The sequence below is a fragment of the Solimonas variicoloris DSM 15731 genome (genome assembly GCF_000382285.1).
GTDB classification, from domain to species: domain Bacteria; phylum Pseudomonadota; class Gammaproteobacteria; order Nevskiales; family Nevskiaceae; genus Solimonas; species Solimonas variicoloris.
Window position 1 is genome coordinate 57,074 of sequence record NZ_KB907935.1, and the last position, 55,706, is coordinate 112,779.

Consider the following 55,706-nt stretch of genomic DNA (forward strand, 5'->3'; position numbering starts at 1 on the left):
TCTGGCTGGTGAAGCTGGCGCGCGGGGCGGTGTTCTTCCCGGGCGGCTTCGGCACGCTCGACGAGCTCTTCGAACTGCTGACGCTGACGCAGACCGGCAAGGTCTCGCGGCTGCCGATCATTCTCTACGGGCGGGCGTTCTGGGAGGGCTTGATCGACTTCGGCAGTCTCGCCGAGCGCGGCCTGATCTCGCCGGACGATGTCGATCTGTTCCGCTATTGCGATGACGTCGACAGCGCGTTCGCGATCCTGCGCGACGAGCTGCGACCGCATCCGGCGGATTGAGGCGGCCGGCGCTTCAGCGCCGCCGCGGCCTGTCGTCGATATCGAAGTCGATTTCGTCGGCGATCAGACGACGCAGGCGGCGCTCTTCCTGCAGTTTCTCGACGTCGCGCCAGTCGCGCGACTTGATCGGCGAAGCGGCCGTCGGCGTGTCGGCAGGGAGCGCCTCGTCCTCGAGCGTCTCGCTCTCGTCGACGAACTCGTCGTAGCTCTTGCTGGCGTCGCTCTGTGCAGCTTGCTTCTTCGGCTTGCGCGGCATACCTGTCTCGGCACTGAGCCTGAGGAATAATGAATCACTTGGCGCGCGTTTTTATCAGGCTTTTTTTGCGCCGAAAAGGGGTAGCAGGGCGCCTTTGAAAATCAAAGCCTTGAGCCGATCGGCGCGGCCCCGGCGGCGGACGCTGCGCAAACCGATGCGAGGGGCGGCGAACCGGATCATGCACCAGCAAGTAATCGAGATCGAAGGCCGCGGGCGCGGTTTTACCGAGGTGAGCGAGGCGGTGCAGCGCGTCGTCGCCGCCAGCGGCGCGCGCATCGGCCTGTGCCATCTGTTCCTGCAGCACACCTCGGCCTCGCTGTGCCTGACCGAGAACGCCGCGCCCGACGTCCGTGCCGATCTCGAGTCCTGGGCGCAGACGCTGGCGCCGGACGGCGGGCGCCGCTACCGCCACGACGACGAGGGGCCCGACGACGTGCCGGCGCATATCCGCAGCCTGGTCGTCGGCGTCGAGCTGAGCGTGCCGATCGGCGCCGGCCGCCTGCTGCTCGGAACCTGGCAGGGCCTCTACCTCTGGGAGCACCGCCGGCATCCGCTCCAGCGGCGGATCGTGGTGACGATCCACGGTGCCTGAAGCGCGGCTGCGGAAATTTCGTCCGGGCACTGGTGTTTTGGGCCGCGATCAGTAGAATACGCGTCCTCGTGTGGGGCGGTAGCTCAGCTGGGAGAGCGTCGCGTTCGCAATGCGAAGGTCGAGGGTTCGATCCCCTTCCGCTCCACCATTTTATCCAGCAAAAACAGCGTTTTACATATTGCAATGTAAGGCGCTGTTTTGCGTTATATAGCTTTATTTCGCATTGCAAGTGCACCAAATTTGCACCAAAACCCGGATGCAGATTCCTGCGCACAGTGCATGACAGCGCAGCGCATCGCGGCTACCATCTGCTGCGACGCGCTGAAACCACAGAAGACGGCTTCGAGAAAAGCCAAAGGCGAGCAACCGTAGCGAGGTTGCCCTCGCCTACAGACGAAAGCCGCGAGGTTGTTCAGCAGCCGGCCAACCCCGTAAGCGGAAGGGACGCCGGCCAGAAAGGATGCCGATCCGGCGCCCACACGTATGGGCCGATGCCGTAGAGCAATCGCCATGAATCGCCTTCGGGCGTTGCGGATACCACCGGTCAGGATGAGGCCGGAATAAAACGGTAGCCGCACATGGAGAGCGCCGACCGTGGGGCACAGCCCCGCTGCGTAGTGCCCGAGCTGATTTGAGCCTTGCGCTCATTCGGGTAAGACGCGGCCCGCGGACTCATCCGACCTCGACCGGTTTTGGCTGGTCAAGTTCGGAGATGTTTGCCGATGAAATCCCTTCTGACCGTAGAGCAGCTTTCGCTCTTGCTGCACAAGTCTGTTACCACAATCCGCAGCGACGTAGTACGCAATCCCCTTTCCCTCCCGCCCATTTGCCGACTACCGAACACCAAGCGGCTGCTATGGCGGGCCGAAGACGTTGAGCGCTGGCTAGCCGAGCACGTAGCCGGAATGCACACTGCCGCCGCCTTTGATCAACGCCAGCAACGTCGGCGGCGCGGTCGGCCGACAAAAGCCGAGCAGGTCGCGCGCCAGCGCAATCAGCAACTGCCCATTGCTTCGGGCGCCAGCAGCCCGGCGCGGGAGTCGTGACATGCGCGATCCCAGACCGATTGGTGATTTGTTGAAGTCCGTGCATGTGCGCCCCGGCTACAGGCTAGCGCGGCCATCCCATGGCGAGCTTTTCAAAGTAGATGCCGGCTGGTTCCCCGTTATGCGTTCGCCATTGCTCGCGGGGATGATGAAAGGCGTAGGCCCATATGGAATTGCCGCTTTCGCGGTTATCAAGGCAGAGGCAGATTTCAAAACCGGCAAAGCGACCATCTCAGCTCGCCAGATCGCAGATGTTACCGGGATGAGTCCACGCATGGCCCGCACCACTATTCGCCGCCTTGTGGATGCGGGCTTTCTTCATCCTCATGCCTCGCATAGCAAGACCAAAACGTATCAAGTGATCGAGAAGTTGCCGATTGTGGACATGAAGGGGCAGCAAGCGGGCTTTGCGGAGTGGCCGTTCTCCCGCGACAAACTGAAAGATCGCCTTCAACAAATTGTTCGCGCAGCGATCGAGCAACTTGCCGCTGGAACCACCCAAACCACGATCAACATCGGAACATTGAACGTGCTCATTCAACAGGCCGAAGATCTGTCCTGAAATGTCCCTGCAAGCTCTTGAGGATAACTGGCAAGCCAGCGGTCCGATAGCGGCATCACGTGCCACAATTAATCTGTGGATGCGGCACCACATGCCGCTATTCGCAGCTTGAAGCGGCATGTGGTGCCGCACTGTCCCCCTCATAGATATTGAAGATAAAAAGCCGTAGACAATGAGGGGCTGTGGGTAACTTCTACGGCGACCTGCGGGGCTAGGTGCTGTACGGCGTACTCGATGACTGTGAGCGGCCTGCCGCCCTCGCTCAGTGGAGCGCTTTGCCGGTTTGGGCGACCAAAGACTCGGCCGTGACGCCCAACTGCTCCGACAGTGCAAAAACGGTTCCGAGCGTTGGCTGCCGCTCACCGCGCTCGAGCATGGATATGTAGGTGCGATCCATGTCGCAGGCCAGCGCCAGTGCTTCCTGCGACAAGCCGACCTTCGTGCGCGCAAGCCGGAGCACCGCACCGAACGCAGTAGCGATCTGATTGCGCTTCTTCCCGGTCGCGGCCATGCCGCGGACATTGCGATCGTGATGACTATTGATCTACCGACTATAGTCGGAGACCATAAGCTGCCAACGCCATACAGGGAGGGTTTATGCGTGTTCTGATTGCAGCTTGTGTAGCCATAGCCGGCGCGCTGGCGGCGTGCGGCGTGGAACACCTTCGGCCTGCTTCACGGGCCGACGTGTCGGCCAGTCCCACCGTCATCGATTTTGCGAGGCAGCGGTACACTAGTTTCCGCGCCAGCATGGGCATGGCGCAATGGGGACAGTCAACAGCCAGGAACAGGGAAAAGGCCGTTTTCCGCATCGCCTCCAACGAGATGGGCTGGAGAGATGACTACGCCGCGTTTATCGCCGACATGCAGGGATATTGCTCGGCCAAGGGCGGGCAGTGGGATACCTTCGACGTGGCGATCTCGCGGCGTCAGCAAGAGCTGATTAAGAAATACACGCGAGTCACCGAAGCCAACGCGTACGGTGGTTCCGCTGGCACTGCAGCCTTCGAGTGTGGGCCACCGGGGCGTGGCTCAATCGAAACCAACTGGTCGCAGTTCAATCCGCAACAGTGCCGCAAGCTCTACACGACGGCGCTTGACTATCAGGCCGTGCAACGTGAGCTAGGCAATCCGGCGGATTTCGGATGCGTCGTGCCCGGTGGGGCCGGGTTCATCGGGCAGGCGCATGACTCGCATGAAGGCGGCAACGTCGTCTCGGTACGTATCCGGCTCAATCAAGGTGTGAACGGACAGCCTATTCCGTATGCTGGCTATCCGCAGGTCGAGTAGCACGCAGAGGCATACAACCCGCCGTCCCGTCCGGATGGTCAGCTTGCATGTAGCGTACATGCAGAAGCTCGATTGCCTGCATAACGGTCAGCTCGCCGGCAACGATGCGTGTTTGCAGGGCCAAGTCATGCACGGATGGCGGCGGCAGGTTATCTGCATCACATGAGCGATTGGCTTCGTCCATGTGGCGCTGGCGGCACCGGCGAGCCGCATCGGCGATAAAAGCAAGTTTTCCGAGGGGAGGGGACATGCGCTGCATGGGCAACCTGCGACTCATTCAAATTGGTTTCGTCATGCCGCCGGGAACGCTTTTGACCAACTCATCGTTATCGTCGTAGCCGATTGCGTGGCCACTGGCGACAAGCCGCTCTACGTGGCGTTCCAATTCTTCGCCGGGCACAGCCATCTGGTCTAGGAAGTCGAGTTTTTCGGCGGCCGTGAGACTATCGGGACTGATGAGGCCCCGTAGCGCTGCGGCGGTTTTCTCGTTCGGCGCGATTGGCTCGGGCATGGACGTACTCCAAGTTTCGCATGCGAAACCATATGCGCATTTTACTAGATGCGACCAACGCCTCCATGCAAGGATGAATCATTCGAGCATTGCCGGATCGTGTGGAAGATATACAGAGCGCGAAAAGCAATGAAGCTTCGCCAATCATCCATAGACGCAAAACCAACGCTCCGCTTTGCGGGTTCCCTCATTCTTCACACCTGATGCCCAGGTGTTGGGCGGTACAGGCGCGAACTTTCCTTCGGAAAATCAGTACAGAGCAGCATCAAAAGCGTTACACAAGCCGCCTCGCATTTGTGGCACAAACGTTCCACGGCAAAAGAAGAACGAATAAAATCATTGGATTATGATTTTGCAAATCAGCCGAAATGCAAAGCTCATTTTCGAGCGGAAAGCCTCGTCGTTTATGCCAACCGCTTCGCCAAATCCTCGGCGCGAGGATGGTAGTAGCGCATGAGCATGCGAGGGTCTTTATGCCCGGTGATCTTCGCCAGTTCGTGCAGCGGAAAGATTGAGGCCAGGCGAGAAGTGGCTTCATGCCGAAGATCATGGAATCGGAGGTCGGCTAGAAAGTGGTCGTCGGGCCTGCTCTCCGCCTCCTTGCATTCTTGAGCGTAGAGCCGACGCGCACGAACGACGGCGCGTTCGAAAGCACGGGTAACGGCATCACCCGAAATTCCGAAAACACGGCCGGTGTCCCCTTCCTCCGCAGCCTCGGCTTCCTTATCGTGAGCCGCCTTTAACGGTTTCAGGATTGCAATGGCTCGCGGCGAAAGGGGCACGTTGCGGGCAGCGCCGTTCTTGGTCGTGGGCAAGTGAGCAACGCGAGCCTTGAGGTTCACGTGCTCCCATCGCAGGTCAACGATTTCGCCGCGACGCATGGCCGTTTCCACTGCAAACTGGATGATCGAAGGCAGCAGTGATGATTCGCTGGCGGCGCTGACACGCTCAAGCTCGCCGTCCTTCGCGCGGCGGCTCGATTTCACATCATCCCTGCGTCGGGGAAGTGACGAACAGACCGCGAGGCGCCGCGTGCGCGCGTTATTCGGCTGCGGCTTGCGAACCAGCTCGACCGGGTTTAGTAGGCTCTCCATGCCCCATTCCTTGCGTGCAATATTGAACACATGGGACAGCACCGCAAGGCGGCGCAACACCGTGGCTGGCTTGCAGTCCTTAAGCCATTCGTCACGGAGTGCGGCGACATCGGCGCTGCGGATGCTGGCAAGGAACCGCTTGGCAAGCTCTGTGGACATGCAGAGCTTGATAACGGACTTCTCTTGAACGGAACCCTTTTTCGACGCTGTGATCTCGCGCTCGTAACGAAGCAGGGCATCGTGCAGCGTGGTGGACTCAGCTTCACTGCGGCTGAGCCACACGCCGCGCGACATCTCCGACTCGATCATCTTGGCCCACGCCTCGGCCTCGACTTTCGTGTTGAAAGTCTTGCTCTGCGAAGGGAAACCGCGATGCCGGATCAATACTCGCCACTGATACGGACCACGTTTGGTGATGTTTGCCATTGGAGTAGCCCACTCTGCAGTCACTGCACCAAAATTGTACCAAATAAGGGTTGAAATTCAATAAGTGATTGATATTTATGAATACTAATTCGCGTTCGCAATGCGAAGGTCGAGGGTTCGATCCCCTTCCGCTCCACCACTCGAATGAAGAAGCCGCTGCTCGTCAGCGGCTTTTTTGTTGCCCGCGCGGCTCGCGGCGAGCCCGTCGCGGCGAAGCCCGGCCGATCCACACTGCCGCGCCGACGACAGGCGCCGCCGCCTAGGTTTCGCGCAATTCCTGCAGGGCCCGCTCGACGGCGGCGAGCCGCTGCAGCGGATCCGGCAGTTCCAGCAGTGCCTGCTGACGTTCCGGCACGATCGGCAGCACCTCGGCGAGGCGGTAGGCAACCCAGTCGGCATCGTCGAGGCGCTGCGGTTGCGGAAAGCGTTCGGCGCCGAGATCGTCGATCAGCTTCAGCAGCAGCGAGCCGAGGTGTGCCAGCGCTTTCGGCAGCGGCGTCGGCGCGGGCGGCTCGCGCAGTTCGACGTCGGCGACGATCAGGCCGTCCTGCTGCGTGCGCCGGTCGACGATGCGGAACGGCGAGACGCCCTGCGCGACGATCGTGAACAGGCCGGGCGAGGGCACCTGCCATTCGGCGATGCGCGCCGTGCAGCCGATTTCGCAGGGGATCGCCGGACGGCCGACCTCGAAGCCGGCGCGGATCAGCGCGACGCCGAACGGCGCATCGTCGCGCAGGCAGGCCTTGGTCATGTCGACGTAGCGCGGTTCGAAGATGCGCAGCGGCAGGCGGCCATCCGGATAGAGCACGGTGCCCAGCGGGAAGATCGGGATCTGCAGCGTCGTCGTCATGGCACGCGTCGTTCTCCGGGCCGCCATCATCGCACCACGGTGCGGCACTGCAAGCCGGCGTGTCCGCTGGCGGACCGATGCGTGCATTCGGGTGTTTGAGCCGCCCGGCGCCCGGTGGGTAGAATCCGGCGGCGACGCGGCCCCGCGTCCACAAAAGAACGAACGACCGCCGATCGAGGAATCCCGGCGGACGCGGGCGATGAAGCCCCGTCCACCATCAGTGACCGACGCCTGCCGCCGCGACGCGGCCCATCGAAACCTTTTCCTGCCCCGGTGCCGCCGCCGGCCGCCCCGTGCGTCCGGCCCCCGCGCCGCCACGAATGCCCTTCATGTCCATCCAAGACCGCATTGCCCTGAAGATCGCCGGCGAGATCGCCGCCCAGCCGCGCCAGGTCGCCGCCGCCGTCGAACTGCTCGATGAGGGCGCGACCGTGCCGTTCATCGCTCGCTACCGCAAGGAAGCGACCGGCGGCCTCGACGACACGCAGCTGCGCCTGCTCGAGGAGCGGCTGGCCTATCTGCGCGAGCTGGAGGCGCGGCGGCAGACAGTGCTGGAATCGATTCGCGCGCAGGGCAAGTTGAGCGAGGAGCTGGAGGGCAAGATCGCCGCGATCGAAACCAAAGCCGAGCTCGAAGATCTCTATCTGCCGTTCAAGCCCAAGCGCCGCACGCGCGCCGAGATCGCGCGCGAGAAAGGGCTCGGGCCGCTGGCCGACGCGCTGTTCGACGATCGTGCGCTGGTCCCCGAGCAGGCCGCCGCCGCCTACCTCGGCGAGCAGGTGCCGGACGTCAAGAGCGCGCTCGATGGCGCCCGCGACATCCTGATGGAGCGCTTCGCCGAGAACGCCGAACTGCTCGGCCGGCTGCGTCAGTACCTGAAGGACCATGCGCAGCTGCGCGCGCGCGTCGTCGACGGCAAGCAGGAGGCTGGCGCCAAGTTTTCCGACTACTTCGATCATCGCGAGCGCTGGGCCAGCGTGCCGAGCCATCGTGCGCTGGCGATGCTGCGCGGCCGCAACGAGGAAGTGCTGATGCTGGAGATCGAGATCGACGCCGAGGACGCGTCGTCGGTCAAGCCGGCGGAGAAGATGGTCGCCGAGGCCTTCGGCATTCCGCTGCAGGGCGTTGCCGCGGACGCCTGGCTGCTGGAGGTCGCGCGCTGGACCTGGCGCGTGAAGCTGCAGTTCTCGCTGTCGCTCGATCTGATGATGGACATGCGCGAGCGCGCCGAGGAGGAGGCGATCCGCGTGTTCGCGCGCAACCTCAAGGACCTGCTGCTGGCAGCGCCGGCCGGTTCGCGGTCGACGATGGGCCTCGATCCCGGCATTCGCACCGGCGTCAAGGTCGCCGTCGTCGACGGTACTGGCAAGCTCGTCGAGACGACCACGGTCTATCCGTTCCAGCCGCGCAACGACGTGCGCGGCGCACAGGCCGAGCTGGCGAAGCTGATCGCCCGACACCAGGTCGAGCTGATCGCGATCGGCAACGGTACCGCCTCGCGCGAGACCGACAAGCTGGTGTCCGAATTGCTCGCGGCGCTGCCGGCGCCGAAGCCGATCAAGATCGTCGTCAGCGAAGCCGGCGCCTCGGTCTACTCCGCGTCGGCGACTGCGGCGGCCGAGTTCCCCGATCTCGATGTCTCGCTGCGCGGCGCGGTGTCGATCGCGCGCCGCCTGCAGGATCCGCTCGCCGAGCTGGTGAAGATCGAGCCCAAGTCGATCGGCGTCGGCCAGTACCAGCACGACGTCGATCAGCATCGCCTCGCCAAGGCGCTCGATGCCGTCGTCGAGGATGCGGTCAACGCGGTCGGCGTCGACCTCAACACCGCGTCGGCGTCGCTGCTCGCGCGCGTCTCCGGTCTCGGCGCCTCGCTCGCCGAGGCGGTCGTCCAGCATCGCAACCAGGTCGGGCCGTTCCGTACGCGCAAGGCCCTGCTCGAGGTCACGCGGCTCGGCCCGAAGACCTTCGAACAGTGCGCCGGCTTTCTGCGCATCCGCGACGGCGACGAGCCGCTCGATGCCTCGGCCGTGCATCCGGAGGCTTACGAAGTCGCGGCGCGCATCGTCGCCGCCTGCGGCCGCGACGTGCGCACGCTGATGGGCGACAGCAAGGCGCTCAAGGCGCTGGACCCGCGTGTGTTCGCTGACGACAAGTTCGGCCTGCCGACGGTGCGCGACATCATCGGCGAGCTGGAGAAGCCCGGCCGCGATCCGCGGCCCGGGTTCAAGACCGCGAGCTTCCTCGACGACGTGCACGAGATCGCCGACCTCAAGCCGGGCATGGTGCTCGAAGGTACGGTGACCAACGTCGCCGCGTTCGGCGCCTTCGTCGACATCGGCGTGCACCAGGACGGCCTCGTGCACGTCTCGCAGCTCGCCGATCGCTTCGTCAAGGACCCGCACGAGGTGGTCAAGGCCGGCGATGTCGTCAAGGTGCGCGTCGTCGACGTCGACGCCAAGCGCAAGCGCATCGCGCTGTCGATGAAGAAGGACGACGGCAGCGCCGCGCGTCAGCCCGGTCCGCGCGGCGACGCGCCGCGCGGCCGCGAGCGTGGTCCGAACGACGGGCGCAACGCGCGCGGCGGCAACAGCCGGCCGCCGCAGGCGGCCGCCAAGCCGCAGCAGGGCTCGCTTGGCGCCGCGCTGCTGGAGGCGATGAAGCGCAAGTGATGCCTGACGCCCGCCGCGCGTCGCCGGCGCGGCGGGCGCTCCCGCGTGGGGCCGCGCCGCTCAGGGCTTCCAGGCGATGCCGAAGCCCGCGAGCACGGTGAAGCCCGGCCCTGGCTCGTAGTAGCGGCCGTTGCCGTCGTTGACGATCACCGAGCCGACGTAGTCGCGGTCGAACAGGTTGTCGAGCTGGACGAAGGTCCGCAGGCGCAGCGCCGGCAGATCGAAGACGTAGCCGCCGTCGAGTCCGACGATTGCGTACGAGGGCGCGGATTCGCTGTTGCGGTCGTCGACGGCGACGCGGCTCAGGTAGCGCGCGTCGAGGCCGGCGTGCCAGCCGCGCTCGCCGCCCCAGCCGAGGCGCGCGTAGAGATTCGATTCCGGAATGCCGGGAATGCGCGCGCCGGCCGGGATGGTCGTGTTGAGCGCGGTGCACGGCGTGCCGGAGCAGGCCTGGTAGTCCTCGCGCACGCGCGCGTTCAGCAGCGTGTAGGCGAGGTCCAAGCGCCAGCGCCCGGCGAAGCGGCTCGACAGCTGCGCCTCGGCGCCCTGGCGTCGCGTGCGGCCGGCGTTGCCGTAGGCGGTGCGGCCGCCGCTGTTGCTGAGCACGACCAGCTCGTCCTGCGTCTCGGTGTCGAACACGGCGAGCTGCGCCTGCGTCTGTGCGCCGAGCTTGAACTTGGCGCCGAGTTCGGCGTTGTCGCTGCGCGCGGGCTTGAGCGCGAAGTTGAGTCCGGCCTCGGCGGGCGTCGTCGCCGGCTCGATCGGACGGTAGGCGAGCTCGGCGAAGGTCGGCGTCTCGAAGCCGCGGCCGTACGAGCCGTACAGATGCACGCGCTCGCTGGCACGGAACAGCAGTCCGGCGACCGGCGTGACCGCCGCATAGTCCTTGCTGCCGCTGTCGTCCGGATTGCCGCTGGCGATGTAGCGGTCCTCGGACTTGAAGGCGACGCGGCTGTTGCGCAGGCCGGCGCTGACGTCCCAGCGTTCGGCGAAGCGCCAGTTCGCCTGCAGGTATTGATCGAAGTTCCAGACCGTGTTGATCTCGTTGCGGCGCAGGCGACCTTTCACGCCGAGTTCGCTGCCGACGAAGTTCTCGTAACCCTGGCGATGCTGGCGCAGATCGTCCCAAGCGAGGCCGGCGACCAGCGTCCACGGCCGTTCGGGGCTGCCGCCGCGCCAGCGCCAGCGGGCCTCGGCGCCGCCGTAGTCGGTCGACAGATCGACCACGCCGCCGGCGTGCCCGGCGTTGTTGGTCTGCGTGACGACCGGGATCGCCAGGAACTGCTCGACGCCGCGGCCGCCGGCGTAGGCCATCAGCTCCAGGCTCTGTGCGTCGCTGAAACGGTGTTCCCAGATCGCGCCGCCCTGCGTCTGGTCGACGTGCTTGCGCGTGTCGTACTGCAGCGCCTGCGGCGCCGCCTGCGCCGGGTTCTGCTCGAACTGGGCGCGCGTCAGGCCGAGCGGATCGAGCGCTTCGGGCGAAGCGAAGGCATTGAGCACGAGGGTGACGCGGTCGCGTTCGCTGGCGTGCAGATTCAGCTTGCCGTTGAACGAGCGGCGCTCGGCGGCGCTGTGGTCGCGAAAGCCCTCGGTCTCGAAGTTCGAAAACGCGAGGTTGTAGTCGGCGGCGCCGAACGTGCCGCTGGCGCCGAGGCTTTCGCGATAGCTGTCGAAGCTGCCGCCGGCGAAGCCGCCGTAGACGGTCGGCGTGCCGCCGTCGGCGGTGAACAGCTGGATGACGCCGCCGGACGAGTTGCCGTACAGCGCCGAGAACGGGCCGCGCAGCACCTCGACGCGGCCGGCGCTGGCGAGGTTGAAGTGCGAGATCTGGCCCTGGCCGTCCGGCTGCGTCGCCGGAATGCCGTCGACATAGAGCCGCACGCCGCGGATGCCGAACGCCGAGCGCGTTCCGAAACCGCGGATCGACAGCTGCGTGTCCTGCGCGTAGTTCTGGCGATCGCGCGCGAGCAGGCCGGGAATGTCGGCGAGTCCTTCCGACAGATTGACCGCGAGCGTGTCGTCGCGGAAACGGCTGCCGTCGATGACGTCGATCGAGGCCGGCACGTCGAAGGCGGCCAGCGGCGCGCGCGTCGCGGTGACGACGACGGTTTCGATGTCGCCGGCCTCGGGGGCGGCGGTCGCGTCGAGGCTGCAGGCCAGCGCCAGCGCGCCAGCCGTCAGGCCGGAAGCAATACGCATCACGAGAAAATCCTCCGCTGCGCACGCGCCGGGCCGGCGGTCCGCTGGTTCTTGTGTTCGGAGCGGTCGATTCTCGGCGCGCGGCGCCGCTGCCGCAAGCCGTGCGCCCCGGCGCGCGGCGGGTTATTCGCCTTCCGGGCGGTGCACGCGCTTGTCGCGCAGCGTCTGCTTGCCGCGCTCGAGACGCTTGAGCAGCGCCGGGCCGAGTGCGAGCGCGGTGCCGACCGCGAGCACGTCGAGGATCGCCAGATGGGCGATGCGCGAGATCATCGGCGTGTAGACGTCGGGGTCCTCGGCGACGTCGGCGGCGAGCGTGACGGTCGCCAGTTGCGCGAGCGGCGAGCCGCTGGCGGTGATGGCGATGACGCCGGCGCCCGATTCGCGCGCGATCTCGACGGCAGCCAGCATGTCGGTGGTGCGGCCGGTCGCCGAGATCGCCACGACCACGTCGCCGCGGCCGAGCACGGTCGCCGCCATCAGCATCGTGTGCGTGTCGATGTACGCGACGCAGGGCGTGCCGTAGCGGAAGAACTTGTGCTGGCCGTCGAGCGCGACGATGCCGGAGTTGCCGATGCCGTAGAAATCGAGACGCCGTGCCTTGGCGAGCAGCTTGACGGCACGGGCCAGCTCGCCGCCGTCGAGATGATTGCGGACGTCGAGCAGGGCGCCGATCGTGCGATCGAAGACCTTCGGTGCGACCAGCTCCAGGCTGTCGTCCGGGCCGACGTCCTGATGCACGAAAGGCACGCCCGAGGCGAGGCTCTGCGCGAGACGCAGCTTGAACTCGCGGTAGCCGGAGAAGCCGAGCGCGGCGGCGAAGCGCGCGACCGTCGGCTGGCTGACACCGGCGCGATGCGCGAGCTCGGCGATCGACAGATGCAGCACCTCGCCGGGCTGCGCGAGCACGAATGCGGCGACCGCGCGTTCGGACTTGCGCAGCGTTTCGCGGGTCGCCGCGATGCGGGCGAGCAGCGAGCTCTGCAGGTGCTCGCCGACGGCGGCGCTGAAGCGGGGCGGTGTCTTCATGGGTTGTAGAACAGCTGCAGCGGCGGCACCGGCTGGTGCACGAACGCGGCGATCGGCGCCGCCGCCTCGGCGCCCTGCGCCGCGGCTTCGAGCACGGCGCGCTTGCGCTCGCCCTGGATCGCGAGGATCAGGCAGCGCGTGCCGAGCAGCGCGCGTCGCGTCAGCGTCAGGCGCGCGTGCGCGGCGGTCGTCGGGTAGGTCGCGACCACGCTGCGCTGCGTCTGCGGATCGAGGCCGGCTGCGGTGCCGCGCGCCTGCGGGAACAGCGAGGCGGTATGGCCGTCGTCGCCCATGCCGAGCACGACGACATCGAACGGTCGCGGCCACTGCGCGACGCGCGCGTCGGCTGCGTCGGCCGCGGCCTGCGCATCGAGCGGCGCCGCATACAGCGGCTGGAAGTCGGCGCACGCCGCGAGGTTCTGCAGCAGATGCGCACGCACCGTGCGGGCATTGCTGTCTTCGCTGTCGGCGGCGACGCAGCGCTCGTCGACGAGGCCGACGCGCACGCGCGCCCAGTCGAGCGGCTGCCGCGACAGCGCGGCGAAGAACGGCAGCGGACTGCGGCCGCCGGAGACCAGCAGCTGCGCCGGCTGGCGGGCGGCGAGCGCGTCGCGCAGCGCGTCGGCGACGAAGCCGGCGAGCGCCCGTGCCGCGGCGTCGGCGTCGGGCAGCAGATGCTGGACGACCGTGGCGGGCAGGGCGAGCGCTTGCGGTTCCGGCACGGCCTCAGCTCTCCTCGTGCCAGGCCAGGCCGTCGCGCGCGATCAGGGCGCTCGCGGCGGTCGGTCCCCAGGTGCCGGCCGGATACGAGCGCGGCGGCTGGCCGCTGCGTTCCCAGGCGTTCATGATCGGCTCGACCCACTGCCAGGCCGCGTCCTGCTCGTCGCGGCGCATGAACAGAGTCAGCCGGCCCTCGATGACGTCGACGATCAGACGTTCGTACGCGTCCCATTGCCGCGTGCGATAGGTCTCGGCGAGCGCGACGTCGAGGAAGATCGGCTGGATGTCCATGCTCTGGCCGGGAATCTTCGCCATCAGGTCGAGGCGCAGGCCCTCGTTCGGCTGCAGGCTGATGACCAGGCGGTTGACCGGCTCGCCGCAGGTGGCACGCAGGATCGGGTGCGGCACGCCGCGGAAAGTGATGACGATCTCGGCGAGGCGCTGCTGCATGCGCTTGCCGGTGCGCAGATAGAACGGCACGCCGGCCCAGCGCCAGTTGTTGAGCTCGGCCTTGATCGCGACGAAGGTTTCGGTGCGGCTCGACGCCGGGATGCCGTCTTCCTCCAGATAGCCGGGCACCGGCTTGTTGCCGATCGCGCCGGCGCGATACTGGCCGCGCACGGTGCGGCTCGCCACTTCGTCGACGCCGAACGGACGCAGCGCACGCAGTACCTTGAGCTTTTCGTCGCGGACCATGTCGGCATCGATGCTCGCCGGCGGTTCCATCGCGACGATGCAGAGCAGCTGCAGCAGGTGGTTCTGCACCATGTCGCGCAGCGCGCCGGTCGAGTCGTAGAACTCGCCGCGGCCTTCGACGCCGACCGTCTCGGCGATCGTGATCTGCACGTCGCGGACCCAGCTGCGGTTCCACAGGGGTTCGAACAGCACGTTGCCGAAGCGCAGCGCGATCAGGTTCTGGACCGTTTCCTTGCCGAGGTAATGGTCGATGCGGAAGATCTGCTGTTCGGCGAACACGCGGCCGACGTCGTCGTTGATCGCGCGCGCCGAGGCGAGGTCGCGGCCGAGCGGCTTCTCGAGCACGACGCGGCTCAGCGGTGTCACCAGTCCGGCGGCGCCGAGATTCGCCGAAATGCCGGCGAACAGGCTCGGCGCGGTCGCCAGATAGAACACGCGGGTGCGCTGCTCGCAGCCCTTGAGCCGCTCGGCGAGCGCCGCGTAGTCGCCCGGCTGCTGCGCATCGAGGCGCACGTAGTCGAGGCAGGTCGCGAACGCGGCCCAGGCTTCGTCGCTGAAGTCCTTGGCGGCGACATGCCGGCGGCAGTGTTCGAGCGCGAGCGCGACGTAGGCCTCGCGCGTCATCGCCTGACGGCCGATGCCGAGCACGCGCCAGCCTTCGGTGCTTTCACTGTCGCGATGCCGGTAGTAGAGCGCCGGCAGCAGCTTGCGCATCGCCAGGTCGCCACTGCCGCCGAAGAGGATGAAATCGAACGCGCCGAGTACTGCCATCGCTGTCGCGCCTGCGGGAGGCGGCTCCGTCTCGAGGCCGCGCCGGGCGGCCGGGGTGATCGTGATTTTGTATTAATACTACAGAAACGGCCGGTCGGCGAGAAGTTCCGCCGCCGGCGTTCACGCCGGGGTCACGGACCTTTCATCGCAAATTCACAAGGGAAAAGTCCTTCTGCGGTATCCGGCGCATGGCCCGTGCCCGACAAGTCTTGTAGTATTCATACAAATCGGGCATGAAGAATGCGGTCCGCACCGCTGCGACGAGGAAACACCATGAGCCTGCATCCGCTGGTTGCCGAAGTCACCGAGCGCATCCGTTCCCGCAGCCGGCCGGGCCGCTCGGCCTATCTGCAGCACGTCGAGGCGGCGCGCCGGGACGGTACTGCGCGCGGCCGCATTTCCTGCACCAATCTCGCGCATTCGTTCGCCGCCGCCGGCGAAGGCGACAAGGACGCGCTGCGCGCGAGTGCCTGGCCGAATCTGGCGATCGTTTCCGCCTACAACGACATGCTGTCGGCGCACCAGCCGTACGAGCGGTTCCCGGCGCTGATCAAGGCGGCGGTGCGCGAGGTCGGCGCGGTCGCGCAGTTCGCCGGCGGCGTGCCGGCGATGTGCGACGGCGTGACGCAGGGCCAGCCCGGCATGGAGCTGTCGCTGTTCTCGCGCGACGTGATCGCGATGGCGACCGCGGTCGCGCTTTCGCACAAGGTCTTCGACGCGGCGCTGTGCCTCGGCGTCTGCGACAAGATCGTGCCCGGGCTGTTGATCGGCGCACTGCAGTTCGGCCACCTGCCGGTGGTGTTCGTGCCGGCCGGACCGATGACCAGCGGCATCGCCAATGCCGAGAAGGCCAAGACGCGGCAGCTTTACGCGCAGGGCAAGGTCGGCCGCGAGGCCCTGCTCGAATCGGAGATGAAGTCGTATCACGGCCCCGGCACCTGCACGTTCTACGGCACCGCCAACAGCAACCAGATGCTGATGGAGCTGATGGGCCTGCATCTGCCGGGCGCCGCCTTCGTCAATCCGAACACGCCGCTGCGCGACGCGTTGACGCGCGCCGCCGCGCAGCGCGCCGCCGCGATCACGCCGCAGGGCAGCCTGCGCGACGGCCGGCGCGAGGCCGCGTACACGCCGATCGCCGAGATCATCGACGAGCGCGCGATCGTCAACGGCATCGTAGGGCTGCTCGCGACCGGCGGCTCGACCAACCACACCATCCATCTCGTCGCGATCGCGCGCGCCGCCGGCATCCTGATCGACTGGGGCGACTTCGATGCGCTGTCCGGCGTCGTGCCGCTGCTGGCGCGCATCTATCCGAACGGCGACGCCGACGTGAACCACTTCCACGCCGCCGGCGGCATGGGCTTCCTGGTTCGCGAGCTGATCGAGGCCGGCCTCGTGCACGAGGAGGTGCAGACGGTCGCCGGTCCGGGCCTGTCGCGCTACACGCAGGAGCCGTTCCTCGACGGCGATCGCCTCGTCTGGCGGCCGGCGCCGCGCACGAGCCTGGATCGCGAGGTGCTGCGCGGTGTCGCCGAGCCGTTCAGCGCCGACGGCGGCCTCAAGCTGCTGCAGGGCAATCTCGGTCGCGCCGTCATCAAGGTTTCGGCGGTCAAGCCCGGGCATCGCGTCGTCGAGGCGCCGGCGATCGTCTTCGACGGCCAGGACCAGATGCTGGAGGCGTTCAAGCGCGGCGAACTGCATCGCGATTTCGTCGCCGTGATCCGCTACCAGGGCCCGCGCGCCAACGGCATGCCGGAACTGCACAAGCTGACGCCGGCGCTCGGCAGCCTGCAGGACGAGGGCTTTCACGTTGCGCTCGTCACCGACGGCCGCATGTCCGGCGCGTCCGGCAAGGTGCCGGCGGCGATTCACGTGACGCCCGAATGCCTCGCCGGCGGGCCGCTGGCGCGGGTGCGCAGCGGCGATCTGATTCGCCTCGACGCCGAGGCCGGCGTGCTCGAGGTGAAGGTCGGCGCCGCCGAGCTGGCGGCGCGCGCCATCGAGCACCCGTCGCTCGAAACCAACGGCTGGGGCCTCGGCCGAGAGCTGTTCGCCAACGCGCGCGCGCAGGCCGCCGGCGCCGAACAGGGCGCGATCTCCTTCAGCACCGCCATGGGCGCGCCGTTCTAGCGCGCCGCTTCCTCAGGGAAAAACAGATGAACAAGCAGGCGACGATCGCCGAAGTGATGGGTGCCGGGCCGGTGATGCCGGTGATCGTGATCGACCGGCTGGAATCGGCGGTGCCGCTGGCGCGCGCGCTGGTCGACGGCGGCGTGTGCGTGCTGGAGGTGACGCTGCGCACGCCGGTTGCGCTGGCGGCGATTCGCGCGATCGCCGCGGCGGTCCCGGAAGCCATCGTCGGCGCCGGCACGATCCTCAACGAGCAGGACCTCGCCGCCGCGCAGGCGGCCGGGGCGCGCTTCGGCGTCAGCCCCGGCGCGACGCCGTCGCTGCTGCGCGCGGTCCGCGCTGGTGGCCTGCCGTTCCTGCCGGGCGTGATGACGCCGTCGGATATCGTCGCCGCGCTCGGCGAGGGTTTCTCCGCGGTGAAGTTCTTCCCGGCCGTGCCGGCCGGCGGCGTCGAGATGCTGAAGGCTTTCGCCGGGCCGTTCCCGCAGCTGCGCTTCTGCCCGACCGGCGGCATCAGCGCCGCCAACGCGCGCGACTTCCTGGCGCTGCCGAACGTCGACTGCATCGGCGGCTCGTGGCTGGCGCCGAAGGCGCGGGTCGAGGCCGGCGACTGGGCGGCGATCACGGCGCTGGCACGCGAGGCCGCGATGCTCCGCAGTACCTGAGCGGGTGCGGCGTCGCCGATGCGCGGAGGCGCAGCTGCTCAGCGTTCCAGCGCGGTCTGCAGCGCGTTGCCGTAGCCGACGACCAGCACCGACAGCAGGATGACGGCGATGCCGAGCAGCACGGTCGCCAGCGTGGCACGACTGCTGCCCTTCCACTCGCGCAGCAGCAGGCCCCAGATGTTGGCAATGACGATGATGAACGCCATGTGCAGGATCCATGAGCTGGCGCCGTTGCTCAGCTTGCTGGCGCCCATGCCGTAGAAGAAGAACTGCAGGAACCAGATCGTCCCGGCCAGCGCCGAGAACGTGTAATTGGCGGCGAGCGGCGCATCGCGCCGCGCGTAGTCGCGCCAGCTGCGATTGCGCAGATTGAGCAGTACGCACCAGATGAGATTGCTCGTCAGCCCGCCCCAGAGCAGGACGACGAAGACGACGTTGTTCTGGAACAGCGGATTGGCGCCGCCGGCGACCGCGGCGCGGGCCATCGCCTGGCCGGCTTCGATGCCGAAGTTGAAGCACGCCGACAGCACGCCGGAGACGATCGCGACGGCGAGGCCGAGCGCGAGATTGAACTCGCCGATGCTGGCCTTCCTGTCGGCTTCGGGCTGCGAGCTTTCCTTCATCATGCCGGCCTTGCCGCAGATCGCGATGCCGGCCAGGCAGACGCCCACGCCGGCGAGCACCCAGCGGCCGCCGGCCGTATGCAGCATGTGCGTGAAGGTCTCGCCGTCGACGCCGGCGAGATCGCGGAAGATCGGCGGGATCAGCGCCCCGAACGCCGAGCACAGGCCGAGCACGACCGACATGCCGAGCGACAGGCCGAGGTAGCGCATCGTCAGACCGAAGGTCAGGCCGCCGATGCCCCAGAGCACGCCAAGCAGATAGGTCCAGAACAGCGTCGCGGCGGACGTCGCGGCGATGATCGCAGCGAAGCCGTCGATCGTCAGCCAGGCCGCGAGCCAGGGCACGATCAGCCACGAGCAGAGACCGCCGACGATCCAGTAGCTCTCCCAGGCCCAGCCGCGCACCTTCTTGTACGGCAGGTAGAAGCTGCCGGACGCGAAACCGCCGACGAAGTGATAGAACACGCCCAGCAGAACTTCCACGAGTCGCTCCTCTCAGCTGACGATGCGGGCGTGCGATACGTGGTCGCGCGCCTCGGGTGATGCGTGAGGGGCGGTCGCCGCCGGAGCGCCGGCGCCGGACCGCTCCCTAGATCCGGTAACAGCGTTCGGCGTTGCCGACGAACAGCGCCGCGTGTTCGCTGGCCGAAGCGCCGGCGACGATCTCGGCATAGGCGTGCCACAGCGCGCCGTAGCTCGAATGCAGGCCGTCGATCGGAAAGTTCGAAGCGAACAGACAGCGCGACGCGCCGAAGGCTTCGATCGTTTCGAGCACGTACGGCCGGAGGCTGGCGGAGGTCCAGTGATGGTCGAACATCGCCAGGCCGCTGATCTTGGCGACCACGTTCTCGCATGCGGCGAGCCGGCGCAGTCCTTCGCGCCATTCGCGCTGGCCGGCGCGGTCGCGGTCGACGCACATGCCGGCGTGGTCGAGGATGAACAGCGTGTCGGGGTGGCCGGCGGCGACGTCGGCGGCGAGCGTGGCCTGTGACGGATAGATCTGCAGGTCGAACGACAATCCGTATCGCGCCAGCAGGCGCAGGTTGGCGCGCCACTGCGGCTCGTTCAGGTAGTGGCGGCCGACGTAGTCGTAGCGCGGGTCGGCGTGCACGTTGAGAATCTGGCGGATGCCGCGCAGGTTCGGCGTTTCGGCAAGTGCGGCGAGCTGCGTGGCGGCGTCGTCCCGCGACAGATCGAGCATTGCGACGATGCCCTGCGGATAGCCGTCGCGCGCGGCCAGCGACTGCAGCCAGCGCGTCTCCGCCAGTGCGTCGCTAGGATTGGCTTCGACGTTGACGATCTTGAGGACTTCGATGTCGCCGGCGCCGGCCAGCAGTTCGCGGTCGGTATAGCGACGCGGCAGCTTGCGGTTGTCACCGGAGTAGGCCTCGCCGGCCGGCATCAGCCACGGCAGCGGCACGACCTCGAGATCCCAGAGATGGACGTGCGGATCGACGACTTTCACGACGGCTCCGGGCGGCGGCTCAGTGCAGACGGGCCATCGGCCGCGATGACCGCTGCGCCGGCCGAAGATCGGGATGCGTGAGCGGCGGCGCGCACCGCCTTCCATCGTCGCGGCGCCGGAGCCGCGCGCCAGTGTCGGCTCGTTCGGGTGTCACACACACGGCACGGATGCGATCCATCGCGGTGTTCACTGCAGATTGACGAACAGGCCGCCGTCGACCAGCAGCGCGGCGCCGTTGACGTAGGCCGCCATCTCGGAGGCGAGGAAGACGACGACGTTGGCGATGTCGAGCGGCTGGCCGAGTCGGCCGAGCGGAATGCGTCCCTTCATGTACGCGAGCTTCTCCGGCGACGAAAGATCATCGGCGTTGAGGTCGGTCGCGATCGTTCCGGGCAGCACCGAGTTGCAGCGGATGCCGTATGGGCCGAGCGCGATTGCGCAGGACTGCATCAGCGAATGGAGGCCGGCCTTGGTCGGCGTGTAATGCGCCTGCAGGCCGCCGCCGACCAGCGCACTGATCGAGCTGGTCGCGACGATCGCCCCGCCGTGGCCCTGTTCCTTCATCTGCCGCGCGACCGCCTGCGTGACGTAGAAAGCGCCGTGCAGATTGATCTCCATCGTGCGCCGGAACGTTTCGAGCGGAATGTCGAGGAAGGCGTGGAACGGACAGATGCCGGCATTGGCGGCGAGCACATCGATCTTGCCGAAGGCCTGTACCGCCGCCGCGACCAGCTGTGCGCCGGTGGCCGGATCGGCGACGTCGCCTTCGAGCACGACGACGCGACCGCCGAGGGCCTCGATTTCGTCGACGACGCTGTCGACCGCCGATTTCCGGCCGTAGCCGGCGTCATTGTCGCGGTAGTAGTTGAGGGCGACGTCGGCGCCATGGCGCGCCGCTTCGACGGCGATCGCGCGGCCGATGCCGCGTGATCCGCCGGTCACGACGACCGATTTGTTCTCGAGCAGTTTCACCAGCATCTCCTCCGTGGTCCCCGTCTGATCTGCGTGCCGCGGGGTCAGGTCTGCGCCTTGCGCGCGCTCAGCGCGGGTACGGCCGGTGCAAGGTGCAGGCCGGATTCAGGCGCACGCCGAAACCCGGCTTGTCGAGCGCGGCGAGACTCAGACGTCCGTTCAGCGGGACCGGCTCGTCGAGCAGCAGCGGATGGAACATCGGCACGACTTCATCGGCTTTCGGCGCCATCATCAGGAACTCGGCGAACGGCGAGTTGTGGCGCGTGATGACGAAATGATAGCTGTAGACCGACGAGCCATGTGGAATCACCAGCGCCCCGCGCGCGTCGGCGAGTGCCGAGATCTTGATCAGCTCGGTCAGGCCGCCGCACCAGCCGACGTCCGGCTGGATGATGTCGCAGCAGCCCATCTCGAGCAGCATGCGAAAGCCCCAGCGCGTCGCTTCGTGTTCGCCGGTCGTCACCAGCATGCCGCGCGGCGCCTGGCGCTTGAGCTCGGCGTAGCCCCAGTAGTCGTCGGGCGACAGCGCCTCCTCGATCCACTTCAGGCCGTGTACGTGGGCGCGCTGTGCGAGTCTGACCGCGTAGTTGAGATCCAGGCTCATCCAGCAGTCGTACATCAGCCAGAAGTCCTTGCCGACACGGGCGCGCATCTCGGCGAGCTCGGCGATGTTCTTGTTCAGGCCTTCCTCGCCCTCGGCCGGACCATGATGCAAGGGCATCTTGCCGCCGATGAAGCCCAGCTTCCTGGCGAGGTCGGGACGGGCACCGGTCGCGTAGAACTGCAGTTCCGGGCGCACCGCGCCGCCGAGCAGCTGGTGCACCGGTTCGCCGCGCAGCTTGCCGAGCAGGTCCCACAGCGCAAGATCGACGCCGGAGATCGCATTGACGACCAGCCCCTTGCGTCCGTAGTACTGCGTCGAGAAGTACATCTGATCCCAGATCTTCTCGATCTCGGCGACGCGCGCGCCCTCGACGAAGCGCGCGAGATGCTTCTCGACGATGTAGGCGGCCGGCTCGCCGCCGGTCGTCACGGCGAAGCCGACCGTGCCGTCGCTGGCTTCGATCTCCACTACCAGCGTGCCGAGCACGTTGATGCCAAAGCTCTGCCGGCTCTGGCGATACTCCGGATAGCGCGCCATCGGCGTGGCGATATGGTCATCGATCCAGTGGCCATCGCCCTGGTCGTGGTAGTCGGCGCCGCCGCCGCGGACAACGTAGGCGCGCACCTGCTTGATGGTCGGCAAACGCATCGAGGAGCTTCCTGAACTTGCGAGAGTGATTCCGATGGCGGGGCGTCAGTACGTCGTCCGTCCGCCGGAGATGTCGAAGGTGCTCGCCGTCGTGAACGAGCAGTCCTCGCTCGACAGCCAGCAGATCATCGCCGCGGTCTCCTGCGGCTCGCCGAGGCGGCCCATCGGGATGCGCGAGCGCATGTACTCGATGTGCTCGGGCTTCATCTGCGTGAGGATCTCGGTGTTGGCGGTCGCCGGCGTGATGCAGTTGACGAGAATGTTCTTCGTCGCCAGCTCCTTGCCGAGCGACTTGGTCAGGCCGATCAGGCCGGCCTTCGACGCGCTGTAATGGGATGCGTTCGGATTGCCTTCCTTGCCAGCGACCGAGGCGATGTTGACGATCCGTCCGTAGCCGTTCTCCAGCATCGACGGCACGATCGCGCGCACGGTCAGCACCGGGCCCATCAGGTTGACGTCGAGTACGCGGCGCCAGACGGCCGGATCGAGTTCCCAGGTCGGGCCGTTGCCGCCGGTGATGCCGGCGTTGTTGACGAGGATATCGATCTTGCCGAAGCGTTCGCGCGTCGCCAGCGCCGCGGCATCCACGGCGTGTTCGTCGGTCAGCTCGACGGTCCGGATCGCGACGCGCTGCGGCCGCGCGAGCGCTGCCTGCGCCTGCTGCAGGCGCTCGGCGTCGATGTCCCACAGCGAGACCGCAGCGCCGGACGCGAGCATGCGCTCGGCGGTGGCGTAGCCGATGCCGCGCGCGCCGCCAGTGATGACGGCGACGCGGCCTTCGAGATCGATGCGGTTCACGGCCGTGCCTGCACGGTGCGCTGCTGCTGGACACCGAGGCCTTCAATGCCGAGGCGCATCGTCTGCCCGGCGCGAAGGTAGACCGGCGGGCGCTGGCCGAAGCCGACGCCGGGCGGGGTGCCGGTCGAGATGATGTCGCCCGGCTGCAGGCTCATGAACTGGCTGACGTACGCGACCAGATAGGCGACGTCGAAGATCATCGTCCGCGTGTTGCCGCTCTGGTAACGATGCCCGTCGACCTCGAGGAACATGTCGAGGTTCTGCACGTCGGCGACCTCGTCGCGGGTCACGAGCCAGGGGCCGAGCGGCGCGAACGTATCGCAGCCCTTGCCCTTGTCCCACTGGCCGCCGCGCTCGAGCTGGTAGGCGCGCTCGGACACGTCGTTGACGACGCAGTAGCCGGCGACGTGCTCGAGGGCCAGCCCGGGCGGCACGTACTTGGCGGTCTTGCCGATGACGACGCCGAGCTCGACTTCCCAGTCGGTCTTCTCGGCGCCCGGCGGAATCTCGACGTCGTCGTGCGGGCCGACGATTGCGCTCGACGGTTTCATGAACAACACCGGTTCGGCCGGTATCGCCATGTTCGATTCGGCGGCGTGGTCGCTGTAGTTGAGGCCAATGCAGACGATCTTGCCGACGCCGCTGACGCAGGCGCCGTAGCGCGGCGTGCCGGTCACGGCCGGCAGGCTGGCCGGATCGAGCGCACGCAGGCGCGCCAGCGTGTCGGGCGACAGGGCCGCGCCGGCGATGTCGGGCACGTGCGCCGACAGGTCCCGCAACTGTCCCTGCGCGTCGACCAGGGCGGGCCGTTCCTGTCCGGGCCGGCCGTAGCGTGCGAGCTTCATGCGATTCCTCCGGTGCCGCTTGTGATTCGGATGTGACGACGCATGATCGCCGAGCGATCGATGACGATCCAATTGAAAAAAAGCTCCGATCGATAGCAAAACGCGATGCATGCGCGCGCATGGGCGCTGCGACGAGGCTCGGTCTCGCCGTTTCGGTCGATCGCAGGAATGCCGACGGCGGCGCGCCGCCGCAGGGGACTCGCGTCAGGCTGCCGTGGCCGCGCCGCCGGCGACGCGCGGCGTCTGCGAGTACTGGCGCAGCAGCGCCACGAAGCGCTCCGCCGGTTCGGCGAGCGTCTCGTGCTTGCGCGTCAGAATCCCGAAGCCTTCGAGGTTGCGGCCGATCTCGATCGGCAGCATCACCAGCAGCTTGGCGCGCAGATGGTCGCGCACCACCGGCTCCGGCAGCATCGCGATCGCGTCGCTGTTCTGCACCAGTTGCAGTGTCGCGAAAATCGAGCCGCATTCGACGACGTTGCCCGGCGAGGCCAGGCGCGCGTGCGCCAGTTCCTCTTCGAACAGGCGGCGCGCCGGGCTCGTCAGCGGCTGCAGGACCCACGGCAGCTCGATCAGCTCGGCGAGGCGCAGGCTGCGCCGGCTGCCGAGCGGATGGCCTGCGCGGACGATCAGCCGCATCGATTCGTTGGCGAGCGGTTCGAAGTCGAATTCGTTGTGCTGCAGCGGATGCGTGAAGCGGCCCAACGCGAAGTCGATCTGCCCGCGTTGCAGCAGTTCGACGATCTGGTCGCTGGTTTCGCCGAGAATGCGCACGTTCAGCAGCGGCCGCTCGGCCTTCAGGTCGGCGACGGCCATCGCCAGCAGATCCGGCGCCGCGCCCATGATCGCGCCGACCGTCAGCTGGCCGTGGCCGCCCCGGCGCTTCACCTCCAGTCCTTCGGCGAAGCGCTGCAGATCGGTGAGAGTACGGCGCGCATAGGCCAGCGTCACCTGACCGAGCGGCGTCGGATGAAGGCCGCGCGCGCGGCGCTCGAACAGCAGGAAGCCGAAAGCCTCCTCGATGTTGGCCAGCATGCGGCTCGCGCTCGGCTGCGCGACGTTGATCTCGGCGGCGGCCTGATGAAGGTTGCCCGTTTCGTCGAGCGCCACGAGCAGCGATAGATGCTTGAAGCGTAGGCGGTTGACCAGCGCCAGCACGGAGCGGGAAGTGCTCATATACGTTTTATGTATCGCTTGGTGAGAATCTCGAACAGGTCTGATATCGATCGCGCGATTATAGTCAGGTCCCGCATCGCGCCGCCCGCAGCGCGCCGCGGGCGGATGCCAGCGCCTCGCCGATTCAAGAAGCCGCCGGTCGCGCCGATACCCGCAGCATCGGGTGCGATGCACCCCGCCAGCGAGGAAGCCGCCGTGTCGTATGCCGCCGTCCGCCAATACCAGGATGCCTCGACCAGTACCGTCAGCGCCGAGCTGTCGCCGCATCGCCTGACGGCGATGCTGTTCGACGGCGCGCTGGCGCGCCTGGCGACGGGCCGCGGCGCGATGGCGCGCGGCGAGCTCGCGATCAAGCTGCGCGCGATGTCCGGCGCGCTGGCGATCGTCGAGCATCTGCGCGCCTGCCTCGACCACCGGGCCGGCGGCGCCGTCGCCCGCAACCTCGATGCGCTGTACGACTACATGCTGCGCCGTCTGGTGCACGCCAACGCCAGCAACGATGTTGCCGCGGTCGACGAGGTGATCGGCCTGCTGCGCCCGCTGCGCGAGGCCTGGGACGCGATCGGCGAGCGCTGACGTGCCATTGCCCGGCCTCAGCTATCGCGACCGCCTGCCGCTGACCTGGCAGACGGTGGCAACAGACGGACCGCCGGTCGACTGGGCCGCGCAGAATCTGCGCATGCTGACGGCGCTGGCCACGCTCGACGAGCGCACGCGCATCGAGCCGGAGACGCCGGGCGCGCAGGAGTTCGAGCGCCTGCATCACAAATTCGATCTGATGATCGAGTTGCTCGGTGCGCTGCTGCGTGCGGCGCAGCCCTTGCCGGCGCCGCGCCCAGTGTGCGTCGGCGCCGAAGGCCTGGCCTGGCCGCTGGACGCCGACTCGCCGGCGCCCGGCGCCTGTGTCGACGTCCGTCTTTATCTGCATCCCTCGCTGCCGGCGCCGCTGCAATGGCGCGGCCGGGTCCTCGCGCACGAGGACGGCGAGGTGCTGCTGCAGTTCGCGCCGTGGCCGGAGGCGCTGGCCGCCGCGGTCGAGCGCCACGTGTTCACCCGGCACCGTCGGTCTGTCGCTGGCGCACGTTCGCCAGTTCAGCGCGGAGACGGCGAAACGGGCTCATAGAATCCGTTACCTCAGTGTTACATCCTTAAATGAGGAACGGAGCCTGCCGATGCGAGTGGTACTGGCGGAGCCGCAGAACCTGGTGCGCGCCGGCCTGCGCCGGTTGCTGGAAGAACATGCCCACGCCGAGATCGTCGGGGAAGCCGCCGACGGCTCACAGTTGCTCGAGCTGACCGGCCGCCTGCGGCCCGAAGTGGTCCTGACCGAGCTGAACCTGCCGCAGATTTCCGGGCTCGAGGCGCTGGCGCAGATCCGCCGCCATTACCCGGAGGTCGCGGTCATCATCCTTTCGTCGCCGACAGATGGCCATCACGTGCGCGTCGCGCTGCGCAGCGGCGCCGCCGGCTTCATCGCCAAGGACGCCGAGCCGATGGAGCTGAGCCTGGCGCTGCGCGCCGTCGAGCGCCATCAGATCTATCTGAGCCCGGCGATCTCGCACAAGGCGATCGAGCGTCGCGCCGACCAGCGCCTCGAAGACGCGGCGGTGCTGACGCCGCGCCAGCGACAGGTGCTGCAGCTGATCGGCCGCGGCAAGTCGACCAAGGAAATCGCCGCGCTGATGGGCATCAGCATCAAGACTGTGGAGACGCATCGCGCGCGTCTGATGCAGGCGCTGGGCCTCTACGGCACCAACGCGCTGATGCGCCACGCGATCCGCAGTGGCCTCGATCACATGCTGGTGTGATGGCGGAATTTCGTCGCAGGTCGGGGTAACCCCGACCTGCGGTGGGGAATAATTTTCTTTGGGGATGCCGCCGAATTCGTAACAGTGTGTCAGCCGATTCGCTCAGGGTCGCGAACAGGGGACACGCCGATGACGAAGATGAACGTGCAGGCCCGCATGGGCCAGCAGATCGCGATGACGCCGCAGCTGCTGCAGTCGATCCGCCTGCTGCAGCTGTCGACGCTGGAACTCGAGCAGGAACTGCGGCAGGCGCTCGCGCAGAACGTGATGCTCGAAGGCGAGGACGACGAACTCGCATACGCCGAACCGGCGCCGGCCGAGGACGAGCGCCAGGACGTCGAGGTCAGTGGCTGCGACGCCGCCGCGACCGGCCGCGTCGAGGCCGATTTCGACTGGTCGGTGCGCGAATCGTGGAGTGGCGGCGAGCCGGTCGACGAGGACGGCGAGCGCTGGGAAGCGCGCGTCGCCGCGGCGCCGCAGACCGATGCGCGCCTCGCCGCGCTCGAACAGCTGCGCCTGGTCGTCGCCGATCGTCGCCAGGCGGCGCTCTGCGCGGCGATCGTCGACGCCGTCGACGACAACGGCTATCTCGAACAGCCGCTCGACGGCATCGCCCGCGAATGCGGCGTCGAGCCGCTCGCCGGCGATGCCGAAATGGCGGCGGCGCTGCGGCTGGTGCAGCACCATGTCGAACCGAGCGGCTTCGCCGCCCGCGACCTGCGCGAATGCCTGACGCTGCAGCTCGATGCGCAGCCGGCGGCGACGCCGGGCCTGGCGCTGGCGCGCCGCATCGTCGCCAGCGGCCTCGAACACTTCGCCGCGCAGGACTACGCCGCGCTCGCCACCGCGTTCGCCGCCGACCGCGCCGCGCTGCACGACGCGCTCGACCTGATCCTGAGCCTCAATCCGAAGCCGGCCAGCGCGCTGGCCGCGCCGGCCGAGGCCGCGCTGCCGGATCTGATCGTCACCGGCACGCCGGGCAACTGGCGCGTCGAGCTCAACGCCGAACGCCTGCCGCGCGTGCGCGTCAACGCCGCCTACGAGCGCATGCTCGGCGCCACCGCGCACCGGGCGCTGCGCGACCAGCTGCAGGAGGCGCGCTGGCTGGTGCGCGGTCTGGAAATGCGCCACGACACGCTGCTGCGCAGCGGCCGCGCGATCTTCGCCCGCCAGCAGGGCTTCCTTGAACGGGGCGAGGAGGGCATGGCGCCGTTGACCCTGCGCGAGATCGCCGACAGCATCGGCATGCACGAATCGACCGTCTGTCGGGTCAGCAGCAACAAATGGGTGGCGACGCCGTGGGGCGTCTATGAATTGAAGGCATTCTTCCCCTCGCAGATCGCGGGTCGGGGGCAGGAAAGCTCAGGCACGGCGGTCAAGGCCTTGATCCGCAAGATCATCAATGCCGAGAACCGTCAGGCGCCGCTGAGCGACGGCGAGATCGCCGCGCTGCTCGCGAGGCAGGGGATCGAAGTCGCGCGGCGCACCGTGGCCAAGTACCGTGAGGCCATGCGCATCCCGCCGGTGAAAGAGCGCGGCATGCAGAACGTGGCACGGCGTTTGCCGCTGGCGGGCTGATCGGACAAAAGGGGCGCGAGCCCCGGGGGGGCAGGGCGGTGACGAAGGTGCGGACGCTGCTGGTCGACGACAATCGGCCGTTCCTGATTCTGGCGCGGCATCTGCTCGCCGGCTTTGCGGAGATCCAGGTCGTCGGCGAGGCCTACGACGGCGAGGAAGCCGTGCGCGCTGCCGAGGAACTGCAACCCGAGCTCATCATCATGGACCTGGCGATGCCACGCATGGGCGGCTTGCAGGCCACGCGCCTGATCAAGGCGCAGGACGCGCCGCCGGTCATCGTCATCGCCTCGCACTACGACGACGCCGCGCATCGGGAATTCGTCGCCCAGGTGGGCGCCGAGGGGTTCATCAACAAGCGCAACTACGAAAACGACGTGATCCAGCTGGTGCGTCGTCTGTTGCGGGAGAGGGGTGATGTCTGAGTCTCGCGTTCTGGTCATCGAAGCGGATGCCGCGCGCGCCGAGGTGCTGCGCGCGGTCCTCGAATTCATCGACTACCGCGCCAGCGTGGTCGCCGATGCCGGCGAGCTGACACTGGCCGCGCAAAAGCCGCAGGACTGGCTGGCGGTCATCGTCGGCGACACGGCGCCGGACAGTCTCGACGCTTTCGTCGCCTGGCTGCGCCGCGACCGTCGCCATCCGCCGCTGATCGTGCTGCAGCCGCAGCACGAGGCGCTGCTGAACCGCTACGGGCTCGACGCCAGTGCCTGCCTGCCGCTCGACGTGCCGGTGCGCTACGCGCAGCTGACCGAGCATCTGAAGCGCGCCGGCCTGCTGCAGATGGAGCAGGAGGTCGGCGCCAAGCGCCTGAGCGGGCCGAGCGGCAACTCGACGGTGATCCGCCGCGTGCGCAAGCTGATCGATCAGGTCGCCGCCTTCGACACCACGGTGCTGATCACCGGGGAGTCGGGCACCGGCAAGGAAGTCGTCGCCCGCGCGATCCACGAGCGCTCGGCGCGCCGCGACCAGCCGTTCGTCGCCGTCAACTGCGGCGCGATTCCGTCGGAGCTGCTGGAGAGCGAGCTGTTCGGCCACGAGAAGGGCGCCTTCACCGGCGCCATCACCGCGCGCCGCGGCCGTTTCGAGATGGCCGACGGCGGCACGCTGTTCCTCGACGAGATCGGCGACATGCCGCTGTCGATGCAGGTGAAGATCCTGCGCGTGCTGCAGGAGCGCACCTTCGAGCGCGTCGGCGCCAACCGCAGCTCGCACTGCGACGTGCGCATCATCGCCGCCACGCACCGCAATCTCGAGGACGCCATCGTCAAGGGCACGTTCCGCGAGGATCTGTTCTACCGCCTCAACGTGTTTCCGATCGAGACGCCGCCGCTGCGCGAGCGCACCGAGGACCTGCCGCTGCTGATCGAGGATCTGATCCAGGCGCTCGAACGCAGCGGCCACGGCTCGGTGCGGCTGGCGCCGGACGCGGTGCACGCACTGCGCAGCTACCACTGGCCGGGCAACGTGCGCGAGCTGTCGAACCTGATCGAGCGTCTGGCGGTGCTGCATCCGCGCGCCGTGGTCGACGCCGCCAGCCTGCCGAAGCGCTACTGCCTCGACGCGCCGGCCGCCGCGAGCGCCATGCCGGCAATGCCGGAGAGCGCCGGCGAGCCGTACTACGGCACGACTTCGATCGCGGCGATGCTGCCGCCGGCGGACGCGACGCTGGCGTCGTCGGCACTGTCGCTCGGCGATCTGCCGGCCGAAGGCATGAATCTCAAGGACCACATCGAGGCGATCGAGCTGTCGCTGATCCGCCAGGCGCTGGCGCAGGCCGGCGGCGTCGTCGCGCACGCGGCGAAGCTGCTCAACACGCGGCGCACGACGCTGGTCGAGAAGCTGCGCAAGTACGGTCTTTCGCGCGAGGCCGGCAGCGACATCGAGCTGGCGTCCTAGCGCTCGCCGCGGGGCCGCGCATGCGCGGCCACGCCGGCTGCCGACGCACCCTCGCTGCAGGCGCCAGCCAGGGCTTCTGTTCGTGCCATGGGCGCTGACGGACCCTGGCGCGCCGGTGCGGCCGCGCAGCCGTCGCCCGCTTCGCTGGCGCGCACCTGCTGCAGCACCCGTTCGAGGTTCGTCGCGCAGCTGACGTCGGCCGGCTGCTCCTCGATGCTGCCGATGATCGCCAGCAGGCGCTGGCGATTGTCGGCCAGGCGCTGCTGCAGGCGCTCGATCTCGCCGACCTTGCGCCTGAGGCTGGCGAGCAGCTCGTCCTGTCGCCATGGCCGGCTTCCCGACTGCGGCAGCAGGGCGCGGATTTCGTCGAGCGTGAAGCCGCAGCGCTGCGCGCTGGTGATGATCTCCAGGACCTGCAGCGCCGCGGGCGGATACTGGCGATAGCCGTTGGCGCCGCGGCGCACGGGAGCGAGCAGTCCACTGGCCTCGTAGAAGCGGATCTTCGAAGCGGCGAGGCCGCTGTGCCGGGCAAGTTCGCCGATCTTCATGGACCTCGTCCGCCTGTTGACCTTCAAGCTGACTTCAAGCTTAGCGTCGGTGCCTCGGCCTGATCCAGCGCCGCGCCCGAAGCTCTGCGGTGCCGCGCGGGATGCAGACACGCGTTGCCACGAGAACAAGGAGGAAATCATGAAGAAGCTGTCGGGCGTTGTGGTCGTCGTGCTGCTCGCCGCCACGCTGGCGTTTGCCTGGACCTTCACGCCGCGGCCGCTGCCGGTGCCCGACGCGCCGGGCCCGCAGCTGCCGCCGCCGCCGGCGGTGCGCGCGACGATCGCGGTCGCCGAGACCGGCGTGCTCGAATCGAATGCGCTGTTCGCCTACCGCGGTGGCGGGTTCGAGCCACGCCCGTTCGGCATGGACGTTTTCGTCGTCCGCCATCCGCAAGGCACGCTGCTGTTCGAGGCCGGCTTCGGCCGCCATCTGCACGAGCATCTGCAGAGCGTGCCCTGGCTGATGCGCGTGCTGTCGAAGGTGCAGCCGGCGACGCCGCTCGACGCCCAGTTGAAGGCTGCCGGCCTGCCGCCGGAGCGGCTGGCCGGCGTGTTTCTGACGCACACGCACTGGGACCACGTCGGCGCCCTGCAGGATCTGCCCGGCGTGCCGGTGTACCTGCCGCGCGTCGAGCGCGACTTCATCGCCCACGGCGGCGAGGCCACCGCGCTGCTGCGCAGCTTCGGCGAGCTGAACTACCGCCTGTACGACTTCGACGGGCCGCCGTACGCCGGCTTCGCGGCGAGCCACGACGTGTTCGGCGACGGCAGCGTCGTCGTCGTGCCGGCCGGCGGCCATACGCCCGGCGCCGTCGTCGCCTTCGTCCGCGGCGCCGATCACGACTACGCGCTGATCGGCGATCAGGCCTGGCAGCGCGAGGGCGTCGATATTCCCGCCGAGAAGCCGTGGCTGTCGCGGCTGATGGTCGACGACGACGCGGCCGGTGTGCGCCGCAACCTCGTCGACCTGCATCGGCTGCAGCAGGCCAATCCGCGACTGCTGGTCGTGCCGTCGCACGACCGTCGCGTGACCGCGACGCTGCCGCGGCTGGCGCCGGCGCAGTCCTGAGCGTCGGCACGGCGGCGGCGATCCCGCACGCCGCCGCGCCATGCGCTGCCGTAGCGGCCGCGGGCCGTGGCCGTGATGCCGGCGGCGGCGGTCGCCGCCGCGCCACGAATCCGTCGCCACGGGCTGACGGGCGGCGCCGTGCGCTCCCGGGCCGCGCACGCGCGTCGGGCCTTTGACGCATCCGGGCGGGAACGGAAGTTGCCTCGATGGCCGCGAACCGTCACGAATTTCCGCACGATGAACGAGATGGACGTCAGTCACGTACTCGCGCAGATCCGCACGCTGCAGGCGCAGGCCGGCGCGGCGCCGGCGCGCGCTGCGGCCGTGGCCCCGGCGGCACAGGACGGCGGCGGCTTCGCGACGCTGCTGAAAACCGCGATTGGCGAGGTCAACCAGTCGCAGAACAGCGCGGCGCAGCTGCAACAGTCCTTCGCGCTCGGCGACCGCGACACCGAGCTGTCGTCGGTGATGCTCGCCAGCGCCAAGGCGCAGGTGCAGTTCAAGGCGATGACCGAGGTGCGCAACCGCCTGGTGGCGGCGTACCAGGACATCATGAACATGCCGCTGTAAGGGGCCGCGCACCATGGCTACGCTTTCACTGCCCGCCGCCCGTCAGCTCAAGGACATTCCGGCCCTGCGCCAGCTCGCGGTGCTGGCCGGCATCGCCGTCGCCGTGGCGATTGGCCTGGCGATCTGGTCCTGGTCGCAGAAGCCGGGCTACGTGCCGGTCTACGCCGGCCTGTCCGACAAGGATTCGGCGGAACTGGCCGACGCGCTGCGCGCCGCCGACATTCCGATGAAGCTGGAGGCCGGCACCGTCACCGTGCCGCAGGCGCAGCTCTATGACGCGCGTCTCAAGCTCGCCGCGCAGGGCCTGCCGCGCGGCAGCAGCCAGGGTTTCGAGCTGATCCAGCAGGAGCAGGGCTTCGGCACCAGCCAGTTCATCGAGAACGCGCGCTACCAGCACGCGCTCGAAACCGAGCTGGCGCGCACCATCGGCAATCTGCAGCCGGTGCGCGCCGCGCGCGTGCATCTGGCGATCCCCAAGCCCTCGGCGTTCGCGCGCAAGAGCGATGCGCCGAGCGCCTCGGTATTCATCGAGCTGTACTCGGGCCGCCAGCTCGAAGGCGACCAGGTCGCCTCGATCGTGCACCTCGTCGCCGCCAGCGTGCCGGGCCTGCTGCCGGCGGCGGTGACGGTGATCGACCAGTTCGGCCATCTGCTGACCAACGATGCCGACAGCGCGCTGGCCAAGACCGCCGAGCAGTTCGACTACACGCGGCGCGTCGAGTCGGACTACCAGCGGCGCATCGAGCAGCTGCTGACGCCGATGGTCGGTGCCGGCCGCGTCAACGCGCAGGTCGCCGCCGATCTCGATTTCGCCGAAACCGAGGAAGCGCGCGAACAGTACGGCGCCGATCCCGCCAAGCTGCGCAGCGAGCAGACCTCTGAAGACATCCAGCGCGGCGCCGCGAAGACGCCGGCCGGCGTGCCCGGCGCGACCAGCAATCAGCCGCCGCCGCAGACCGCGAATCCGCCGCTGAACCAGCTGGCCGGCGGCGCCGCGGCCGGCAGCGACGGCGACCTGCAGTCGCAGAGCCGTCAGGCAACGCGCAACTACGAGCTCGACCGCACCGTCAGCCACACCCGGCAGTCGGTCGGCCGCCTCAAGCGCCTGTCGATCGCGGTGCTGGTCGATCACGTGCCGCGCGTTGAAGGCGAGGGCAAGGAACAGAAGACCGTGCTCAAGCCGCTGAGCGCGGACGAACTCGCCAAGGTCGAAGCGCTGGTCAAGGAGGCGGTCGGCTTCGATGCCGCGCGCGGCGACTCGGTTTCGGTGCAGAACTCCGCCTTCATCGTCGGCGAGACGCTGACGCCGGAGGCGCTGCCGGTCTGGGAACAGCCGCAGGTGCTGTCGATCGCGCGTCAGGCCGGCGGCGTGCTGCTGGTGCTGGCGCTGATCGTCTTCATCCTGCGTCCGGCGCTGCGCCAGCTGCTCGGCGCCTCGACCGGTGCGCCGGCGCTCGAAGGCACGGTCGAGGACACGCCGGCGGCGCCGCCGCTGGTCGACGATCGCGTGACGCTGAGCAGCGAGCCGCCGCCGCCGTCGCCGTACGAGCAGCGCCTGCAGCTTGCGCGCAAGGCGGTCGCCGAGGACCCGAAACGCGTCGCCCAGGTCGTCAAGAGCTGGATCGGCCAGGAGGGCGCATGAAGCCGCGCCCGTCACGCCCGCCGGAGTGCCGCCGATGAGCGAAGCCGCCGTTCCCGGCGTCGAACGCGCCGCGATCCTGCTGATGTCGCTCGGCGAGGCCGAAGCCGCCGAGGTGCTCAAGCACATGAGCGCCAAGGATGTGCAGAAAGTCGGCGCGGCGATGGCCTCGCTGTCCAGCGTCACGCGCGAGCGCGCCACCGACGTGATGCAGCGCTTCGTCAGCGAACTCGACGACCAGACCTCGCTCGGCGTCGGCGCCGACGATTACGTGCGCCGCGTGCTGGTCAACGCGCTCGGCGCCGACAAGGCCTCGGGCCTGATCGACCGCATCCTGCTTGGCCGCAACAGCAAGGGCCTGGAAGCGCTGAAGTGGATGGAGACGCGCGCGGTCGCCGATCTGGTCCGCAACGAACACCCGCAGATCGTCGCGATCGTGCTCGCCTATCTCGATCCGGACCAGGCCGCCGAGATCGTGCAGCTGCTGCCCGAGCGCATGCGCGGCGACGTGCTGATGCGCATCGCCCGGCTCGACGGCATCCAGCCGCAGGCGCTGCGCGAGCTCGACGAGATCATGGAGAAGCAGTTCTCCGGCGGCAGCAATCTGAAGTCGTCGAGCGTCGGCGGCGTCAAGGTCGCCGCCACCATCCTCAACCTGATGGACTCGGCTGCCGAGCAGGCGATCGTCGCCAAGATCGGCGAGGTCGACGCCGACCTCAGCCAGCGCATCCAGGACCTGATGTTCGTGTTCGACGATCTCGCCGCGGTCGACGACCGCAGCGTGCAGACGCTGCTGCGCGAAATCTCGACCGAGACGCTGGGCCTGGCGCTGAAGGGCGCCGACCCGCGCGTGCGCGACAAGATTCTCAAGAACATGTCGAAGCGCGCCGGCGAAATGCTGGTCGAGGACATGGAAGCCAAGGGGCCGGCCAAGCTCGCCGACGTCGAGGCCGCGCAGAAGGACGTCCTCGCCGTCGCGCGCCGCCTCGCCGAGAGCGGCGCGATCGTGCTCGGCAACGGCGAGGCCTTCGTCTGATGCGCGCCGCGAGCGGCGGAGCGCGCCGATGATGAGCGAGCCGCAGCCGGGCGGCGAGGTCATCGCCGATCCCGACGCGCGTCTGACGCGCTGGTCGCTGCCGGTGTTCGACGCGCCGGCCGATGCCGCGCCGCCGACCGCGCAGGCGATCGAGGACATCGAGGCCGCGGCCTACGAGGAGGGCAAGCGACGCGGCTACGAGGACGGCGTACAGGCCGGCCGCGAGGACATGCGCCGCGAGGCGGCGCGGCTGCGCGCGCTGATCGAGCAGATCGCGCGGCCGCTCGCGCAGCTCGACGAGGACGTCGAACGCGCGCTCGTCGATCTGGCCTGCGCGCTGGCGCGCAAGCTCGTCGACGAGAGCCTGCAGTGCGAGCCGCAGCACGTGGTGACGCTGGCGCGCACGGCGCTGGCGGCGCTGCCGCCGGATCTGCGCGACATCCGCCTGTACGCGCATCCGGACGATGCGGCGCTGCTGCGCGAGCAGCTGCAGCCGCCGCCGGAAGCGCAGCAGTTCCGCGTGCTCGACGACGCGCAGCTGCAGCGCGGCGACTGCCGCGTGCAGACCGAATCGAGCTATCTCGACGCCCGCCTCGATACGCGTCTGGCGCTGGCCGCCGCGGCGCTGGCCGGAGCGGCGTCGTGAGCGCGGCGAGCGGCGAATGGCGGCGCGCCGCGGCGCAGCGCCTCGGCGCCGGCCTGCTGCGGCAGCGCAGCGCCGTCGCCGATCTCGCCACTCTGCGTCCGGAAGGACGCCTGCAGCGCGTCGTCGGCCTGACCCTCGAAGCGGTCGGCTGCCGCCTGCCGATCGGTGCGCGCGTGCGCGTCGACACCGCCGACGGTCACGGCCTCGAAGCCGAAGTCGTCGGCTTCGCCGGCGAGCGCACCTTTCTGATGCCGACCGCCGACATGCGCGGCCTGACGCCGCAGGCGCGCGTGCATCCGCTGTCCGGCGGCGCCGGCATCGTCGCCGGCGACGGCCTGCTCGGCCGCGTGCTCGACGCCGAGGGCGCGCCGATCGACGGCGGCGGCCGCCTGCAGGCCGACGGTCATGCGCGGCTCGACGCGCCGAGCATCAACCCGCTGGCGCGCGCGCCGGTGACGGCGCCGCTCGACGTCGGCGTGCGCGCGATCAACGCGCTGCTGACGGTCGGACGCGGCCAGCGGCTCGGCCTGTTCGCCGGCACCGGCGTCGGCAAGTCGACGCTGCTCGGCATGATGACGCGCTTCACGCGCGCCGACGTGGTGGTCGTCGGCCTGATCGGCGAACGCGGCCGCGAAGTGCGCGAATTCCTCGACAAGAGCCTCGGCGCCGAAGGCCGGCGGCGCGCCGTGGTCGTCGCCACGCCGGCCGACCGCTCGCCGCTGCTGCGTCTGCGCGCGGCCTATACGGCGACGGCGATCGCCGAACATTTCCGCGACCGCGGCCGCCACGTGCTGCTGCTGATGGATTCGCTGACGCGCTTCGCGCAGGCGGCGCGCGAGATCGGCCTGGCGGTCGGCGAGCCGCCGACCACGCGCGGCTATCCGCCGTCGGTGTTCGCGCGCCTGCCGGCGCTGGTCGAGCGCGCCGGCAACGGCCGCGAAGGGCAGGGCTCGATCACCGCGTTCTACACGGTGCTGACCGAAGGCGACGATCTGCAGGATCCGATCGCCGACGCCGCGCGCGGCATTCTCGACGGCCACATCGTGCTGTCGCGCGCGATCGCCGATGCCGGCCTGTATCCGGCGATCGACATCGAAGCCTCGATCTCGCGCGTCATGCACGACGTCGTCGGCGACGCGCAGATGCAGAAGGCGCGCGCGCTGCGCACGCTGTTCTCGGCGTACCAGCGCAACCGCGATCTCATCAACATCGGCGCCTACCAGCGCGGCGCCGATCCGAAAGTCGACGCGGCGCTCGAACGCTGGCCGCGCATCGAGGATTTCCTGAAGCAGTCCGTGCACGAGGCGGCCTCTTTCGACGACAGCCGCCGCCGGCTCGAAGAACTGCTCGCCTAGTACGGAGGAGAAGCATCATGGCCAGCCATTTTTCGTCCGCGCGCCTGCAGCCGCTGCAGCAGCTCGCCGATACGCGCGAGAGCGAGGCGGCGCGCCGCCTGCTCGACGCGCAGCGCCTGAAGGCCGAGCGCGAACAGCGCCTCGCCGAACTGGCCCGCTACCGCGAGGAGTACGAGCGCCAGCCGGCGGCGGCGACGCCGCAGCTGCTGCGCAACCGCCAGGCTTTTCTCGAACGCCTGCGCGAAGCCGAGCGTTTCCAGCGCCAGCTGGTCGAGCAGGCGCAGCGCGGGGTCGATCAGGGCCGCGCGCAATGGCTGCTGCAGCAGCGCGAGACGCGCACCGTCGCCGAGCTGACCGCCTGCTACGTGGCCCGCGAGCAGCGCGAGGAAGCACGCCGCGAGCAGTGCCGCCACGACGAACTGGCGACGCAGAACCATTTGCGCGCGCAGCGCGCGGAGGCTGATTGAACGCAGCGCCCGCGACCGCGTCGCCGGCCGCCGCCGTGCCGGCCGCGGCGGCGCGCGGCGAGGGCGCGCCGGCGGCGGATCGCGCCGAGGCGAGCGCGAGCGGCGCATTCGCGGCGCTGCTCGGCGAGGCCGCAGTGGCCCAGCCGACGGCGCCGCGCGCGAAAGCCGCGGCCGCGGCGCCCTCTTCGGCACCCGCCGCGACCGGGCTCGACGGCGACGGCGACGCCGCGGCGTCGGCGGATGCTGCCGGCCCGGCCCGCGCGACCGACGATGCGTCGGGCGCTGCCGAACCCACACCAGCGGACACGAGCGATGCGGCGCCGGATCCCGCGCCGGCCGCCGAGCCCGGCGACTGGCTCGCGCTGCTGCGCCAGAGCCTCGGACTCGCCCCCGGTGCGTCGGCCGCGACGCCGGCGGCGACCCCGGACGAGGGCGCGCGCGGCGCCGCCCGGCCTGCCGCACCCGCGGCGAGCGCCAATGCCGGCGCCACGCCGGCGGGGGCCGCGGTTCTTGCGTCCGGTTCCGGGCTGAATCCGGTGCCGCCGGAGGCCGCGGCGCCGCCGCTGTTTGCGCTCGCCGGGACGGCGGACGATGGCGGCGACGCGCCCGCTGTCGAGCCGCTGCCGGACCCGACGCTCAGTGCCGACGCCGCGCGGTTCGGCGCCGCGGCGGCGCTGCCGGGCGCGCTCGCCGGTGCGCCGCCGGCCGCCGATGCGTCGTCGACGGCGGCCAGTCCGTTGCCGATGACGCTGCCGCCCGATCATCCGGAATTCACCGATGCGCTCGGCGAGCGCATCGTCTGGATCACCGACCGCGGTCTCGGCGAGGCGCAGATCGAGCTGCATCCGCTCGACCTCGGCAGCCTCACGGTGCGCGTGCAGATTCGCGGCGACGAAGCGCAGATCGCGTTCACCGCGGCGCAGCCGGCGACGCGCGCGCTGCTGCAGAACGCGCTGCCGCAGCTGCGCGAGCTGCTCAGCGTGCAGGGCCTGCAGCTGCTGCGCGCGCAGGTCGACGCGCGCGTCGCGCCGGCGCGCGGCGGCGACGCCGCTTTCGACACGCCGCGCGAGGCGCGCGAGACGGCCACGCGCGTGCGTCGCGTCGGCCGGCTCGAACTGGTCGACGCCTACGCCTGAAATCCGTCGCGCCTTTTGCGCGCGCCGCCGCCGGATTTCCGGCGCGCTGTGTCGGTTCGCAAACCCGGCGTTTCGCAGCGCAGGCCGGCGCCACGACGGAAAACCAGCGCGGCAGCGCCGTTCGTCGCCATCCGGCACCGCGCGGCGACCGTTCGCGACGAAGGCACCGGGTCTGGAACACGTCTTGCTCGGCGTCGGCATCGCAACGCCGTTCCAGGACCCGAGATGGCCAGCGCCGCCACCGACGAAACGAAGTCCGCTGCAGCCCCGAAGAAAAGCGCATCGCCGCTGCCGGCGATCCTGATCGCCGTCGTGCTGTCGACCGGCGCCAGTGCCGGCATCAGCTTCATGCTGACGCGGCACGAGCTGGCGGCGCGGGACGCGGCCAAGCAGGCCGAGGCCGAAGGCGGCGAGGGCGCCGCCGCGGCGGCCAAGAAGGAGCCGCCGAACTACGTGCCGCTCGATCCGGCCTTCGTCGTCAACCTGGAGAGCGACGACACCCGCTTCCTGCAGGTGCAGGTGCAGCTGATGACGCGCGACGCGCACGCCGTCGACCTCATCAAGCTGCACGAGCCGCGCATCCGCAACACCCTGCTGCTGCTGTTCTCGCAGCAGCAGCAGCAGGACATCGCCACGCGTGCCGGCAAGGAAAAGCTGCAGGCCACGGTGCTCGCCGAGATCCAGAAGATCCTCAGCGAGGAGACCGGCAAGCCGCTGGTCGAAGCCGTCTACTTCACCAGCTTCGTCACGCAATGAGCAACGATCTTCTCTCGCAGGACGAGATCGACGCGCTGCTGCACGGCGTCGATTCGGGCAAGGTCGACACCACGCCGGCGCCGGCGGCGCCGGGCGAGGCGCGTCCCTTCGATTTCACCTCGCAGGAACGCATCGTGCGCGGCCGCATGCCGACGCTGGAAATGGTCAACGAGCGTTTCGCGCGTCTGTTCCGCATTTCGCTGTTCAACATGCTGCGCCGCACGCCGGAGCTGACGGTGGTCGGCATCGAGACGGTGAAGTTCTCCGAGTACACGCACTCGCTGTTCGTGCCGACCAGCCTCAACCTGATCCGCGTCAAGCCGCTGCGCGGCACGGCGCTGTGCATCTTCGAGCCGCGTCTGGTGTTCACCGTCGTCGACAATTTCTTCGGCGGCGACGGCCGTCTGCCGACCAAGATCGAGGGTCGCGAGTTCACGCCGACCGAGATGCGCGTGATCCAGCTGCTGCTGCGCCAGGTCTTCACCGACCAGCAGGAAGCCTGGAGCCCGGTACTCGGTCTCGATTTCGAGTACCTGAACTCCGAGGTCAATCCGCATTTCGCCAACATCGTCTCGCCGGGCGAGATCGTCGTCGTCTGCAAGTTCAAGATCGAGCTGGAAGGCGGCGGCGGCCATCTGCACCTGACGTTTCCGTATTCGATGCTCGAACCGATCCGCGATCTGCTCGACGCCGGCATCCAGTCCGATCGCGGCGACAAGGACGAGCGCTGGCCTCTGGCGCTGCGCGAGCAGGTCCGCGATCTCGAGGTCGAGACCAGCTGCGAGCTGCTGCGCGCGACGATGAGCCTGCGCCAGCTGACCCAGCTCAAAGCCGGCGACGTGATTCCGGTGACGCTGCCGCGCACGCTGGAATTGTGCGTCGAGGACGTGCCGCTGTTCCGCGGCAGCTTCGGTGTCGCCAACGGCCGCAACGCCGTTCGCATCCAGGACGTGATCCGCCGCGGCAGCTTGCCGGCGAGCGTGCGCGAGTCCGTATGAGCGTGCGGTCCGGCTGTCCTCCGGCTTCGCCCGCGCGCCCGCCGTCGTCCGGCGCGGCGCGCCCCCCGCTGACTGTCTTCACCGTGGAGAATCATCCGTGAGCACCACCAAGGCGCCGGAAGCGGCGCGCGCCACCTTCCAGACACTGGAGGACCGTCCGCTGCCGAGCGGCGGCGGCGACGTCAATCTCGATGTCATTCTCGATGTGCCGGTGACACTGTCGATGGAAGTCGGCCGTGCGCGCGTGCCGATCCGCAATCTGCTGCAGCTCAATCAGGGCTCGGTCGTCGAACTGGAGCGCGCCGCCGGCGAACCGCTCGATGTCTACGCCAACGGCACGCTGATCGCGCATGGCGAGGTCGTGGTCGTCAACGAGAAGTTCGGCATCCGCCTGACCGACGTGGTCAGCCCGGCCGAACGCATTCGCAAGCTCAAGTGAACGACGCACTCGGTACCGCGCCGGCCGTCGCGCCCGCGGTCGCGGCCGCTCCGAACGTGCCGCACGCGCCGGGACCGGCGAGCGTCGCCGGCGCGTTCGGCAGTCTGGTCGTGGTCCTGCTGCTGATCGTCGCGCTCGGCTGGGCGGCGCGGCGTCTGCAGCAGTGGCGCGGCGCGCGCGGCGGCCTGCTGCAGGTGCTCGGTGGCGCTTCGCTCGGCGGCAAGGAGCGCGTCGTCGTGCTGCGCGCCGGCGAGGCGCACTTCCTGATCGGCGTCGCCCCGGGCGGCGTCAGCCTGCTGCATCGCTTCGATGCCGCGCCCGAGCTCGCGCCGGACGCCGGTGCGGCGACGCCGGCCGAAGGTGCGTTCGCGGCGCGCCTGCGCGAGCTGCTCGGCCCGCGGAGCGCACCATGAGCCGGACGGCGAACGGCCGCGTGCGCGCCGGCCTGACCCTGCTTGCGCTGTTGTGCGCCGCTCTGCCCGGCGCGGTCGCCGCCGCCGGCCTGCCCGGCGTGACGGCGACGCCGGTCGGCGGCGGCGCGACGCAGTACAGCGTCAACGTCGAAGTGCTGCTGCTGATGACGCTGCTGACGCTGCTGCCGGCGCTGCTGCTGTGCATGACGGCGTTCACGCGCATCGTCGTCGTGCTCGGCCTGCTGCGGCAGGCGCTCGGCACCAACCAGACACCGAGCAATCAGATCCTCGTCGGCCTGGCGCTGCTGCTGAGCTTCTTCGTGATGGCGCCGGTGCTGCAGAAGGTCTACGAGGACGGCGCGCGGCCGTACATGGACGGCCAGCTCGCCTTCGAGCCGGCGCTGGCCGCCGGCGCTAAGCCCTTGCGCGGTTTCATGCTCGCGCAGGTGCGCGATGCCGATCTGTTGACGTTCACGCGGATCGCCGGCCACGAGGCCTACGCGACGCCGGACGATATCCCGTTCACGGTGCTGGCCGCGGCGTTCGTCACCTCGGAGCTGACGACGGCATTCCAGATCGGTTTCCTGCTGTTCATTCCGTTCGTCGTCATCGACCTCGTGGTGTCGAGCGTGCTGATGAGCATGGGCATGATGATGCTGTCGCCGATGCTGGTGTCGCTGCCGTTCAAGCTGATGCTGTTCGTGCTGGTCGACGGCTGGTCGCTGGTGATGGGCATGCTCGCCGCTTCGTTCCACGCCGCCGGCTGACGCGCGATGACGCCCGAGACCGTTCTGACGCTGGCGCGCGACGCGCTGTGGCTGACGCTGCTGCTGGCGGCGCCGCTGCTGCTCGCGGCGCTGGTCGTCGGCGTGCTGGTCGGCGTCGTGCAGGCGGCGACGCAGATCAACGAAATGACGCTCAGCTTCATCCCCAAGCTGATCGCGCTCGCCGCGGTGCTGGTCGCCGCCGGACCGTGGATGCTGCGCACGCTGGTCGAGTACACGCGCCAGCTGATCGAGTCGATTCCGGGGCTGCTGAACTGATGAGGACGCCCGCCATGGCAAGCGCAGCGCAGCCGTCCGCTGCGCCGTCCGTTGCGCTGTCCGATCGGGCGATGCCGCCGGCTTGCTTCGTCGCCGCGCGCCCCGCGGCGGCCGCCCGGAATCTTGCCGTAGAGCTTGCATCGTGCGCTTCACCGACGCGCAACTGATCGCCTGGCTGCAGCAGTTCGCGTGGCCGCTGGCGCGCATCAGCTCGGCGCTGCTGATCGCGCCGGTGCTCGGCTCGGCGCGCGTCAGCGCACGCATCCGCATGCTGCTGGCGCTGTTGCTGACGCTGCTGATCGCGCCGCAGCTGCCGGCCGCGGCGCCGGTGGGACTGTTCGGCGCCGACTGGTGGGCGATCCTGCTGCAGCAGCTGGCGATCGGCCTGCTGATCGGCTTCACGCTGCAGCTGGTGTTCGAGGCGGTGACGCTGGCCGGCGAGCTGATCTCGGCGAGCGCGAGCCTGAGCTTCGCGACGCTCGCCGATCCGCTGCGCGGCGTGTCGACGCCGGTGATCGGCCAGTTCCTGACGATCTCGGCGACGCTGCTGTTCCTCGCGCTCGGCGGCCATCTGCAGCTGGTCGGCTGGCTGGCGCGCTCGTTCAGCCTGATGCCGGTCGCCGCCGATGGCGTCGGCATCGCGCAGGTCGGCAGCGTGCTGCGCTTCTCGGGCCAGCTGTTCGCCGGCGGTCTGGCGCTGGCGCTGCCGCTGCTGATCGCGCTGCTGACGGTGAATCTCGCGCTCGGTGTCATCAGCCGCTCGGCGCCGGCGCTGAACCTGTTCGCGGTCGGCTTTCCGCTGAGCCTGATCGGCTGTCTGGTGCTGCTGTATCTGGCGATGCCGGCGATGCTCGAACATATCGAGGTCTTGTTCGACGGCGGCTGGATGGCGTTGGCGGGATGGCTGCAGTGAGGGCTGCTGCTCTCATGTTGCTGCGTGGGGTCCCTGATCGGGCTTTTGATTTCGCGCTGACGCGCGCCTCACTTTTCTTTGCTTGTGCAAAGAAAAGTAAGCAAAAGAAAGCACATCCCTGGGGCCGCACTTCGCTGCGCGAAGTGCCCTGTGCTGCTCACGTGCTCGGGACCGTCGCCGACGCGGCATCCCTGCCGCGACGACGACTTGGCCGGCCATCCTGGCCGGCCATTCCCTGCGCGCGCTGCGCTGCTCGGTGCGGCCCAAGGGGACCCGAACGGCAAAAGCAACGGCAGAGCGCGGCGGCAAGCACGCTTTGCTGTTTTCTTCCGGGTCCCCTTTGCGTCGCGCCGAGAAGTGCAGCGTCTGCTGCCAACGCGTCTGGTGATGCGCGAGCCGACCTGGGGCCTGTTCGACGGCGGTTCGATGGTGCTGGCGGGAGGGCTGCAGTGAGGGCGGCGGCTCCCGGCTTGGGTTGCGTTTCGCTTGATCGGGCTTTTGATTTCGCGCTGAGGCGCGCCTCACTTTTCTTTGCTTGTGCAAAGAAAAGTAAGCAAAAGAAAGCACACCCCTGGGGCTGCACTTCGCTGCGCGAAGTGCCCTGTGCTGCTCACGTGCTCGGGGCCGTCGCCGACGCGGCATCCGTGCCGCGACGGCGACTTGGCCGGCCGTCCTGGCCGGCCATTCCCTGCGCGCGCTGCGCTGCTCGGTGCGGCCCAAGGGGACCCGAACGTCAAAAGCAACGGCAGAGCTTCGCGGCGAGCACGCTTTGCTGTTTTCTTTTGGGTCCCCTTTGCGGAGCGCCGAGAAGCGCAGCCGGTCCGGGGCTGTCCGGCGCTGACTGTCTGAGCGGTGCGCAGCACCGCGAGTTTCAGCGCCGGCCGGACCGGCGAGCATCGCAGGGAACCCGAGCGCAGCGAGGGCGCGTAAGCCAGGGGTGTGTTTCTCTTGCCTACTTCTCTTTGCACAAGCAAAGAGAAGTAGGGCGCGCGATAGCGCGAAATCCACGGCCCGATCAAGCCTTCCGCGCAGCAGAACGAGCGAATAAGCCGATCGGCGGGACGGGTTCGCTCGCGCTCGCAGGCGACACTGTGCGATCCGGCTCATGAGCGACCCGCAGCGCACCGAACGCCCCACACCCAAACGCCTGCGCGAAGCCCGCGAGCGCGGCGAACTGCCGCGCTCGCGCGAACTGGCGTCGGCAGTCGTCGTCGGCACTGGCGTGTTGCTGCTGATGGCGGCGGGGCCGGGCATCGCAGCGCGCAGCGCCAGCTGGCTCAAGCGCGCGCTGCAGCCGGACGCGGCGCTGCTCGCCGATCCCGAGCGCCTGCTGGCCTGGGCCGGCACCCTGTTCGCGCAGGGCTTCCTGATCGTGCTGCCGCTGCTGGTCGCCGGCCTCGTCGCCGCGATCGTCGGGCCGCTGCTGCTCGGCGGCTGGAACTTCTCGGTCAAGGCGCTGCGTTTCGATGTCGGCAAGATCAATCCGATCACCGGCCTCGGCCGCGTGTTCTCGGCGCAGGCACTGGTCGAGCTCGGCAAGGGCGTCATCAAGTCGACGCTGCTCGGCGCGCTGGCCGCGACTTTCCTGTGGCGGCACCATGACGGCTTTCTGGCGCTGGTGCGCATGGATCTCGCCGCCGGCATCGGCGACGGCCTCGCGCTCGCGCTCGATGCGCTGCTGTGGCTGGCCGGCGGGCTGCTGGTGATCGCCGCGATCGACGCGCCGTACCAGTGGTACGCGTCGCTCAAACGTCTGCGCATGACGCGCCAGGAAGTGCGCGACGAGTTCAAGCAGGCCGAGGGCAGCCCGGAAGTGAAGGGCCGCCTGCGCCGCCTGCAGGCCGAGCGCTCGCGGCGCCGCATGATCGCCGCGGTGCCCGGCGCCGACGTGGTCGTCGTCAACCCGACGCACTACGCGGTGGCGCTCAAGTACGACGCGCCGAAGATGCGCGCGCCGCGCGTCGTCGCCAAGGGCGTCGACGAAGTGGCGCTGGCGATCCGCGAGGCGGCGCGCCAGGCGAAAGTCACCCTCGTCGAGGCGCCGCCGCTGGCGCGCGCGCTGTACCGCAGCGCGGCGCTCGACGCGGAGATCCCGGTCGGCCTCTACGCCGCCGTCGCGCAGGTGCTCACCTACGTTTATCAGCTGCGCCAGTACGCGGCCGGCCACGGCGCCGCGCCTGGCACGCGGCCTGCACCGCCGTCGCAGCCCGACCTCGGCGAGGTGCCGGACGGGCAGCCCGACGAATAAAGCCGCCCGCAAACGATGAATCTCAACGCCCTGCTGCAGAACCTGCGCGGACTCGAACGCAAGGGCCTGGCCGCGCCGATCCTGCTGTTGATGGTGCTGGCGATGATGGTGGTGCCGCTGGCGACGCCGGTGCTCGATCTGATGTTCACGCTGAACATCGCGATCGCCATCGTCGTGCTGCTCGGCGTCGTCTACGTGCTGCGGCCGATGGACTTCTCGGCGTTTCCGACCGTGCTGCTGTTCGTCACCCTGCTGCGTCTGGCGCTGAACGTCGCCTCGACGCGCGTCGTGCTGCTGCACGGCCACGAGGGCACGCACGCCGCCGGCCGCGTCATCGAGGCCTTCGGCAACTTCGTGGTCGGCGGCAACTACGCGGTCGGCTTCGTCGTCTTCATCATCCTGACGATCGTCAACTTCATGGTCGTCACCAAGGGCGCCGAGCGCGTCTCGGAAGTTTCGGCGCGCTTCATCCTCGATTCCTTGCCCGGCAAGCAGATGGCGATCGACGCCGATCTCAACGCCGGCCTGATGACGCGCGAGGAAGCGCGCGAGCGCCGCAACGAGGTGCGCGAGGAAGCCGACTTCTACGGCTCGATGGACGGCGCCAGCAAGTTCATCCGCGGCGACGCCCTGGCCGGCATCCTGATCCTGGTCATCAACGTCATCGGCGGCCTGCTGATCGGCACCATGCAGCACGGCCTCGGCCTCGGCGACGCGCTGAAGAACTACACGCTGCTGGCGATCGGCGACGGCCTCGTCGCGCAGGTGCCGTCGCTGCTGCTGTCGACCGCGGTCGCGGTGCTGGTGACGCGCATGTCGAAGTCGCAGGACATGTCGCAGCAGGTCGTCGGCCAGGTCTTCGGCCAGCCGCGCGTGCTGGCGATCGCGGCGCTGGTGCTGGCGCTGATCGGCTTCGTGCCGGGCATGCCGAACCTCGTCTTCCTGCTGCTCGCCGGCGGCTGCGGCGGGCTCGCGCATCTGCTCGCCAAGCGACAGCGCAACGCCGCCGCCGCGCCGCCGCCGCCCGCGGCGCCGAGCGCGCCGGCCGAACTCGGCTGGGACGACGTCGGCCGCACCGATGCGATCGGCCTCGAAGTCGGCTATCGCCTGATCCCGATGGTCGACGCGCGCCAGGGTGGCGAGCTGATGGCGCGCATCAAGGGCGTGCGCAAGAAGCTGACGCAGGACATCGGCTTTCTGATTCCGCCGGTGCACATCCGCGACAACCTCGAACTGCAGCCGTCGAGCTACCGCCTGCTGGTGCACGGCGTGCCGGTCGCCGAGGCGCAGGTCTATCCGGACCGCGATCTGGCGCTGAATCCGGGCCGCGTGTTCGGCACGCTCGACGGCATCCAGACCACCGATCCGTCGTTCGGCATGCCGGCGGTGTGGATCGAGCGCGGCGCGCGCGAGCACGCGCAGACGCTCGGCTACAGCGTCGTCGACTGCTCGACGGTGGTCGCCACGCATCTGTCGCAGGTCATCCAGAACCACGCGCACGAGCTGTTCGGCCACGACGAGGCGCAGGCGCTGCTCGCGCAGCTCGCCAAGCAGGCGCCGAAGCTCGCCGAGGACCTGGTGCCGAAGCTCCTGCCGCTGACCGTGTTCACGCGCGTGCTGCAGGCCCTGCTGGTCGAGCGCGTGCCGATCCGCCATCTGCGCGTGATCGCCGAGGCTTTGGCGGAGGGCGCCGCACGCAGTCAGGATCCCGTCGCCCTTGCCGGCCACGTGCGCGTCGCGCTGGGCCGACAGATCGTTCAGGAAATCAACGGCATGGCGCCGGAGCTGCCGGTGCTGACGCTGGGCGCGCCGCTGGAACAAGTCCTGCAGGACTCGCTCAAGAGCGGCGGTGCGGCGATCGAGCCGGGACTGGCCGAACGCATGCATCGCTCGCTGGCTGAAAGCGCACGCAAGCAGGAAGAGGCCGGACAGCCGGCCGTGCTGCTGGTGCCCGGTGGCCTGCGACCGCTGCTCGCCCGATTCACCCGCCAGACCGTACCCGGATTGCACGTGCTGTCGTTCGACGAAGTCCCCGACAACAAGCGCATCCGCATGGTCGGCGCCATCGCCTGAGGTCGCGAAGAAGAGCTCGCATGAAGATCAAGAGATTCCTGGCGAAGAACATGCGCGAGGCGATCCGCCTCGTCCGCGAGGAGCTGGGCCCGGAGGCGGTGATTCTGTCGAATCATCGCGCCGGCGACGGCATCGAAGTCGTCGCCGCCACCGACTACGACGCCGCGCTGATGCAGCAGGCGGTGCGCCGCGCGGCGCCGCCGCCGGAGCCGCCATCGTCACCGGCGCCCGCACCGATGACGCCCTCGGGCGGCGGCCACGACCCGCTGCCGGCCCCGGCGCCGCCGCCGTCGCCGGAACTGCAGCAGCTGCGCCGCGAACTCGGCGGCATGCGCAAGCTGCTCGAATCGCAGATGGCCGGCATGGCTTGGCGCGAGCTGCGCGAGCATCCGCAGCGCCTGCGCGCGCTGCAGACGATGATCCAGCTCGGCGTCGAGCCGACGCTGGCGCGCGAGATCGCCGCCGAGCTGCCGGAGGCCAGCGACGACGAGCGCGCGCGCTTCCTGCCGCTCGGCCTGCTGACGCGGCGCCTGCCGGTGGTCCGCGACGACGTGCTGCTCGACGGCGGCGTCATCGCCCTGGTCGGTCCGACCGGCGCCGGCAAGACCACGACGCTGGCCAAGCTCGCGGCGCGCTACGCCGAGCGCCACGGCACGCGCGACCTGGCGCTGGTGACGACCGACCACTTCCGCGTCGGCGCCCAGGAGCAGCTGTTCACCTACGGCCGCCTGCTTGGCGTGCCGGTGCAGACCGCGGCCGGGCCCGACGAGCTGCGCGCGGTGCTGGCGCGGCTGTCGGACCGCAAGCTGGTGCTGATCGACACCGCCGGCGTCGGCCCGCGCGACGCGCAGCTGCAGGCGCAGCTCGCGGTCAAGGGCCACGGCGTGCAGAACTGGCTGGTGCTGTCGGCGACCACGCAGGCCGCCGATCTCGACGCCGTGATCCGCCGCTACGCGCCGACCGCGCCGAACGCCTGCGTGCTGACCAAGCTCGACGAAACGCTGCGCATCGGTGGCGTGCTGTCGGCGACGGTGCGCCACCACCTGCCGATCGCCTACTGCTGCGACGGCCAACGCGTGCCCGAGGATCTCGAGCTGGCGCGCGCCAACGCCCTGGTGCTGCGTGCGATGCAGCTCGCGCGGACCACGCCGGCCCGCGTCGACGACGCGACGCTGGCCCTGCAGTTCGGAGCCATCCATGCCGCACAGTGAAATCACGGGCCAGGCCGCCGGCCTGCGCCGCCTGCGCACACCCAAGCCGGTGCAGGTCATCGCCGTCACCAGCGGCAAGGGCGGCGTCGGCAAGACCTCGGTATCGGTCAACCTCGCGGTCGGCATGGCGCTCGACGGCAAGCGCGTGATGCTGCTCGACGGCGACCTCGGTCTCGCCAACGTCGACGTCATGCTCGGCCTGCAGCCTTCGTACAACCTCTCGCACGTGATCGCCGGGCAGTGCTCGCTCGACGACACGCTGATCGAGGGACCGGCCGGCGTCATGGTGGTGCCGGCGTCGAGCGGCAAGCGCAACATGGCCGAGCTGTCCGGCGCCGAGCACGCCGGCCTGGTGCGCGCGTTCTCGGATCTGCACCGGCCGCTCGACACGCTGATCGTCGACACCGCGGCCGGCATCGCCGACAGCGTCATCACCTTCTCGCAGGCGGCGCAGCAGGTGATCGTGGTTGTCACCAGCGATCCGCAGTCGCTGACCGACGCCTACGCGCTGATCAAGGTCCTGAGCCGCGACCACGGCATCTACCGCGTCCACGTGCTCGCCAATCAGGTGCACTCGCCGCGCGAGGCGCGCGAGATCTTCGAAAACCTGCGCCGCGTCTCCGAACGCTTTCTCGACATCACGCTGAGCTCGATGGGTTTCGTGCCGCACGACGAATGGCTCAAGCGCGCAGTGCGTCGCCAGCGCGCGGTGGTCGAGGCCTATCCGGCCGCGCCGAGCGCGGTGGCGCTGCGCGCGCTGGCGCGCGTCGCCACGAGCTGGGGGCCGCCGCTCGGCGCGCGCGGCAATCTCGAATTCTTCGTCGAACGCCTGATCGGCTCCGGCAACACGCCGGCGGGAGTGAGCGCATGAGCGGCGCAGCGATGCCGGCGCGGCCGGTGGCGATGGACGAGGGCGAGCTGGTGCGCCAGCACGCCGAACTGGTCAAGCGCATCGCCCATCATCTGGCGGCGCGGCTGCCGTCGAGCGTCGACGTCGACGACCTGATCCAGGCCGGTGTCATCGGCCTGATCGAGGCGGCGCGCCACTACAACGGCACGCGCGGCGCTTCGTTCGAGACCTACGCCGGCATTCGCATCCGCGGCGCCATGCTCGACGAGCTGCGCCAGACCGACTGGGCGCCGCGCTCGGTGCACCGCCGCGACCGCGAGGTCGCCGAGGCGATCCGCGAGATCGAGCAGGCGCGCGGCCGCGAGGCTCGCGACCAGGAGATCGCCGAGCATCTGAAGATCGGCCTGGCCGAATATCACGCGATCGTCCACGACGCCGCCCGCTGCCAGGTGCTGAGCCTCGACGACGGCGGCGAGGACGGCGACGAGACGCTCGATACGCCCGATCCGGGCGACGGGCCGCTGCAGCACCTGCAGCACGCCGAGTTCCAGCGCGAGCTGGCGCGCGCGATCGCCGAGCTGCCGGAACGCGAGCGCCTGGTGCTGTCGCTGTACTACGAGCGCGAGCTGAACCTGCGCGAGATCGGCGCGGTGCTGAAAGTCAGCGAGAGCCGCGTCTGCCAGATCCACGGCCAGGCGCTGCTGCGTCTGCGCGGGCGGCTCAAGTTATGGCGGGAGGCGGCCGCTATCTAGCAAAACGGCGTCCGCGGCGCGCCGCCGTTTCCCCCAACACGGAAAGGGACCGATGGACAAGAACATGAAGATCCTCGTCGTCGACGACTTCTCGACGATGCGCCGCATCGTGCGCAACCTGCTCGGCGATCTCGGCTACAGCCAGATCACCGAGGCCGACGACGGCAAGACCGCCTGGCCGCTGCTGCAGGCCGGCAGCTTCGACTTCGTCGTCACCGACTGGAACATGCCGGGCATGACCGGCATCGACCTGCTGCGCGCGATCCGCGCCGACGCCCGCATCGGCAAGACGCCGGTGCTGATGGTCACCGCCGAGGCGCAGCGCGACCAGATCATCGAGGCCGCGCAGGCCGGCGTGAACGGCTACATCATCAAGCCGTTCAACGCGGCCACGCTCAAGGAGAAGATCGACAAGATCTTCCAGCGCATCGGCGAGACGGCCTGAGGCCATGAGCGCGCCCAGCGAAGATCGTCAGCTCCTGATCGGCGCCCTGCGCGCCTGGCTCGAACGGCTCGAGAGCGGCGGCAGCATCGACGCGCCGCCGGCACTGGCCGAGCTGCTGCAGACGCAGGATCAGGCCTTCTACCGGCAGGTCGCCGAGCTGACGCGACGTCTGCATACGGCGGTCGTCGAGCTGCGTCTTGACGAGCGCCTGTCGCGGCTCGCCGGCGACGCGATCCCCGACGCGCGTTCGCGTCTGCATCACGTCGTGCACATGACCGAAGCGGCGGCGCACCGCACGCTCGATCTGGTCGACCAGATGCGCGGCATCGCCGCGCATATCGCGCAAGACGCCGCGGCGCTGCGCGACCACGGCCCGGCGCCGCTGGCCGCGTCGCTGGCAGCCGACGCGCAGGCGCTGCGCGGCCAGCTCAGCGAGCTGGCGACCGCACAGGAATACCAGGACCTCACCGGCCAGATCATCAAACGCATCATCGCCCTGGTCGAGGACGTCGAGGCGGCGCTGCTCGAACTGCTCGGCACGCACGCCGGCGCCCTCAAGACACCGGCGCCGATGCCGATATCCGAGACCAAGGCGGCGTTGGCCGGCCCGGCAATGCCGGGGCAGGAAACGACCAGCCAGCAGGACGCCGACGCGCTGCTCGCCAGCCTCGGCGTCTGACCCGACAGTCCACGGCCGCGCGCTCGCGCGAACGGCGCGCAGGGGCAAGGTGAGCGCATGAGCAGCGACGACGACATCCGTGCCGATTTTCTCGCCGAGGCCGGCGAGCTCATCGAGCAGCTGGCCACGCAGCTGATCGCGCTGGAGCGCGAGCCGCAGGACGCCGAGCTGCTCAACGCGGTGTTCCGCGCCTTCCACACCATCAAGGGCGGTGCCGGCTTTCTGATGCTGGCGCCGCTGGTCGACGTCTGCCACGCCGCCGAGGATGTGCTCAACGCCGTGCGCGGCCGCCGCCGCGCGCTCGACGCCGCGGTCATGGACGCCGTGCTGCAGGCGGTCGACGCGGTCCAGCAGATGATGGCGGAACTGCAGACCGGCGCGGCGCCGTCGGCGGCGGCGCCGGAGCTGCTGATGACGCTGCACGGCCTGCTCGATATGCAGGCGCCGGCCACGGCGGTTGCGGCCGCCCCGGCGGCATCCGCCAGCGACACCATCAGCGACGACGAATTCGAAGCGCTGCTCGACCAGCTGCAGGGCAAGGCCGGCGCGCCGCCGCCGCCGGCCGCGCCGGCCGCGTCGCGTATCACGCCGCCGGCGATGCCGACCGCTGCGCCGCCCGCCGCGCCAGCGGCGGCGGCGCCGGTCGCGGCGCGCACCGAAGCCGAGACGATCCGCGTCGAGACGCACAAGCTCGATCAGCTGATGAACCTGATCGGCGAGCTGGTGCTGGTCCGCAACCGCCTCAAGGCGGTCAAGCCGCTGCTCGAGGAGCCGGCGGCGCGCGCGGTCGGCGAGCTCGACTTCATCACGCGCAGCCTGCAGAACACCGTCGCGCAGGTGCGCATGCAGCCGATCGGCAAGGTCTTCTCGCGCTTTCCGAAGCTGGCGCGCGACATCGCCCGGCAGCTCGGCAAGCAGGTCGAGGTGCTGCTCGAAGGCGAGGACACCGAGCTCGACAAGAATCTCGTCGAGGCGCTCGCCGATCCGCTCGTGCACATGGTGCGCAACAGCGTCGACCACGGGCTGGAGACGCCGGACCGGCGCCTGGCGGCCGGCAAGCTGCAGGTCGGGCGGCTGTGGCTGCGCGCCAGCCAGACCGGCGACCACATCCGCATCGAGATCCGCGACGACGGCGCCGGCATCGACGCCGCGCGCGTGCGCGACAAGGCGGTCGAGAAGGGCCTGATCGACGCCGACACGGCGGCGATGCTGTCGCCGGCCGACTGCCTGCAGCTGATCTTCCTGCCCGGCTTCAGCACCAAGGAGCAGGTCTCCGATCTGTCCGGCCGCGGCGTCGGCATGGACGTGGTGATGTCGCGCATCAAGCGCCTCAACGGCAGCGTCGAGCTCGACTCGGTGGTCGGCAGCGGCACCACGCTGCGCATCCGCGTGCCGCTGACGCTGGCGGTGCTGGCGGTGCTGATCGTGCGCTGCGACGGTCGCCGCCTGGCGCTGCCGCTGGCGCCGGTCAGCGACGTGCTGCTGCTCGACGAGTCGCAGCTGACGCGCGACGCCGGCTGGGACGTGCTGCGCGTGCGCGGCGAGCCGCTGCGCCTGGTCCATCTCGAGCGCTGGCTGGGCCTCGCGCCGCTGCCGGGGCCGCGTCACGTCGTGGTGATGCGGGACGGCGACGAGCGCTACGGCTTCGTCGTGCGCGAAGTGCTCGGCCGCGAGGAGATCGTCGTCAAACCGCTCGGCGCCAGCCTGCGCGGCCTGGCCGGTGTCGCCGGCGCGACGGTGATGCCGGATGGCGGCATCGCCCTGATCGTCGACACCGCCGGCCTGGTCGCCGCGGCGCGCGCGCAGACCGCGGAGGGCGCGGCGCATGGATAAGCTCTCGCTGGCCGGTATCGCCCTGGCGCTGGTCGCGGTGATCGGCGGCTCGATCCTCAAGGGCGCCGGCGTCGAGGCGCTGCTGTCGCCGGCGGCGTTCACGATCGTCATCCTCGGCACGCTGGCGGCGATCTTCCTGCACACGCCGATGAGCGTGTTCATGCACGGCATGAAGATGGCGAAGATGGTGCTGATGCCGCCGCGCCACGACACCCAGGCGCTGATCGAGCGCATCGTCGGCTGGAGCGGCGTGGCCCGCAAGCAGGGCCTGCTGGCGCTCGAAGGCGAGGTCGAGGCGGAGAGCGATCCGTTCATCAAGAAGGGTCTGCAGATGCTGGTCGACGGCGCCGAGCCCGACGCCATCCGCAGCATCCTCGAAGTCGAGGTGCAGACGCGCGAGCATCTCGATCTGCAGGGCGCCAAGGTCTTCGAGGGCATGGGCATCTACGCGCCGACGCTCGGCATCATCGGCGCGGTGATGGGCCTGATGGCGGTGCTGAAGAATCTCGCCGATCCGAGCAAGCTCGGCCACGGCATTGCCGCGGCCTTCGTCGCCACCATCTACGGCATCGGCAGCGCCAACCTGTTCTTCCTGCCGATGGCGGCCAAGCTCAAGGCCGTGGTCGCCGACCAGACGCGCGTGCGCGAGATGCTGATCGAGGGCCTGATCTCGATTTCGCAGGGCGAGAACCCGCGCAACATCGAAAGCAAGCTGCGCGGGTACTTTCACTGATGGCCAGACGCAAGGCGCACGAAGACCACGTCAACCACGAAGCCTGGGCGATTCCCTACGGCGACCTGCTGACGCTGCTGCTGGCCTTCTTCGTCGTGATGTACGCGGTGTCCTCGGTCAACGAAGGGCGCTATCGCGTGCTCGCCGACTCGCTGTCGCAGGCCTTCGGCGGACCGCCGAAATCGGTGCGGCCGATCCAGCTCGGCGACAAGCCGGAGAAGGGCACGCAGGCCGACGCCATGTTCACCTCGCCGAGCATGCGCGGCTTCGAGACCGAGCCGTCGCGCCTGCAGAACGGCCGCGCCGGCGCGCGCGTCGGCAGCCGCCCGGCGGCGGACGCCAGCGGCGGGCGCGAGGCCGCCGGCGGGCCGCCGGAAGCGCTGCAGCGCATGTCCGAGGCGGTGCAGCGGGCGATGCGCGATCTGATCCGCGAGCAGCTGGTGACGGTGCGCCGCAGCGAGCACTGGCTGGAGATCGAGATCCGCACCGACATCCTGTTCGCCAGCGGCGTCGCCCGGATCGCGCCGGAGGCGGTGCCGATCCTCGACCAGCTCGCCGGCATCCTCGCGCCGTTCCCCAATCCGCTGCGCATCGAGGGCTATACCGACGACCGGCCGATCGCGACCAGCGTGTTCCCGTCGAATTGGGAGCTGTCGGCGGCGCGCGCGGCCAGCGTCGTGCACCTGTTCATGGAGGCCGGCGTGGCGCCGGCGCGGATGAGCGTCGCCGGTTTCGGCGAGTACCGTCCGGTCGCCGGCAACGACAGCGCCGAAGGCCGCAACCGCAACCGCCGCGTCGTCGTCGTGGTGATGGCGGCCGACGACGGCAGCGTGCCGGCGGCGGCAACCTCGGCTGCCGAACCGGCGGCTCCTGAACCGGCGGCTGCCGAAGCGGCGGCGGCCGCAGCCGAGCCGGCACCGGCCGTACCGTCGGCCGCGGCGGCACCGACGCCGACGCCGGCAGGGCAGGCCTCGTGAGCGACGCCGCCAAACGCGAGGACGCGGTCGCGCGCTGGGTCTGCTTCGGACTCGGCGCCCAGGACTACGGTCTGCCGATCACGCAGGTGCACGAGGTGCTGCGCCCGGCGCCGATCGAGCCGGTGCCCGGCGCGCCGGATGTGGTGCCCGGCGTGATGAACCTGCGCGGCCAGGTCGTCACCGTGATCGACCTGCGCCGCTATCTGCGGCTGTCGGCGCCGGCGCCGAGCGCCGAGGCGCGCATCGTCGTCGTCGTCCACGACGGCGAGACCATCGGCCTGCTGGTCGATCGCATCGGCCAGGTTTCGAAGATCGCCGCCGACGCCATCAAGCCGCTGCCGGACCTGCACCGCGACGGCGATCCGTTCCGCTTCGTCGGCGTCGTCGCCGGCGAGCACGGCCTGCTGACGCTGCTCGACGTCGACGCGCTGCTGTCCGCCTTCAAGGTCGGCGCGCGCTGACGCGGCGCCGACCGTTCGCCGCCGCCGCGCGGCCGCTCATCCCCCGATGCCACAGGAAAACGTCGCCGGCGCCGCTGACGGGGATGGGATTCGAGGCGGCCGCGAGTCGTCGGGGGGCGGCGCCGGGCGCCCAGGTTGCGCCGGTGGCGGCCGCCCCGAACCCCTTCTGCGGTGCCCTGCGCGCCGGCGCGCAGGCGCCGGCCGCCCGATCCGAGT

At 69.4% G+C, this 55,706-nt stretch carries 56 protein-coding genes and 1 tRNA gene (1 of these 57 cut by a window edge); 40 read left to right on the forward strand and 17 right to left on the reverse strand.

What is annotated here, in order from left to right; all coding sequences use genetic code 11:
* Positions 1-284, forward strand: partial view of an LOG family protein gene (locus tag H149_RS0112920; protein ID WP_020650183.1) — the 3' portion only. It extends 436 nt beyond the left edge of the window; 284 of the gene's 720 nt are visible here — the last part of the coding sequence; its start codon lies off the left edge, out of view; it ends in the stop codon at positions 282-284.
* A gap of 13 nt (positions 285-297) precedes the next feature.
* Here the strand turns inward: H149_RS0112920 and H149_RS0112925 are convergent, their stop codons facing one another.
* The gene (locus tag H149_RS0112925; RefSeq protein ID WP_020650184.1) at positions 298-540 is read right to left on the reverse strand and encodes a PA3496 family putative envelope integrity protein; all 243 of its coding nucleotides are present in this window, start codon (positions 538-540) and stop codon (positions 298-300) included.
* Between the two features lie 178 nt (positions 541-718).
* Here H149_RS0112925 and H149_RS0112930 point away from each other — a divergent pair, with 178 nt between their 5' ends.
* From H149_RS0112930 to H149_RS23260, 3 genes are all read left to right on the forward strand, one after another.
* Positions 719-1,132, forward strand: coding sequence for a secondary thiamine-phosphate synthase enzyme YjbQ (locus H149_RS0112930; RefSeq protein ID WP_020650185.1), 414 nt, complete (start codon positions 719-721; stop codon positions 1,130-1,132).
* Between the two features lie 72 nt (positions 1,133-1,204).
* Positions 1,205-1,280, forward strand: a tRNA-Ala gene (locus tag H149_RS0112935).
* A gap of 899 nt (positions 1,281-2,179) precedes the next feature.
* Entirely contained in the window at positions 2,180-2,740 is a 561-nt protein-coding gene (locus tag H149_RS23260) for a helix-turn-helix domain-containing protein (protein ID WP_154654796.1), read from the forward strand.
* 262 nt (positions 2,741-3,002) lie between these two features.
* Here H149_RS23260 and H149_RS0112950 read toward each other — a convergent pair whose 3' ends face one another.
* Positions 3,003-3,251: a helix-turn-helix domain-containing protein gene (locus H149_RS0112950; protein ID WP_020650188.1), complete on the reverse strand. Its 249-nt coding sequence runs from the start codon at positions 3,249-3,251 to the stop codon at positions 3,003-3,005.
* 86 nt (positions 3,252-3,337) lie between these two features.
* Between H149_RS0112950 and H149_RS0112955 the strand changes: the two genes are divergently transcribed.
* On the forward strand, positions 3,338-4,030 hold the full coding sequence (locus tag H149_RS0112955) for a hypothetical protein (RefSeq protein ID WP_154654797.1): 693 nt from the start codon (positions 3,338-3,340) through the stop codon (positions 4,028-4,030).
* 277 nt (positions 4,031-4,307) lie between these two features.
* Here the strand turns inward: H149_RS0112955 and H149_RS0112960 are convergent, their stop codons facing one another.
* The 3 genes from H149_RS0112960 to H149_RS0112970 form a co-directional block, all read right to left on the reverse strand.
* Entirely contained in the window at positions 4,308-4,541 is a 234-nt protein-coding gene (locus tag H149_RS0112960; RefSeq protein ID WP_020650190.1) for a hypothetical protein, read from the reverse strand.
* Positions 4,542-4,945: 404 nt separating this feature from the next.
* A complete protein-coding gene (locus H149_RS0112965; protein ID WP_026353142.1) occupies positions 4,946-6,061 on the reverse strand; it encodes a site-specific integrase in 1,116 nt (371 codons plus the stop codon).
* Between the two features lie 259 nt (positions 6,062-6,320).
* Complete coding sequence (locus H149_RS0112970) at positions 6,321-6,911, reverse strand: LON peptidase substrate-binding domain-containing protein (RefSeq protein ID WP_020650192.1); 591 nt, start codon at positions 6,909-6,911, stop codon at positions 6,321-6,323.
* A gap of 320 nt (positions 6,912-7,231) precedes the next feature.
* Between H149_RS0112970 and H149_RS0112975 the strand changes: the two genes are divergently transcribed.
* On the forward strand, positions 7,232-9,580 hold the full coding sequence (locus H149_RS0112975; protein WP_020650193.1) for a Tex family protein: 2,349 nt from the start codon (positions 7,232-7,234) through the stop codon (positions 9,578-9,580).
* 60 nt (positions 9,581-9,640) lie between these two features.
* On the opposite strand, the gene H149_RS0112980 is transcribed toward H149_RS0112975, so the two are convergent.
* From H149_RS0112980 to zwf, 4 genes are all read right to left on the reverse strand, one after another.
* Positions 9,641-11,779 (reverse strand): TonB-dependent receptor family protein, encoded by a 2,139-nt coding sequence (locus H149_RS0112980; RefSeq protein ID WP_020650194.1) that lies wholly within the window; start codon positions 11,777-11,779, stop codon positions 9,641-9,643.
* 123 nt (positions 11,780-11,902) lie between these two features.
* Positions 11,903-12,805, reverse strand: a complete 903-nt coding sequence (locus H149_RS0112985; protein WP_020650195.1) for an SIS domain-containing protein — start codon at positions 12,803-12,805, stop codon at positions 11,903-11,905.
* Entirely contained in the window at positions 12,802-13,527 is a 726-nt protein-coding gene (gene pgl, locus H149_RS0112990; RefSeq protein WP_020650196.1) for a 6-phosphogluconolactonase, read from the reverse strand. Before pgl ends, H149_RS0112985 begins: the two co-directional genes overlap by 4 nt.
* A 4-nt stretch (positions 13,528-13,531) precedes the next feature.
* Positions 13,532-14,992: a glucose-6-phosphate dehydrogenase gene (gene zwf, locus H149_RS0112995; RefSeq protein WP_020650197.1), complete on the reverse strand. Its 1,461-nt coding sequence runs from the start codon at positions 14,990-14,992 to the stop codon at positions 13,532-13,534.
* 273 nt (positions 14,993-15,265) lie between these two features.
* Here zwf and edd point away from each other — a divergent pair, with 273 nt between their 5' ends.
* Both edd and eda read left to right on the forward strand, forming a co-directional pair.
* Positions 15,266-17,125: a phosphogluconate dehydratase gene (edd, locus tag H149_RS0113000; RefSeq protein WP_020650198.1), complete on the forward strand. Its 1,860-nt coding sequence runs from the start codon at positions 15,266-15,268 to the stop codon at positions 17,123-17,125.
* Between the two features lie 26 nt (positions 17,126-17,151).
* Complete coding sequence (eda, locus tag H149_RS0113005; RefSeq protein ID WP_020650199.1) at positions 17,152-17,790, forward strand: bifunctional 4-hydroxy-2-oxoglutarate aldolase/2-dehydro-3-deoxy-phosphogluconate aldolase; 639 nt, start codon at positions 17,152-17,154, stop codon at positions 17,788-17,790.
* Between the two features lie 38 nt (positions 17,791-17,828).
* On the opposite strand, the gene rhaT is transcribed toward eda, so the two are convergent.
* From rhaT to H149_RS0113040, 7 genes are all read right to left on the reverse strand, one after another.
* The gene (gene rhaT, locus H149_RS0113010) at positions 17,829-18,896 is read right to left on the reverse strand and encodes an L-rhamnose/proton symporter RhaT (protein ID WP_020650200.1); all 1,068 of its coding nucleotides are present in this window, start codon (positions 18,894-18,896) and stop codon (positions 17,829-17,831) included.
* 106 nt (positions 18,897-19,002) lie between these two features.
* Positions 19,003-19,878, reverse strand: a complete 876-nt coding sequence (locus H149_RS0113015) for an amidohydrolase family protein (RefSeq protein WP_020650201.1) — start codon at positions 19,876-19,878, stop codon at positions 19,003-19,005.
* Between the two features lie 186 nt (positions 19,879-20,064).
* A complete protein-coding gene (gene lra1, locus H149_RS0113020; RefSeq protein WP_020650202.1) occupies positions 20,065-20,856 on the reverse strand; it encodes an L-rhamnose 1-dehydrogenase Lra1 in 792 nt (263 codons plus the stop codon).
* A 61-nt stretch (positions 20,857-20,917) separates the two neighbouring features.
* Positions 20,918-22,102 carry an L-rhamnonate dehydratase gene (rhmD, locus tag H149_RS0113025; protein ID WP_020650203.1) on the reverse strand — a complete coding sequence of 395 codons (1,185 nt, stop codon included), beginning with the start codon at positions 22,100-22,102 and terminating at the stop codon, positions 20,918-20,920.
* 45 nt (positions 22,103-22,147) lie between these two features.
* The gene (locus tag H149_RS0113030; protein ID WP_020650204.1) at positions 22,148-22,900 is read right to left on the reverse strand and encodes an SDR family NAD(P)-dependent oxidoreductase; all 753 of its coding nucleotides are present in this window, start codon (positions 22,898-22,900) and stop codon (positions 22,148-22,150) included.
* Entirely contained in the window at positions 22,897-23,745 is an 849-nt protein-coding gene (locus tag H149_RS0113035; protein WP_020650205.1) for a fumarylacetoacetate hydrolase family protein, read from the reverse strand. Before H149_RS0113035 ends, H149_RS0113030 begins: the two co-directional genes overlap by 4 nt.
* 204 nt (positions 23,746-23,949) lie before the next feature.
* Positions 23,950-24,918, reverse strand: a complete 969-nt coding sequence (locus tag H149_RS0113040) for a LysR family transcriptional regulator (protein ID WP_020650206.1) — start codon at positions 24,916-24,918, stop codon at positions 23,950-23,952.
* Positions 24,919-25,086: 168 nt separating this feature from the next.
* Between H149_RS0113040 and fliS the strand changes: the two genes are divergently transcribed.
* The 6 genes from fliS (at position 25,087) to H149_RS24235 (ending at position 30,200) form a co-directional block, all read left to right on the forward strand.
* Complete coding sequence (fliS, locus tag H149_RS0113045) at positions 25,087-25,494, forward strand: flagellar export chaperone FliS (protein WP_020650207.1); 408 nt, start codon at positions 25,087-25,089, stop codon at positions 25,492-25,494.
* Position 25,495: 1 nt separating this feature from the next.
* Positions 25,496-26,041 carry a PilZ domain-containing protein gene (locus tag H149_RS0113050; protein ID WP_154654799.1) on the forward strand — a complete coding sequence of 182 codons (546 nt, stop codon included), beginning with the start codon at positions 25,496-25,498 and terminating at the stop codon, positions 26,039-26,041.
* A gap of 49 nt (positions 26,042-26,090) precedes the next feature.
* Positions 26,091-26,726, forward strand: coding sequence for a response regulator (locus H149_RS20925; protein ID WP_039748963.1), 636 nt, complete (start codon positions 26,091-26,093; stop codon positions 26,724-26,726).
* Positions 26,727-26,855: 129 nt separating this feature from the next.
* Positions 26,856-28,304, forward strand: a complete 1,449-nt coding sequence (gene rpoN / locus H149_RS0113060; protein WP_020650210.1) for an RNA polymerase factor sigma-54 — start codon at positions 26,856-26,858, stop codon at positions 28,302-28,304.
* A 47-nt stretch (positions 28,305-28,351) separates the two neighbouring features.
* On the forward strand, positions 28,352-28,726 hold the full coding sequence (locus H149_RS0113065; protein WP_245540521.1) for a response regulator: 375 nt from the start codon (positions 28,352-28,354) through the stop codon (positions 28,724-28,726).
* Positions 28,719-30,200 (forward strand): sigma-54 dependent transcriptional regulator, encoded by a 1,482-nt coding sequence (locus H149_RS24235; RefSeq protein ID WP_020650212.1) that lies wholly within the window; start codon positions 28,719-28,721, stop codon positions 30,198-30,200. The genes H149_RS0113065 and H149_RS24235 overlap by 8 nt, the downstream gene beginning before the upstream one ends.
* Here H149_RS24235 and H149_RS20930 read toward each other — a convergent pair.
* The gene (locus H149_RS20930; protein ID WP_020650213.1) at positions 30,197-30,748 is read right to left on the reverse strand and encodes a MerR family transcriptional regulator; all 552 of its coding nucleotides are present in this window, start codon (positions 30,746-30,748) and stop codon (positions 30,197-30,199) included. The genes H149_RS24235 and H149_RS20930 overlap by 4 nt on opposite strands.
* Before the next feature lie 139 nt (positions 30,749-30,887).
* Between H149_RS20930 and H149_RS20935 the strand changes: the two genes are divergently transcribed.
* From H149_RS20935 to H149_RS0113210, 26 genes are all read left to right on the forward strand, one after another.
* Positions 30,888-31,817, forward strand: coding sequence for an MBL fold metallo-hydrolase (locus H149_RS20935; RefSeq protein WP_020650214.1), 930 nt, complete (start codon positions 30,888-30,890; stop codon positions 31,815-31,817).
* Positions 31,818-32,054: 237 nt separating this feature from the next.
* The gene (fliE, locus tag H149_RS0113085; RefSeq protein ID WP_020650215.1) at positions 32,055-32,387 is read left to right on the forward strand and encodes a flagellar hook-basal body complex protein FliE; all 333 of its coding nucleotides are present in this window, start codon (positions 32,055-32,057) and stop codon (positions 32,385-32,387) included.
* Between the two features lie 13 nt (positions 32,388-32,400).
* A complete protein-coding gene (gene fliF, locus H149_RS0113090; protein ID WP_020650216.1) occupies positions 32,401-34,029 on the forward strand; it encodes a flagellar basal-body MS-ring/collar protein FliF in 1,629 nt (542 codons plus the stop codon).
* A 34-nt stretch (positions 34,030-34,063) separates the two neighbouring features.
* Positions 34,064-35,062: a flagellar motor switch protein FliG gene (fliG, locus tag H149_RS0113095; protein WP_020650217.1), complete on the forward strand. Its 999-nt coding sequence runs from the start codon at positions 34,064-34,066 to the stop codon at positions 35,060-35,062.
* 31 nt (positions 35,063-35,093) lie between these two features.
* Positions 35,094-35,708: a FliH/SctL family protein gene (locus tag H149_RS20940; RefSeq protein WP_169518349.1), complete on the forward strand. Its 615-nt coding sequence runs from the start codon at positions 35,094-35,096 to the stop codon at positions 35,706-35,708.
* Complete coding sequence (gene fliI, locus H149_RS0113105) at positions 35,705-37,063, forward strand: flagellar protein export ATPase FliI (RefSeq protein ID WP_020650219.1); 1,359 nt, start codon at positions 35,705-35,707, stop codon at positions 37,061-37,063. Before H149_RS20940 ends, fliI begins: the two co-directional genes overlap by 4 nt.
* A 17-nt stretch (positions 37,064-37,080) precedes the next feature.
* Positions 37,081-37,530, forward strand: a complete 450-nt coding sequence (fliJ, locus tag H149_RS20945; protein WP_020650220.1) for a flagellar export protein FliJ — start codon at positions 37,081-37,083, stop codon at positions 37,528-37,530.
* Positions 37,527-38,666 carry a flagellar hook-length control protein FliK gene (locus H149_RS0113115; protein WP_020650221.1) on the forward strand — a complete coding sequence of 380 codons (1,140 nt, stop codon included), beginning with the start codon at positions 37,527-37,529 and terminating at the stop codon, positions 38,664-38,666. The genes fliJ and H149_RS0113115 overlap by 4 nt, the downstream gene beginning before the upstream one ends.
* Before the next feature lie 225 nt (positions 38,667-38,891).
* On the forward strand, positions 38,892-39,422 hold the full coding sequence (locus H149_RS0113120) for a flagellar basal body-associated FliL family protein (protein ID WP_020650222.1): 531 nt from the start codon (positions 38,892-38,894) through the stop codon (positions 39,420-39,422).
* Positions 39,419-40,420 carry a flagellar motor switch protein FliM gene (gene fliM, locus H149_RS0113125; protein WP_020650223.1) on the forward strand — a complete coding sequence of 334 codons (1,002 nt, stop codon included), beginning with the start codon at positions 39,419-39,421 and terminating at the stop codon, positions 40,418-40,420. Before H149_RS0113120 ends, fliM begins: the two co-directional genes overlap by 4 nt.
* A gap of 97 nt (positions 40,421-40,517) precedes the next feature.
* Entirely contained in the window at positions 40,518-40,859 is a 342-nt protein-coding gene (gene fliN / locus H149_RS24075; RefSeq protein ID WP_020650224.1) for a flagellar motor switch protein FliN, read from the forward strand.
* Positions 40,856-41,272: a flagellar biosynthetic protein FliO gene (gene fliO, locus H149_RS20950; protein ID WP_020650225.1), complete on the forward strand. Its 417-nt coding sequence runs from the start codon at positions 40,856-40,858 to the stop codon at positions 41,270-41,272. The genes fliN and fliO overlap by 4 nt, the downstream gene beginning before the upstream one ends.
* Positions 41,269-42,039 (forward strand): flagellar type III secretion system pore protein FliP, encoded by a 771-nt coding sequence (gene fliP, locus H149_RS0113140; RefSeq protein WP_020650226.1) that lies wholly within the window; start codon positions 41,269-41,271, stop codon positions 42,037-42,039. The genes fliO and fliP overlap by 4 nt, the downstream gene beginning before the upstream one ends.
* Before the next feature lie 6 nt (positions 42,040-42,045).
* Positions 42,046-42,315, forward strand: a complete 270-nt coding sequence (fliQ, locus tag H149_RS0113145) for a flagellar biosynthesis protein FliQ (protein ID WP_020650227.1) — start codon at positions 42,046-42,048, stop codon at positions 42,313-42,315.
* 142 nt (positions 42,316-42,457) lie between these two features.
* On the forward strand, positions 42,458-43,228 hold the full coding sequence (gene fliR, locus H149_RS20955; protein WP_020650228.1) for a flagellar biosynthetic protein FliR: 771 nt from the start codon (positions 42,458-42,460) through the stop codon (positions 43,226-43,228).
* A gap of 1,105 nt (positions 43,229-44,333) precedes the next feature.
* Entirely contained in the window at positions 44,334-45,476 is a 1,143-nt protein-coding gene (gene flhB / locus H149_RS20960) for a flagellar biosynthesis protein FlhB (protein WP_020650230.1), read from the forward strand.
* 15 nt (positions 45,477-45,491) lie between these two features.
* Positions 45,492-47,549, forward strand: a complete 2,058-nt coding sequence (gene flhA / locus H149_RS0113165) for a flagellar biosynthesis protein FlhA (RefSeq protein WP_020650231.1) — start codon at positions 45,492-45,494, stop codon at positions 47,547-47,549.
* A 20-nt stretch (positions 47,550-47,569) separates the two neighbouring features.
* Positions 47,570-48,760: a flagellar biosynthesis GTPase FlhF gene (gene flhF, locus H149_RS0113170; protein ID WP_020650232.1), complete on the forward strand. Its 1,191-nt coding sequence runs from the start codon at positions 47,570-47,572 to the stop codon at positions 48,758-48,760.
* Positions 48,747-49,631, forward strand: coding sequence for a MinD/ParA family protein (locus tag H149_RS0113175; protein WP_020650233.1), 885 nt, complete (start codon positions 48,747-48,749; stop codon positions 49,629-49,631). Before flhF ends, H149_RS0113175 begins: the two co-directional genes overlap by 14 nt.
* The gene (locus H149_RS0113180; RefSeq protein WP_020650234.1) at positions 49,628-50,362 is read left to right on the forward strand and encodes an RNA polymerase sigma factor FliA; all 735 of its coding nucleotides are present in this window, start codon (positions 49,628-49,630) and stop codon (positions 50,360-50,362) included. The genes H149_RS0113175 and H149_RS0113180 overlap by 4 nt, the downstream gene beginning before the upstream one ends.
* A gap of 52 nt (positions 50,363-50,414) precedes the next feature.
* Positions 50,415-50,807 (forward strand): chemotaxis response regulator CheY, encoded by a 393-nt coding sequence (locus tag H149_RS0113185; RefSeq protein ID WP_020650235.1) that lies wholly within the window; start codon positions 50,415-50,417, stop codon positions 50,805-50,807.
* Between the two features lie 4 nt (positions 50,808-50,811).
* On the forward strand, positions 50,812-51,486 hold the full coding sequence (locus tag H149_RS20965) for a protein phosphatase CheZ (RefSeq protein ID WP_020650236.1): 675 nt from the start codon (positions 50,812-50,814) through the stop codon (positions 51,484-51,486).
* Positions 51,487-51,543: 57 nt separating this feature from the next.
* Positions 51,544-53,319, forward strand: coding sequence for a chemotaxis protein CheA (locus H149_RS20970; RefSeq protein WP_020650237.1), 1,776 nt, complete (start codon positions 51,544-51,546; stop codon positions 53,317-53,319).
* Positions 53,312-54,052, forward strand: coding sequence for a flagellar motor protein (locus tag H149_RS0113200; protein ID WP_020650238.1), 741 nt, complete (start codon positions 53,312-53,314; stop codon positions 54,050-54,052). Before H149_RS20970 ends, H149_RS0113200 begins: the two co-directional genes overlap by 8 nt.
* A complete protein-coding gene (gene motD, locus H149_RS0113205) occupies positions 54,052-55,029 on the forward strand; it encodes a flagellar motor protein MotD (RefSeq protein WP_020650239.1) in 978 nt (325 codons plus the stop codon). The genes H149_RS0113200 and motD overlap by 1 nt, the downstream gene beginning before the upstream one ends.
* Entirely contained in the window at positions 55,026-55,490 is a 465-nt protein-coding gene (locus H149_RS0113210; protein WP_020650240.1) for a chemotaxis protein CheW, read from the forward strand. The genes motD and H149_RS0113210 overlap by 4 nt, the downstream gene beginning before the upstream one ends.
* The last annotated feature ends 216 nt before the right edge of the window (positions 55,491-55,706 follow it).

Bases quoted from the DNA above. Each gene is read 5' to 3' on its own strand.
- H149_RS0112925 (WP_020650184.1), bottom strand. From the start codon at position 540: ATGCCGCGCAAGCCGAAGAAGCAAGCTGCACAGAGCGACGCCAGCAAG.
- H149_RS0112930 (WP_020650185.1), top strand. From the start codon at position 719: ATGCACCAGCAAGTAATCGAGATCGAAGGCCGCGGGCGCGGTTTTACC.
- H149_RS23260 (WP_154654796.1), top strand. From the start codon at position 2,180: ATGCGCGATCCCAGACCGATTGGTGATTTGTTGAAGTCCGTGCATGTG.
- H149_RS0112950 (WP_020650188.1), bottom strand. From the start codon at position 3,251: ATGGCCGCGACCGGGAAGAAGCGCAATCAGATCGCTACTGCGTTCGGT.
- H149_RS0112955 (WP_154654797.1), top strand. From the start codon at position 3,338: ATGCGTGTTCTGATTGCAGCTTGTGTAGCCATAGCCGGCGCGCTGGCG.
- H149_RS0112960 (WP_020650190.1), bottom strand. From the start codon at position 4,541: ATGCCCGAGCCAATCGCGCCGAACGAGAAAACCGCCGCAGCGCTACGG.
- H149_RS0112965 (WP_026353142.1), bottom strand. From the start codon at position 6,061: ATGGCAAACATCACCAAACGTGGTCCGTATCAGTGGCGAGTATTGATC.
- H149_RS0112970 (WP_020650192.1), bottom strand. From the start codon at position 6,911: ATGACGACGACGCTGCAGATCCCGATCTTCCCGCTGGGCACCGTGCTC.
- H149_RS0112975 (WP_020650193.1), top strand. From the start codon at position 7,232: ATGCCCTTCATGTCCATCCAAGACCGCATTGCCCTGAAGATCGCCGGC.
- H149_RS0112980 (WP_020650194.1), bottom strand. From the start codon at position 11,779: ATGCGTATTGCTTCCGGCCTGACGGCTGGCGCGCTGGCGCTGGCCTGC.
- H149_RS0112985 (WP_020650195.1), bottom strand. From the start codon at position 12,805: ATGAAGACACCGCCCCGCTTCAGCGCCGCCGTCGGCGAGCACCTGCAG.
- zwf (WP_020650197.1), bottom strand. From the start codon at position 14,992: ATGGCAGTACTCGGCGCGTTCGATTTCATCCTCTTCGGCGGCAGTGGC.
- edd (WP_020650198.1), top strand. From the start codon at position 15,266: ATGAGCCTGCATCCGCTGGTTGCCGAAGTCACCGAGCGCATCCGTTCC.
- eda (WP_020650199.1), top strand. From the start codon at position 17,152: ATGAACAAGCAGGCGACGATCGCCGAAGTGATGGGTGCCGGGCCGGTG.
- lra1 (WP_020650202.1), bottom strand. From the start codon at position 20,856: ATGCTGGTGAAACTGCTCGAGAACAAATCGGTCGTCGTGACCGGCGGA.
- rhmD (WP_020650203.1), bottom strand. From the start codon at position 22,102: ATGCGTTTGCCGACCATCAAGCAGGTGCGCGCCTACGTTGTCCGCGGC.
- H149_RS0113035 (WP_020650205.1), bottom strand. From the start codon at position 23,745: ATGAAGCTCGCACGCTACGGCCGGCCCGGACAGGAACGGCCCGCCCTG.
- H149_RS0113040 (WP_020650206.1), bottom strand. From the start codon at position 24,918: ATGAGCACTTCCCGCTCCGTGCTGGCGCTGGTCAACCGCCTACGCTTC.
- fliS (WP_020650207.1), top strand. From the start codon at position 25,087: ATGCACCCCGCCAGCGAGGAAGCCGCCGTGTCGTATGCCGCCGTCCGC.
- H149_RS20925 (WP_039748963.1), top strand. From the start codon at position 26,091: ATGCGAGTGGTACTGGCGGAGCCGCAGAACCTGGTGCGCGCCGGCCTG.
- rpoN (WP_020650210.1), top strand. From the start codon at position 26,856: ATGACGAAGATGAACGTGCAGGCCCGCATGGGCCAGCAGATCGCGATG.
- H149_RS24235 (WP_020650212.1), top strand. From the start codon at position 28,719: ATGTCTGAGTCTCGCGTTCTGGTCATCGAAGCGGATGCCGCGCGCGCC.
- H149_RS20930 (WP_020650213.1), bottom strand. From the start codon at position 30,748: ATGAAGATCGGCGAACTTGCCCGGCACAGCGGCCTCGCCGCTTCGAAG.
- H149_RS20935 (WP_020650214.1), top strand. From the start codon at position 30,888: ATGAAGAAGCTGTCGGGCGTTGTGGTCGTCGTGCTGCTCGCCGCCACG.
- fliE (WP_020650215.1), top strand. From the start codon at position 32,055: ATGAACGAGATGGACGTCAGTCACGTACTCGCGCAGATCCGCACGCTG.
- fliF (WP_020650216.1), top strand. From the start codon at position 32,401: ATGGCTACGCTTTCACTGCCCGCCGCCCGTCAGCTCAAGGACATTCCG.
- fliG (WP_020650217.1), top strand. From the start codon at position 34,064: ATGAGCGAAGCCGCCGTTCCCGGCGTCGAACGCGCCGCGATCCTGCTG.
- H149_RS20940 (WP_169518349.1), top strand. From the start codon at position 35,094: ATGAGCGAGCCGCAGCCGGGCGGCGAGGTCATCGCCGATCCCGACGCG.
- fliJ (WP_020650220.1), top strand. From the start codon at position 37,081: ATGGCCAGCCATTTTTCGTCCGCGCGCCTGCAGCCGCTGCAGCAGCTC.
- H149_RS0113120 (WP_020650222.1), top strand. From the start codon at position 38,892: ATGGCCAGCGCCGCCACCGACGAAACGAAGTCCGCTGCAGCCCCGAAG.
- fliM (WP_020650223.1), top strand. From the start codon at position 39,419: ATGAGCAACGATCTTCTCTCGCAGGACGAGATCGACGCGCTGCTGCAC.
- fliP (WP_020650226.1), top strand. From the start codon at position 41,269: ATGAGCCGGACGGCGAACGGCCGCGTGCGCGCCGGCCTGACCCTGCTT.
- fliQ (WP_020650227.1), top strand. From the start codon at position 42,046: ATGACGCCCGAGACCGTTCTGACGCTGGCGCGCGACGCGCTGTGGCTG.
- flhB (WP_020650230.1), top strand. From the start codon at position 44,334: ATGAGCGACCCGCAGCGCACCGAACGCCCCACACCCAAACGCCTGCGC.
- flhA (WP_020650231.1), top strand. From the start codon at position 45,492: ATGAATCTCAACGCCCTGCTGCAGAACCTGCGCGGACTCGAACGCAAG.
- flhF (WP_020650232.1), top strand. From the start codon at position 47,570: ATGAAGATCAAGAGATTCCTGGCGAAGAACATGCGCGAGGCGATCCGC.
- H149_RS0113175 (WP_020650233.1), top strand. From the start codon at position 48,747: ATGCCGCACAGTGAAATCACGGGCCAGGCCGCCGGCCTGCGCCGCCTG.
- H149_RS0113180 (WP_020650234.1), top strand. From the start codon at position 49,628: ATGAGCGGCGCAGCGATGCCGGCGCGGCCGGTGGCGATGGACGAGGGC.
- H149_RS0113185 (WP_020650235.1), top strand. From the start codon at position 50,415: ATGGACAAGAACATGAAGATCCTCGTCGTCGACGACTTCTCGACGATG.
- H149_RS20965 (WP_020650236.1), top strand. From the start codon at position 50,812: ATGAGCGCGCCCAGCGAAGATCGTCAGCTCCTGATCGGCGCCCTGCGC.
- H149_RS20970 (WP_020650237.1), top strand. From the start codon at position 51,544: ATGAGCAGCGACGACGACATCCGTGCCGATTTTCTCGCCGAGGCCGGC.
- H149_RS0113200 (WP_020650238.1), top strand. From the start codon at position 53,312: ATGGATAAGCTCTCGCTGGCCGGTATCGCCCTGGCGCTGGTCGCGGTG.
- motD (WP_020650239.1), top strand. From the start codon at position 54,052: ATGGCCAGACGCAAGGCGCACGAAGACCACGTCAACCACGAAGCCTGG.